Origin of the sequence: Taibaiella soli (assembly GCF_003236175.1) — a bacterium.
GTDB lineage: Bacteria > Bacteroidota > Bacteroidia > Chitinophagales > Chitinophagaceae > QKTW01.
This window is the reverse complement of the sequence record NZ_QKTW01000028.1, coordinates 57,672-115,342: the sequence shown is the minus strand read 5'-3', so window position 1 is coordinate 115,342 and position 57,671 is coordinate 57,672. Positions and strand designations below refer to the sequence as shown.

32 protein-coding genes (2 of these 32 cut by a window edge) are annotated in these 57,671 nt (G+C 44.9%); 22 read left to right on the top strand and 10 right to left on the bottom strand.

Features of this window, described 5'->3' with window-relative positions:
* Nucleotides 1-256: the 3' portion of a hypothetical protein gene (locus DN068_RS21130; RefSeq protein ID WP_111000945.1), read on the top strand. It extends 731 nt beyond the left edge of the window; only the last 256 of its 987 coding nucleotides appear in the window; the start codon falls outside the window, past its left edge; it ends in the stop codon at nucleotides 254-256.
* Between the two features lie 693 nt (nucleotides 257-949).
* On the opposite strand, the gene DN068_RS21125 is transcribed toward DN068_RS21130, so the two are convergent.
* The gene (locus DN068_RS21125; protein ID WP_111000944.1) at nucleotides 950-2,386 is read right to left on the bottom strand and encodes an aminotransferase-like domain-containing protein; all 1,437 of its coding nucleotides are present in this window, start codon (nucleotides 2,384-2,386) and stop codon (nucleotides 950-952) included.
* A gap of 97 nt (nucleotides 2,387-2,483) precedes the next feature.
* On the opposite strand from DN068_RS21125, the gene DN068_RS22005 reads away from it, so the two are divergent.
* From DN068_RS22005 to DN068_RS21100, 4 genes are all read left to right on the top strand, one after another.
* Nucleotides 2,484-3,434: an EamA family transporter gene (locus DN068_RS22005; RefSeq protein ID WP_165836479.1), complete on the top strand. Its 951-nt coding sequence runs from the start codon at nucleotides 2,484-2,486 to the stop codon at nucleotides 3,432-3,434.
* A 63-nt stretch (nucleotides 3,435-3,497) separates the two neighbouring features.
* A complete protein-coding gene (locus DN068_RS21110) occupies nucleotides 3,498-4,547 on the top strand; it encodes a branched-chain amino acid aminotransferase (RefSeq protein ID WP_111000942.1) in 1,050 nt (349 codons plus the stop codon).
* Between the two features lie 191 nt (nucleotides 4,548-4,738).
* The gene (locus DN068_RS21105; protein WP_111000941.1) at nucleotides 4,739-5,095 is read left to right on the top strand and encodes a nuclear transport factor 2 family protein; all 357 of its coding nucleotides are present in this window, start codon (nucleotides 4,739-4,741) and stop codon (nucleotides 5,093-5,095) included.
* A gap of 89 nt (nucleotides 5,096-5,184) precedes the next feature.
* A complete protein-coding gene (locus tag DN068_RS21100) occupies nucleotides 5,185-5,619 on the top strand; it encodes a GNAT family N-acetyltransferase (RefSeq protein WP_111000940.1) in 435 nt (144 codons plus the stop codon).
* Nucleotides 5,620-5,736: 117 nt separating this feature from the next.
* Here DN068_RS21100 and DN068_RS21095 read toward each other — a convergent pair whose 3' ends face one another.
* Entirely contained in the window at nucleotides 5,737-9,477 is a 3,741-nt protein-coding gene (locus DN068_RS21095) for an NHL domain-containing protein (RefSeq protein WP_111000939.1), read from the bottom strand.
* A 250-nt stretch (nucleotides 9,478-9,727) separates the two neighbouring features.
* Between DN068_RS21095 and DN068_RS21085 the strand changes: the two genes are divergently transcribed.
* The 6 genes from DN068_RS21085 (at nucleotide 9,728) to DN068_RS21055 (ending at nucleotide 21,265) form a co-directional block, all read left to right on the top strand.
* Entirely contained in the window at nucleotides 9,728-10,291 is a 564-nt protein-coding gene (locus tag DN068_RS21085; RefSeq protein WP_111000937.1) for a DUF1572 family protein, read from the top strand.
* A 775-nt stretch (nucleotides 10,292-11,066) separates the two neighbouring features.
* Entirely contained in the window at nucleotides 11,067-12,299 is a 1,233-nt protein-coding gene (locus DN068_RS21080; protein ID WP_111000936.1) for a helix-turn-helix domain-containing protein, read from the top strand.
* A gap of 165 nt (nucleotides 12,300-12,464) precedes the next feature.
* A complete protein-coding gene (locus DN068_RS21075) occupies nucleotides 12,465-15,356 on the top strand; it encodes a TonB-dependent receptor (protein WP_165836478.1) in 2,892 nt (963 codons plus the stop codon).
* A gap of 264 nt (nucleotides 15,357-15,620) precedes the next feature.
* Entirely contained in the window at nucleotides 15,621-16,439 is an 819-nt protein-coding gene (locus DN068_RS21070) for a tyrosine-protein phosphatase (RefSeq protein ID WP_111000934.1), read from the top strand.
* Nucleotides 16,440-16,892: 453 nt separating this feature from the next.
* Entirely contained in the window at nucleotides 16,893-18,215 is a 1,323-nt protein-coding gene (locus tag DN068_RS21060) for a Fic family protein (RefSeq protein WP_111000932.1), read from the top strand.
* 35 nt (nucleotides 18,216-18,250) lie between these two features.
* Nucleotides 18,251-21,265: a M1 family metallopeptidase gene (locus DN068_RS21055; RefSeq protein WP_111000931.1), complete on the top strand. Its 3,015-nt coding sequence runs from the start codon at nucleotides 18,251-18,253 to the stop codon at nucleotides 21,263-21,265.
* Nucleotides 21,266-21,900: 635 nt separating this feature from the next.
* On the opposite strand, the gene rplS is transcribed toward DN068_RS21055, so the two are convergent.
* From rplS to rimM, 3 genes are all read right to left on the bottom strand, one after another.
* Nucleotides 21,901-22,281, bottom strand: a complete 381-nt coding sequence (gene rplS / locus DN068_RS21050; RefSeq protein WP_111000930.1) for a 50S ribosomal protein L19 — start codon at nucleotides 22,279-22,281, stop codon at nucleotides 21,901-21,903.
* A gap of 64 nt (nucleotides 22,282-22,345) precedes the next feature.
* On the bottom strand, nucleotides 22,346-23,032 hold the full coding sequence (gene trmD / locus DN068_RS21045; protein ID WP_111000929.1) for a tRNA (guanosine(37)-N1)-methyltransferase TrmD: 687 nt from the start codon (nucleotides 23,030-23,032) through the stop codon (nucleotides 22,346-22,348).
* 56 nt (nucleotides 23,033-23,088) lie between these two features.
* A complete protein-coding gene (gene rimM / locus DN068_RS21040) occupies nucleotides 23,089-23,589 on the bottom strand; it encodes a ribosome maturation factor RimM (protein ID WP_111000928.1) in 501 nt (166 codons plus the stop codon).
* A 44-nt stretch (nucleotides 23,590-23,633) separates the two neighbouring features.
* Here rimM and DN068_RS21035 point away from each other — a divergent pair, with 44 nt between their 5' ends.
* Complete coding sequence (locus DN068_RS21035; RefSeq protein WP_111000927.1) at nucleotides 23,634-24,350, top strand: phytanoyl-CoA dioxygenase family protein; 717 nt, start codon at nucleotides 23,634-23,636, stop codon at nucleotides 24,348-24,350.
* A gap of 127 nt (nucleotides 24,351-24,477) precedes the next feature.
* Here DN068_RS21035 and DN068_RS21030 read toward each other — a convergent pair whose 3' ends face one another.
* Complete coding sequence (locus DN068_RS21030; protein WP_111000926.1) at nucleotides 24,478-24,933, bottom strand: hypothetical protein; 456 nt, start codon at nucleotides 24,931-24,933, stop codon at nucleotides 24,478-24,480.
* Between the two features lie 254 nt (nucleotides 24,934-25,187).
* Here DN068_RS21030 and DN068_RS21025 point away from each other — a divergent pair, with 254 nt between their 5' ends.
* On the top strand, nucleotides 25,188-26,453 hold the full coding sequence (locus DN068_RS21025; RefSeq protein WP_111000925.1) for a NupC/NupG family nucleoside CNT transporter: 1,266 nt from the start codon (nucleotides 25,188-25,190) through the stop codon (nucleotides 26,451-26,453).
* Nucleotides 26,454-27,001: 548 nt separating this feature from the next.
* Here the strand turns inward: DN068_RS21025 and DN068_RS21020 are convergent.
* The 4 genes from DN068_RS21020 to porW all read right to left on the bottom strand — a co-directional run bounded on the left by DN068_RS21020 (nucleotide 27,002) and on the right by porW (nucleotide 35,151).
* Nucleotides 27,002-27,496 carry a hypothetical protein gene (locus DN068_RS21020; RefSeq protein ID WP_111000924.1) on the bottom strand — a complete coding sequence of 165 codons (495 nt, stop codon included), beginning with the start codon at nucleotides 27,494-27,496 and terminating at the stop codon, nucleotides 27,002-27,004.
* Nucleotides 27,496-28,998, bottom strand: coding sequence for a carboxypeptidase M32 (locus DN068_RS21015; protein WP_111000923.1), 1,503 nt, complete (start codon nucleotides 28,996-28,998; stop codon nucleotides 27,496-27,498). Before DN068_RS21015 ends, DN068_RS21020 begins: the two co-directional genes overlap by 1 nt.
* A 34-nt stretch (nucleotides 28,999-29,032) precedes the next feature.
* Nucleotides 29,033-31,291 (bottom strand): RelA/SpoT family protein, encoded by a 2,259-nt coding sequence (locus DN068_RS21010; RefSeq protein WP_111000922.1) that lies wholly within the window; start codon nucleotides 31,289-31,291, stop codon nucleotides 29,033-29,035.
* Between the two features lie 269 nt (nucleotides 31,292-31,560).
* Nucleotides 31,561-35,151: a type IX secretion system periplasmic lipoprotein PorW/SprE gene (gene porW / locus DN068_RS21005; protein ID WP_123985441.1), complete on the bottom strand. Its 3,591-nt coding sequence runs from the start codon at nucleotides 35,149-35,151 to the stop codon at nucleotides 31,561-31,563.
* Between the two features lie 239 nt (nucleotides 35,152-35,390).
* Between porW and DN068_RS21000 the strand changes: the two genes are divergently transcribed.
* From DN068_RS21000 to DN068_RS20960, 9 genes are all read left to right on the top strand, one after another.
* A complete protein-coding gene (locus tag DN068_RS21000; protein ID WP_111000920.1) occupies nucleotides 35,391-35,687 on the top strand; it encodes a hypothetical protein in 297 nt (98 codons plus the stop codon).
* 403 nt (nucleotides 35,688-36,090) lie between these two features.
* Nucleotides 36,091-36,585 (top strand): hypothetical protein, encoded by a 495-nt coding sequence (locus DN068_RS20995; RefSeq protein WP_111000919.1) that lies wholly within the window; start codon nucleotides 36,091-36,093, stop codon nucleotides 36,583-36,585.
* A gap of 81 nt (nucleotides 36,586-36,666) precedes the next feature.
* Nucleotides 36,667-36,999, top strand: a complete 333-nt coding sequence (locus tag DN068_RS22325) for a hypothetical protein (protein ID WP_123985440.1) — start codon at nucleotides 36,667-36,669, stop codon at nucleotides 36,997-36,999.
* Nucleotides 36,996-37,373: a hypothetical protein gene (locus tag DN068_RS20985; RefSeq protein WP_111000917.1), complete on the top strand. Its 378-nt coding sequence runs from the start codon at nucleotides 36,996-36,998 to the stop codon at nucleotides 37,371-37,373. The genes DN068_RS22325 and DN068_RS20985 overlap by 4 nt, the downstream gene beginning before the upstream one ends.
* A 14-nt stretch (nucleotides 37,374-37,387) precedes the next feature.
* The gene (locus DN068_RS20980; protein ID WP_111000916.1) at nucleotides 37,388-38,014 is read left to right on the top strand and encodes a SprT-like domain-containing protein; all 627 of its coding nucleotides are present in this window, start codon (nucleotides 37,388-37,390) and stop codon (nucleotides 38,012-38,014) included.
* Between the two features lie 355 nt (nucleotides 38,015-38,369).
* Nucleotides 38,370-40,421 carry a M13 family metallopeptidase gene (locus tag DN068_RS20975; protein ID WP_111000915.1) on the top strand — a complete coding sequence of 684 codons (2,052 nt, stop codon included), beginning with the start codon at nucleotides 38,370-38,372 and terminating at the stop codon, nucleotides 40,419-40,421.
* Between the two features lie 1,001 nt (nucleotides 40,422-41,422).
* Entirely contained in the window at nucleotides 41,423-46,432 is a 5,010-nt protein-coding gene (locus DN068_RS20970; RefSeq protein WP_111000914.1) for a T9SS type B sorting domain-containing protein, read from the top strand.
* 110 nt (nucleotides 46,433-46,542) lie between these two features.
* Nucleotides 46,543-51,495, top strand: a complete 4,953-nt coding sequence (locus DN068_RS20965; protein ID WP_111000913.1) for a T9SS type B sorting domain-containing protein — start codon at nucleotides 46,543-46,545, stop codon at nucleotides 51,493-51,495.
* A 111-nt stretch (nucleotides 51,496-51,606) separates the two neighbouring features.
* Nucleotides 51,607-57,671, top strand: the 5' portion of a protein-coding gene (locus DN068_RS20960; protein WP_111000912.1) for a T9SS type B sorting domain-containing protein. Its footprint extends 289 nt past the window's final position; only the first 6,065 of its 6,354 coding nucleotides appear in the window; the start codon lies at nucleotides 51,607-51,609; its stop codon lies beyond the right edge, outside the window.

Sequence of the window (57,671 nt, the reverse complement as noted above, 5' to 3'; positions counted from 1 at the left end):
TGGTATTTTGAATGGCCATATCATTCATATACCTGGTAACAACCCACTTGCCACCGTATTTGCGCCTTACAACCTTGATGTAATGTCGCAATGGCGTAGCCTGAATGCCGCCTTTACGAAATTGAACGCTTTTTCTCAACAACACGCGAAAGAACTAAGCTCAATTCGCACCGCTACAAGAATAGATGTAAGCCATGTTGTACTGGATAAGAATGTGTTGGTTGATGTGGCTGCAGAGAAGATATTGGCGAAGTAATTTTTCATTTTACAGTGGACCATTGACAAGTATTTCCATTTATCACCAGAGGTTAAACCCACCATGATTTCCGCCATACCGTGGCACTTATCACCCTGAAGAAAACACGAAGCGCCTCATCTGAGGCGCTTCGTTGTTTTATCTGGAGACGTATTTTCGCGGGATCCCTCCTATCGTCGGGATGATAAACAAATGCAAGAACCTGTGTTGAGAATGTGATCAATGTGGCGAATGTGATTAATGTGCTTGCTCATGATTTTTTGTTTCGTTTTGGCTGTACTCGTGTTTGTCACCCTGACTAAATTATATGGTGCCCCTAATCAAAAGACAATGACATCTTGATTTAGCAATAGTCCTTCAAATCTGGCTTCGAACCATCATGCTCCTACTTTTTTTATGCCAAAAAAAGTAGGCAAAAAAGGGCAGTCTAAGCCAGATCACTCCGTGGCTTAGACGGGCGCTCGATTGAGCTTCATTGCTACTGTGCTGCCAAACTAAACGCCTTGAAATTAAACTCAATTTTAAATGTGTCATTGGCACACAGGAAGGTCCCGCATCGTGTGTGCCAATATTATTGCGGGATCCCTCGTTGCCTCGGGATGAAACGCGCGTACGATTCATCACCACAAGCAATTGACGTTTGACGTTTGACATTTGACGTTTCACTAGCATTCCCCATTCACCATTGACCATTCACCCCCTTTTAATAATCCCTCCCAATTTCTTCAATGCCCGCTCCAGCTCTGGCGTCCATTGCATACCGTAGCTGAGGCGCATACAATTTCTGTAACGGTCTTGTGAAGAAAAAATAATGCCTGGCGCAATACTGATTTTATGCAGCATCGCCTCATGATATAATTGATAGGTGTCGATGCTTTTATCCAGTTCTACCCAAAGTATATATCCGCCTTTAGGATGACTTACCCGGGTACCTTCGGGAAAATATTCACCGATTGCGCGAATGTATTGCAGACTGTTGGCATGAAGCGCAGTCCGCATTTTACGGAGGTGGTGCTCATAACGTCCTGTGCCGAGGAAATTTGCCACAGCCTGTTGCTCAGGCGTTGCAGACGTGATGGCGTGATATAATTTCAACTGTTTGATCTGTTCATAATGTTTTCCCGGTGCTACCCAACCTACTCTATAACCTGGGGCCAATGTTTTGGAAACAGAACCACACCAAAGCACATTGCCCTCTTCATCAAAAGTTTTACAAGATTTAGGGCGCTGTTTGCCGAAATATACATCGCCGTACAGATCATCTTCAATAAGCGGAATACCGTGAAATGCCAATAGTTTCACCAGTTCTTTCTTTTGTTCATCAGGCATGCAGAACCCAAGCGGATTACTGAAATTGGTAACAAACAAACAAGCTTTGATATGATGTTTCTCGATGGCTTTGCGCACGTCATCCGGGTCTACACCGGTTTCTGGATGCGTTGGTAATTCCAGCACTTTTAAGCCAAGACTGTTGAGCAGACGAAGCGTGCCAAAATACGCCGGACTTTCGATTGCAATGGTATCACCACGTTTGGTAAGTGCCATCAGACAATAAGAAATTGCATTCATGCACCCAGAAGTAGTAATCAAATCTTCGGGTTGCAGATGTGCGTCCCAGTTGAGGGCCCAACGTGCCACCTGCCGCCGCAATTCTTCATTTCCTCTTACCTGTTCGTAATAAGTAGCATTGGCTCTCGACTCACGCAATGCCCGGAGCATCGCTTTATTGAGCGGGGCCAACGGTAACAGTTCTGGAGCTGGAACGCTTAATGAAAAGCGAGTCACCTTATCATCATGCCAGTCGTCATACACTTCGGAGATGATCGCATCTACATTTTTATTCTGCGCCGTAGGCAAAGGTTTACTCTTATCCGGCTGCTGCGGAAAATGCTGCGTATTGAACCGTACATAATAACCCGACTGTGGCCGCGACTCAACAAGCCCCTTGCTTTCAAGATGATAATAAGCCTGCAGCGTAGTACTCATACTAATGCCGTGCTTTTTACTCAAAGCCCGCACCGAAGGCAATTTATCGCCGATGCGTAAAATATTATCCAGTATCTGGCGTTCAATACTATCGGCCAGATGCAGGTATAAATGCTCCGTTTTCCCGTTCTGCTGCGTTTTCATAAAAAACTGTTCTGGTCGAAATTACCAAAATTGTATCTGTTTTGTTCTTAAAAAATCACTCAAATTTGCCATTGACAGACATTTACTTGCTACTCAAATGAAAAACAATCCGAAAGCTTACATCGCCTTTATTTTTATCTGCATCGTCTGGGGCACCACTTATCTGGCGCTTCGTATCGGTGTGATGCACTTCCCTGCATTTTTGTTTGCGGGCGTTCGTCAGGTGATCTCAGGCGTTCTGCTTTCCGGCATCGCGCTGCTACTATTTAAAAAGGCCGACTGGTCGCGAAAAAATCTGGCGCAGCAAGCGCTCATCGGTTTTTTGCTGATTACGCTGGGTAACGGACTCGTGACCTGGGCCGAAAAAGTGATTCCGAGCGGTATCGCTGCGCTGATTTGTTCTACAATGCCGATCTCTGCGGTCATCATTAATATCACTACCGGCAAGGACAAACTAAATTCACTGATTGGTATCGGTATGCTGCTAGGATTATTTGGTGTTGCTGTTATTTTTAAAGACAATGTTTCCGATCTGAGTAATGCTGATTATTTATTAGGTATAGCCGTACTATTCATTGCCACCACAGCGTGGGCGATGGGCAGTATTATGAATAAGCGCCGGACCGGCGCAGTCAACCCGATCTTTAACTCTGGTCTTCAGTTATTTTTTGGTGGCGTGATTATGTTATTCATTAGTCCGGTGACGGACGATTACAGCACAATCGACATGAATGCCCGGGAAGGCCTATGGGCGCTGGCCTATCTGATCGTATTCGGATCGGTGCTGGCATTTGCGGCCTATATGTATGCGTTGAAAGAATTGCCTGTAGGATTGGTGACGTCTTATGCTTATGTCAATCCATTGGTGGCTGTAGTGTTGGGATATCTGGTGCTCGATGAAACGCTGAACTGGTATACGGCGTTGGCTTTTGTATTTGTGATAGGCGGTGTATACCTAGTCAACAGAGGTTATCGCAAGCAACACGCATTGCAGGAAAAGCTGAATAACGATGCAAAGCTGAACGGTGCTATCGCCACTGAAGCCTAATAGCATTTGTAGTGCCGGGAACAAAAAAATTAAATAGATTTTTCATCATAAAACCTCCAATTTATGGAATACAACATTGCAGTTTCTCCACAAAAAGAAAGGAAAGTAGCAGACACACGTTCGGTGCCTTTTGGCCTGCAACCTACGGAGCACATGTTTATCACGGAATACGCAAATGGTGAGTGGCAATCGCCGCGTATTGTTCCGTTTGAGAATCTGGTGCTGAGTCCGCTGACGCTTTCGCTGCATTATGGGCAAACAGTTTTTGAAGGGATGAAGGCTTTTTATATGGCCGATGGCAAGATTAATATTTTCCGTCCGGAGAAACATTACAACCGCTTTTGCCAATCGCTGGAACGCATGTGCATGCCGAAGGTGCCGAAAGCTTTGTTTATGGAAGCGCTGCATCAGTTTGTGCAACTGGAAACCGACTGGATTCCGCAGGAAGATGATGGTTCGCTGTATCTCCGCCCGTTTATGATTGCTTCGGAAGCCCGCCTTGGCGTGAAGGTTTCTGACGAATATATTTTTATGATTTGCGCCACGCCGGCTTATGCTTACTACTCTAAACCGCTGACGGTAAAAGTGGAAACGAAATATGTACGCGCGGCGGAAGGCGGCACTGGCGCAGCAAAATGCGGCGGTAACTACGGCGCCTCGTTCTATCCGTTTCAGAAAGCGAAAGAAGAAGGTTATGATCAGATTTTGTGGACGGATGCCAAAACGCACCAACTGATTGAAGAATCGGGCACGATGAATATCATGTTTTACATCGATGGAACGCTGATTACACCTGCTCTTTCGGGTACTATTCTGGATGGCGTAACGCGTGATTCTTTGTTGACAATGGCAAAAGAAAACGGTGTAAAAACGGAAGAACGCCAGGTAAGCTGGAAAGAACTGCAGGACGCTTTTGAAGCGGGCAAGCGTGTAGAGGCTTTTGGTGCGGGCACTGCGGCTGTCATTGCTCCGATTGAAACACTGGCAATCGGCGACAAACAGTATCAATGTTATATTGGCGACGATGCTATGATGTATCAGCTCCGTGACGCGCTGTACCGTGTACGTAAAGGAATTGATAAGGATAGTCATGGATGGAATTACGTTCTTTAAGCGTGAATGGTGAATGGTCAATGGGTCAATATCCATGTTTTACCATTTCGATCGCGGACGCGTAAGTGGTCAATGCTCATCTTTAGAATTGCCGCCGTTCATCTCGGCTCAGAGGGTGACAACAGAAAGTAGGGAGTATTGACCATTCACGATTAACCATTAACCATTAACCATTAACCATTCACCAAATCATGATCGACTACAACAATTTCGCACAAGAATGGATTGCGGCATGGAACGCGCATGACATTGAGGCTGTGTTATCGCACTATACAGACGATTTTATTTTGTCTACGCCAATGGCTATGAAGATCGTTCCGGAAAGCAATGGTATTGTTTCAGGAAAAGCTGCGGTGCACAGTTACTGGTCGCAAGCGCTGAAACGTATTCCTGACCTGCACTTCCGGCTAATTAAAGTTTTGACTGGCATCAATGGTCTGGTTATTTACTATACCAATACAGCCACTGGCAAAACGTCGGCAGAGGTACTGCAATTAAATCAAGCAGGAAAGGTGGAAAAAGCGTTTGTGTTTTACGAAAATTTATAAGTGGGGGTAAACACGAGTAACTCACAACTGACCACTCACAATTGACGATTGACCATTCACCCCTACATTTGCCTTGAAAATTGCTGCTTATGATACCTCAAACACTTGAATACAACGGATACCTCATCACTACCGACAAATCGCTTATGAAGCCGGAGCAAATTCATGAATGGCTGGCGAATGAATCTTATTGGGCACAGCATGTTCCTTATGAAACAGTAAAAACAGCGTTTGACAACTCTTTTACGATTGGCATTCTGAAGGACGGTGAACAGATTGGCTATGCACGACTGGTTACGGACTATGCTGTATTTGCCTATCTGGCGGATGTGTTTGTAAAAGAAGCGCACCGTGGTCAGGGGCTGAGTAAAAAAATGATGCAATTTATTCTGGAACTGGACTGGGTAAAGCATCTCCGCCGAATCATGTTGGCTACAATGGATGCACATGGATTGTATGAACAGTTCGGATTTACAGAACCGAAGTTTCCGAAACGATTAATGGAAATAACGAAGAGCAGTTGATAATGGACAGTTGACAATTGGCAGTTATGCTCATTATCCAACTTTATTCTAAATTTTTAAAATGATGAAGCCGTCTCCTTCGAGACGGCTTCATCATTTTATGAAACTAAACCAATCTTATTTTTCTGAGATGGAGAATCTGATGGTGTTATTGTTTCCGTCAGCATTCAATCTTAAGAAGTAATTACCTGCTGGCAGTGCTTTTGGCAGTACAACTGTATACTCAATGCTTCCGTTTACAACAGCTGCATCTTCGCGATAGATTCTTTGACCAATTGCATTAAATACTTCCAATGTAACGGTGCGCTGTGCTTTATCAACCAGCATACCTTTTACCATGAAGTTGCCATCATTCGGATTCGGATACAAACCAAATGAAGCGTCGCCGGCATTTACATTATTAACCGCCGAACTTATTGCTACAACCGGAGCAACGTTGGTAGCGCTATCACCGCAAGCATCTGTATTTTTCATCCAAACGCTGATAATATCGCCATCCACAACATTAACACCAGCTATAGCAGTGTAAGAAGACTGCGTAGCACCACTTATAGCAAGGCTGTTTTTGCGCCATTGATATTGCGGATTAGAACCTGCATTCGCTGCGGCAGCTGTAAACGTTACTGCCTGGCCGGGAGCCAGCAGAGATCCTGTATAACCAGTGATCGCTACTGATGGTGTAACTGGCGGATTAGCGACCATTGTAATGCTGTTACCGCTGACTGTATCCTGACTTGCACAAGCAACATTGCTGATAAGTGTACAGGTTACTATGTCACCGTTTGCAGGCACATAGCTGAATGTATCATTGTTGGTACCAACGTTAGTACCACCTACTGTCCATTGGTAAGCAGGAGTAGTACCACCATTTGTTGCTGTTGCAGTATAGGTTACCAAAGTACCCGAGCAAATATTGTTTTGTCCGTTAATGCTCACTGCAGGCGTAACAGTTGTTGTTACGTTCATTGTATCATTATTGCTGGTTGCTGTTGGCGTAGTTGCACAAGTCACGTTGCTGGTAAGTATACAGGCAATTACATCACCAGCGGCAGGTACGTAGGCGTATGTAGCGGTGCCAGTACCTACGTTAGCACCATTTTTTGTCCACTGATATCCCGGAGCGGTGCCACCATTTGCCGGAACTGCAGTAAATACTACCGAAGTACCGGAACAAATACCATTTTGAGACGCTGTGATGCTGACAGCAGGCGTTACGGAAGTGACTGTATGAATTGTGTCATTATTGCTGGTAGCATTACTTGTTGTCAGACAAACCGCGTTGCTGGTAAGTATACAAGCGATTACATCATTGTTGGCAGGCGTATAAGTGTAAGTAGCTATACCCGTACCAACATTCACGCCATTTTTTGTCCACTGATAAACCGGAGCTGTACCACCATTTGTGGGTGTAGCAGTGATTGTCTCCTGGGTTCCCACACATACGCTGGTCTGAGCTGCTGCAATGCTCACTGTCGGTGTAGCAAGTGCAGTAACGCTGACAACTACCTTGTTGCTGTTTACTGTCGCAGGCATGGCATTCGGATCATTGCTGGTAAACACACAAGTAACGGTATCGTTGTTTGCAGGCGTGTAGCTGAAAGTATTAATACTGGTTCCGAAATTTACGCCGTTGACTTTCCATTGGTAAGAAGGAGCTGTTCCACCGTGAGCGTCGGTAGCTGTAAATGTTATTGAAGACCCTGCGCAGACAGGATTTTGCGTAGTAGCAATACTGATAGCCGGCACAATTGCTGTAGCAACATTAAACACACGGATTCTGCGATTATTAAGATCGGCTACGTATAAATGACCTGCAGTATCGATCGCTACAGCAATCGGGCTATTCAACTTAGCACTGGTTGCCGGGCCGCCGTCACCGGCAAAGCCTGCTGAATTAATACCTGCTACAGTAGTAATAATACCTGTAGACATAGTTAGTTTGCGAATAACATTATTGGTATAATCAGCGATGTATAAGTTACCAAAGCCATCTAATGCCAAACCTTTAGGCGCACTGACTTTAGCGCTGATTGCCGGTCCGCCGTCACCGAAATAACCAGCTGTACCGATGCCCGCTACAGTACTGACAACGCCGGCCGGAGTGATTTTACGGACTCTGTTATTACTGGATTCAGAGATATAAACATTACCCGCTGCGTCTATGGCAAGTCCCGCAGGATTATACAAATTTGTTGCCGTCGGCGCCAATGTGTCGCCGTTATAAGCCGTGCTACCTGTACCGGCAAACGTGGTAATTATTCCTGAAGCATCAACTTTACGAACTCTGTTATTGCTGGCATCAGCGATATACAAGTTACCGGCTGCATCTAATGCTACTGCTGCCGGATAGTTTAAAGACGCACTTGTAGCAGCGCCATTATCACCCGCCATTGCAGCAGAACCGTTGCCGGCGATTGTTGTGATTGTACCTGCCGCATTTACTTTACGGATTTTGTGATTGGATCTATCAGCGATATATACATTACCCGCTGCATCCGTTGCCAGGCCACCCAAAGCATTGAGATTCGCGCTTGTTGCAGGACCGTTGTCACCTGCAGAACCAGAAGTACCGTTTCCGGCAAACGTAGCTATAATACCGGTTGCCGCCGTAACCTTACGAACGCGGTAATTAGCGCCGTCGGAAATATAAACGTTACCAGCTACATCGGCGGCTACGCCTTGAATGCTGTTACCAAACTGCGCACCTGCAGCTGCACCTCCGTCACCGCCAAAACTGACAACACCGTTACCACCAACGGTGGTAATAATACCCGTACCCGCTGTGACTTTACGAATTCTGTCATTGCCCATGTCGGCTACATATAAGTTACCGACAGGATCCATTGCCACCGCATATACCGAGCCAAGTTGCGCATTTACCGCCGGGCCGTTGTCACCAGCAAAACCGGATGCTCCGTTACCCGCAAACGTTGTAATAGTATCCGTCACAGCATCAACTCTACGCACCCTGAAGTTCGTATAGTCCGGTAAATAAATATTACCCGCCGCATCTAACGCGATATTTTGGTAGTTCTGATTAAAGCTGATTTTAGCATTTGTTGCTAATCCGTTGTCACCGCTGTAACCACCAGTTCCGGTACCCGCTATCGTATTAATGACACCATTTGTACCAATTTTGCGCACCTTGTTGTTGTCGCCTACATATATCTGTCCTGCAGCATCTACGGCAAGACCTTTTGGTGCATAAAGCTTAGCCAGTGTAGCTTGCCCTCCATCACCGGTAGTACCTGATCCGTTTCCGCCGGCAACTGTCGAAATAAAACCAGTCGCCGCTGAGATTTTACGAATTCTGTAGTTACCCCAGTCTGCTATGTATAAATTACCCGCGGTATCTACAGCTATGCTAATGGGAGCAGATAACTTAGAAGTGTCGGCACGGCCACCATCGCCGTTAAAGCCGGAAACACCAGTACCCGCCACCGTACTGATAATACCTGTCGAAGCTGTAATCTTGCGTATTCTGTTATTGCTGTAATCAGCGATATACACATTGCCATGAATATCCACCGCCAACGAAGTGGGGTTATTGAGCTGTGCGAGTGCAGACGGACCGCCATCACCGCTAAATCCCTGCGCAATTGCACCGGCTATAACGGTACTCGTTCCGTCGGGAGCAATCTTTCGAACACAGTTGCTCGTATAAATACCGTCGATGACATACATATTACCGGCGGTATCGACAGCAATAGCATTAGGAACCATGGCAAGATTTGTCGAAGTACCTGCCGACCCCGAGCCAAAACCGCCTGCAAAAGTGCTGATGGTTTGTCCGGATGCTTGTTTATTGCATAATAGGGTGCCAAATGCAATGAAACCAATTAGGAATAGTTTTTTCATACCTGAAAAATTGAAATAAGTGGTGAAGCTAGAGCTAATTGGGCGGTATCCACTTCTGAAAAATTCGAATTTCGTTTGGATAAATCTTTAAATTTCAAGCAATAAAATTGGAAGCCGCCGAGGCGAAAAAGACGCTGTCTGGATACTTTTAGCGATTTCGCAACCACAGATGCAGACCAATAATTTGTACCTTGTAACAGCATTCGCCAATCTTCAGCGAACGCCTAACTTCTAAAATCTAACCACTGACATGAACGGTTATTTAAAAAGTGCCAACAGACAATTCCTTTATTATAAAACACTTGCAGATAAAGCAATGGCGCAGATTTCGGATGAACAGCTCTTCTGGATGCCAAATGCCGATTCTAACAGTGTTGCCATTATTGTGAAACACATGTGGGGCAATATGCTCAGCCGCTGGACAAATTTTCTGACAGAAGACGGTGAAAAGGAATGGCGGGAACGTGATGCAGAATTTGACAACGATCTGAAAGGACGTACAGAACTATTGCAGAAATGGGAAGAAGGTTGGAAATGCCTATTCGATGCCCTAGCCAGTATTACCGACGACGACCTCGACCGTATGATTTATATCCGCAACGAAGGGCATAGTGTAATGGAAGCGATCAACAGACAGATTGCGCACTATAGTTACCATGTGGGACAAATCGTTTACATCGGCAAGATCTGTAAAGGCGAAGAATGGCAAAGTCTTTCCATTCCAAGAAATAAATCAAGAGACTACAATCAACAAAAATTTTCACAGGAAAAGGGTGATCGGCATTTTACGGATGAATGGCTTGGAAAAGCTTGACGCTTAAAGCCTAAAGCTTAAAACTGCCCTTATTGTTTTAGAGACGTAACATGTTACGTCTCTAAAACAATAACAAACATCTGATGTTTACATTTCGGCACACCGGCTTCGGTAGAGATGTAGCATGCTACGTCTCTACAAACCATCACAATAAACATCTGATGTTCCTGGCGCCTTCATCGCATTAAAACAATGAAGGCGCTTTCGTTTTTAACAATGTGCTTCTTATTAAATTATCACGGAAAGGCTTTCTGCTTTTGGCTTTTGGCTTTAAGCTTTAGGTTTTGAACCTTGAGCATTTATTGGTAACCTTTTCTTAATCCCCAAGTAACACTACCCCCCTACTTTTACACCTCATACATTTCTTGTAGCACTATAAACACCTAGTACCTACAGAAGGAAGTAAGGTAAAGCGGCAATTTTACATACGCCTTCTGTAGAAGCTGCCTTCGGGCAGCTTCTTTTTTTATAAGTATCAAGCTGTTTTAAGTTGTAAGCGGTAGGTTGTAAGTTGTAAGCCGTAAGTTGTACGTTATAAGTTGTCAATGATAGCAGGCCGTTGTACCCGAAGGCAATTTCAGCGCTAAGCCCCCCGTCAGGGATGGGGTTTTAAGTTGTACGTTATAAATTGTAAATAATACGAGGCAATTTCTCGCGATAAGACTCCCTTCAGGGATGGGGTGAAATACGCACGCTGGAAGTTCTCGTCCTTCGGATGAGTTAGAGTAAGCTTCTTAACGATAAGGTAATAGTCGGTCTATATTTTAGCGCCGTAATGAACTACATAATAGCCATCGGAGTATTCCAATCGATGATTGCCCTCGGTATTATCCGTGCCAGTAAACAGAAACGCGCTGCCGACATTCTGCTGCTCTGGCTGACCATCTGCATCTTCGTACACTTGTCTATCAAGTTTCTCATCTTTACGGTGGTACAATGTGAAGAAATCCGTCACAGTCTCACCACTTTTATCGGGTTCGCTTACGGTCCGCTGTTGTGGATGTTTTCGAAGAAACTAAAAGACGACCGTTATATACCGTTCAAACATTGGTATGTTTTTATTCCCGCACTGCTGGCAGGTATTAGTTATCTCAGTATCGTATTGTATATCGTTGTTACGAATAAGGTACCGCACCAGGCAATTGCCGCCTACAACAATACCACCATCTGGACGATCACTATTAATAATATCATCTTTCCTTTAGCAGCACTTTATAATGCTAAAAGAATTTCCAATTTCTGGGAAGCCGAACGCAGGCTTATCTACCGCATCTGTGCCCTGATGACGATATTTCCTTTCCTGCCATTTGTCAATGCCAGAATGGGCGAAGCTTTCTCGCTCACACCAGATCATGTCAATATCATTGTGCGTTCTATTGCCTACGCAGCCTTGCTGGGCATTACCCTGCTCATTTTTAAATACAGGATTACCCTTCAATCTGAACTAATCATTGCCGATGAACCGAAAGCAGAAACCGAACCTGAAACTATGTATTCGCTACGGCAATTACAGCCAGCCCCTGTAGCGATCGCCATGACAGCAGAAACGGAAGCTGCCCACGAAATTTCTGAAACCGCTGTGCAATGCGAACGCAAATCCATTCTTACTGAAACCCAGCAGGCAAATATCATGCAGAAGCTGCGCCGGCAAATGCAGGAGAAAAAACTGTACAAGGACGATGAACTGACTTTGGAAAAACTCTCCGCTTCGGTAAACATCAGCCGTCATCATCTTTCGGAAGCACTCAATCAATTTGAGCACAAAACCTTTTATCAGTTTGTGAATGAATTTCGGGTACAGGAAATTATTGCAGCCCTGGACAAATGCCGCCGTCAGGAAATCATTCCAAACATTTTAGCGCTGGCAATGGAAGCTGGCTTTAAATCAAAATCTTCCTTCAATCTCTACTTTAAAAAATATACAGGACGCACGCCGACCGAATTTCTCAAAACCAAGCAGCAAACAACTGAAAGCAGCAGCAGTTTCAACATTGCTTTTTCAGGGTAATAAACGTAGCAACGGAGTTTTGATAATATTTACTTAACGAAGCTAAAAAGCTGATTATCAAAACGACCTGGTAGCAATTAATCCAACAGAACGCGTACAGGTATGAGTCGGCGGAGGCGGTCGCAGAGGTCCGGAAGCGATAGCAGTTTTGCAAAAAACTTGTTTATGAGCATCCAGCGCTTTACTAAACTTCAAACACGTAAACTATTGCTTTCCGCATTTGCCAGCGGATTGGCAATAACAGCCAACAGTCAGGTCATCAAGGGTACGGTAACCAGTAAAGATGGTTCCCTGCCAAGTGCTACTATTGTCATTTCTAAAACTACGAACGGTACTGTCAGCGATCTCAACGGTGGTTTTACACTGAACGCGCAGCACACCGGAAAGATGACGGTGACTGTTACCTATTCGGGTTACGCATCAAAAGAAATAGAGCTGGATGTAAAGAAAGGTATCAATGAACTGGGCGTAATTGAACTGGCGCCGGCTGAAGGTACGCTCGCAGATGTGGTAGTAAAAGGAACGATGGCACCTTCGCAGATGAAAGCGATGAGTATCAAGAAAAATTCCAACGCTATCATGGATGTAATCGCTGCAGATGCCGTCGGTAAACTGCCGGATCGTAACGCTGCTGAAGCGGTGCAACGAATGCAAGGTGTTGCTGTTTCCCGCTATCATGGCGAGGCCGATCAGGCTACCGTACGTGGTACGCCTTTTGCCTGGACTTCTACCCTGCTCAATGGCACACACTTACCAAGTGCGAACGTAACGGGCTCCCGTGCTTCGGTATTGGATGCGGTTCCTTCTGAAATGATTCAGTACGTGCAAGTAGTAAAAGCGGTGACGCCGGATATGGAAAGCGACGCAATTGGCGGTGCTATCAACTTCATCACACGTACCGCTCCTGAAAAAAGAATCTTCAACGTCAGCGCTGCAGCGGGTTATAATAATTTCTCTAAAAACGGCACCTACAACGGATCTTTCGTTTATGGCGACCGTTTTCTCAAAGGCAAGCTGGGTGTAATTGTTTCCGGTGCCATCTGGGATCGCCAATGGGGAACGGATTCTTATGAGGTGACCTACAATACCAATCTCGCAGATCCTGTTCAGCAGAAATCGATCAACTCTTTACTGATGAAGCGCTATATGGGCGAACGTCAGACGTATGGTACGAATGCCGCTGTAGAGTATAAATTTAACGCTGCGAATAAAATTTTTGTACGCGGTCTCTGGGATAAATTCAACGATATCCGCCCGGTGTATGAATCTTATTTCGACTTCAACAACAACCGTTATCAATACAACTATCGCTATTCTTACTACCAGACAAAACTGTTTGGCGGCGAACTAGGCGGTGAACATCAACTGGCTTCAAGACTGAAAATGGATTGGTCAGTTTCTGATTTTTGTTCCAGTTATTATCTCACGACGCCTCCGACCAACGATACCAAAGGCTTACCCATCGCTACTTTCCGCCAGTCAGTTCCCGGTGGCTTCGGCGGGCGTTCCAGCGACGGACGGAAATACATCAGCTACGATGCACCAGATGGCGTAGGTGATGATCCAATGCACATTGCCGCACATCTCAATAACCCATCGGAAGTGATGGACCCAACCAAGCTGTCATTGCAACAATTAGTGCTGACGCAGCTGGACAACAAAGAGGAAGATCGTGTAGCGCAGATGAATTTCAAATACACGGTGAGCCCGAAACTGACGCTGAAAGCTGGCGGTAAATTCCGGACGAAAAGCAGAGAAGGTATCAACATCGCTTCTACGGTGTATGCTAAAGTAGGCGGCGATCCGATTATGCTGAGCGATCTGAATACAACTTCATTCCCGCACCCAAATACATTCTTCAGCGAAATCGGCAATCCCTACAATGATGTGATCATGAATCCGCTGACCAAAGATCAGTTGTTTAATCTGTTTGATACGGCGACACTGCGCAAAAATGGCTTCCGCGATGTTTCTCCCGCAACTAATGCTGCGTTGATCTACAACGGCCATGAAAATGTAACTTCTGCCTATGTAATGGGCGAATTCCAGGCAACGGATAAATTAAAAATCATTGGCGGTCTGCGCGATGAATACACAGCTACAACGCTGAACAGCTCACAGGTTTCAACCGTAAAGGATAATTCAACCAATCCGGCAACAACAGTAACAACGGTAACGCCAATTACCACAACAAACAACTACAATGCGTTGCTGCCGATGGTTCATTTCAAATACAGTATCAACGACAACGCCAATCTCCGTGCGGCTTACACACGCACATTCGTTCGTCCGAACTTCGCAGATCTGAACCCTGGTCAGTCAACCGATCTGACTACTTCAATCCCAACGATTACGATCGGTAACTCCCAGTTAAAACCGACATTCTCCAACAATTTCGATCTGATGGGTGAATATTATTTCAAAAACATCGGTCTGTTTTCCGGTGGTGTATTCTACAAAGATCTGAGCAATGTGATCTTCACGGATAAATCTTATGCAACGATCGATGGCACGGACTATTTAGTAACACAACCTAAGAATTTAGACCACGCAACACTGTTCGGTTTCGAAGCAGGCATCAATAAACGTTTCGATTTCCTGAAAGGCTTCTGGAGCGGATTTGGCGTAGAGTTCAACTATACCTACTGCCATTCGCAGACAGAAGTAAACCGACTGGTGCTGAATGCGGATAAAACCTATTCAACGGTTACAGATAAAACCGCCTTACCGAATCAATCCAGAAGTCTCTTCAACGCAATTCTGTTCTACGAACGTAAAGGCGTGATGGTTCGCCTCGCCGGAAACTTCCGCGGTCGCAGCATTGAAACACTCAGCACACAACTCGGTCCAAATCTCTACACATGGGCTGACAATAACTTTACGCTCGATGCTTCTGCAACGGTGAATATCAACAAACGACTCCGCGTATTCGTAGAAATAAACAATCTCACCAATCAGCCACTCAAGTATTATCTCGGCGATCCAAACCGCCCGACACAGGTAGAATGGTACTCGCAAAGAGGCCAGGCCGGTTTGAAATGGGACATTATTAAGTAAAAATTCAAAAGTCAAAAGCTCAAAGCGGAAGGCATAACGCTTAAAGCTCGCTCATGCAACCACAATGTCATGCTGAGCGGAGTCGAAGCAGACAACGAACAATTGACAATTGACAATGGACAATGGACAGTTGACAACTGAGGGCTTGGCGTCTTTGTCTCTTATGCGTCTTTGCGGGAAATATTGTATAACAGCACGAGCATTGACGTTTTTAACGTTTGACTTCCTAAAAATTCAACTTTCTCAAAAATCTAATCAACTATAATGAAAAAACTAATCATCGCATTCGCGTTGTGCATTCCTTTTGCTTCTATGGCGCAGATAGCCGACAGCAGCCAACGCAAGGTAAAACTCCAGGGCGCCATCAATTTCCGCGACCTTGGCGGTTACAAAACACAAGACGGCCATATGGTAAAATGGAGTCGCGTGTATCGCTCCGCAGCCATCAACCATCTCACCGATGCAGACATGATGGTATTTAGCAAACGTCAGATTAAAACCGTAATAGATTTCCGCGGCACACAGGAATCAGCGATTGCAGAAGACCGCCTGCTGCCAAATTCAGATTATATTCTTTGTCCGGCTGGTAGCGAACACACGCTCGATTGGATGAAATCACTGAGCACTGTAAAATCCGGCGATTCGCTGATGCAGACTTTCTACTCGCAGACCGATGCGTTTACAGATCGATACAGACCTTTTTTCCAGAAACTGCTGGCACTCCCCGATTCATCAGCGCTGTTGTTTCACTGCACTGCCGGTAAAGATCGCACAGGTATCGGCGCGGCTTTGTTCCTGTATGCTTTAGGCGTACCGTTCAGCACTATCATGCAGGATTACGAAGCCACCAACTACTACCGTGCACAGGAAAATGAAAAGATGACGCAAGGAATGGCACAACAAATGCATATTTCTGAGCAAGTGGCCAAAGACATGGCCAGTGCGAAAGCCAACTACCTGCAGGCAACATTCGATGCCATCACAAAGAAATATGGTTCGGTAGACAAGTTTATGTCTGAAGAACTCGGCATGAATGCGGCTAACATCCAGAAGCTGCGCGATAAATATTTGCAGAAAGCGTAAAGCAGCAATTTTACAAACTTTCTGTATGCTCAGGCTGCCCTTTTTAGGGCGGCCTTTTTGTTTGGAAATAGGATCTCCCTCGTTCAACAAGTCGAATTTTCCTCTTTTAGCCGCGATCTTTCCTCTAAAAGAAGAAAGTTTCCCTCTTTTAGCACAAACATTCCCTCTAAAAGAGGCAAATTTTCTGCTCCGGGCACAAACGTCCGGGCTAAAAGAGGAAAAGTTCCTGCTAAAAGAGGAAACATTGCCACTCGGAGTGGGAACATTTCCACTAAAAGCGAGGGAGTCCGGTCTAAAAGAGGCAACGAGGGTACTATGCGTGCGAAAGTGCGGGAAAAGAGCGAGCGATCTGGGTTTAAAGAAATAATTGCCGAAGCATATACATTGATATTTTGCTTGTTAGGCAACAAGCAAAATCATAAAATGTGTACTTTCATGTAAATTCTTCAGGGAATGAATGTATCGCTATTAGAGACCATAGATCGGAAAAGAAAAGAGCTGGAAGCATTGCTGCCAATGAGTCCGGAAAATGAAGACCGGTTTAATAAAAAAATCAGCCTCGAATTTAACTACAACTCCAATCATATCGAGGGCAACACACTCACTTACGGAGAGACTAAATTGCTTTTACTTTTTGGTGAAGTATCTGGCAAACATAGCTATCGCGATTTAGCTGAAATGAAAGCTAGCGAGGCTGCACTAAAACAAACAAGAGAACTCGCTCTAGACAAAGAGCGTACTCTGACGGAATCCACAATTCGCGATTTGAATGAAATCCTTTTAGTAGAACCCTTCTGGAAAGAAGCAAAGACTGCAGAAGGGCAGCCAACAAGAGTGAGAATCATTCCTGGCGAATATAAACGGCAGCCAAATGGAGTAACATTGGAAAACGGAGGGGAAATTCCCTTCGCATCGCCTCAAGAAACTCCAATGCTCATGTCCGATTTAGTCACCTGGTTTCGCGATGAAGAAGAAAAAGGAGAACTACCTGCCGTTGTGTTGGCGGCTGCGTTTCATCATCGTTTTGTTCGAATCCATCCTTTTGCCGATGGTAATGGACGTGTTTCTCGACTGTTGATGAACTATGTCTTTTATAAAAACGATCTTCCTCCGGTTGTAATTAAATCTGTAGATAAAGCGAATTACTTAAGAGCATTGCGTGCCGCTGATTCGGGGAACCTTGATACGTTTCTCGATTATATCGCGGAGCAATTAATTTGGAGTTTAGATTTAGCAATTCGCAGTGCTAAGGGTGAAGAGATTGAGGAAGCTGACGACTGGAAAAAACAATTAAAGGTTTTGAAAGCAGAATTGGATCACAAAGAAGAAATAACAGAGAAAATTAGTGTCCCAGCAATTAATTCAATCATCAACGATGTTGCCCGTCCCTTAAAAAAAATGCTAGAAGGAAACTTGGAAGAAATTGCTGCTCTTTTTCTAAAAAGTAGTTTCGACATTTCGATACCCGACAGGCAATTCAATCAAAGTGAAGCAGCTTATTTAATACTAAATTCAAATAAAACACTACTGATTCAATTGTCATTTATGACCTTCAAGAAAAATGGATTTGACCCGTTTGACGTATTTCAAGCGGTCTTTTTTATTTTCTCGGAGTATGATTATATTATAAAGACTTTTAGGTTGGGTGGTAACGAAGTAATTTTTACCAGAAAAGGTTATCATCAAAAACTAACAGAATCTGAACAAACGGATATTGTAAATAGAATGGCCGGTGACATAATGAACCAAATCCAACAAAAACTCAAACATTCCTAGGCTTTACAAATCACCAACTTCCCAACACACAACATATGAATCTCAGGCTGCTACTCTACTTCATTATACTTGGCTCCATTACTGCTAATGCACAATCTACGTATTGGCAACAGGAAGTGAATACCCGCATCGATGTACGGCTGGATGATAAAAAGCATTTTCTGCACGGCTACGAGGAATTTACTTATATCAACCACTCACCGGATACAATCAAATATCTGTACATCCATCTTTGGCCAAATGCTTATAAGAATGATCGCACAGCGTTTTCCGAACAACAAGTAACAAACGGACAGACTGCTTTTTATTTCGCCAAACCAAAAGATCGTGGTTATATCGATAGTCTGACCTTTCTCATCGATGGCCGGGAAGCTGATTATTATAGCGAACCAAATGTGCCGGATGTCGCCCGCATTGACCTGTTGCAACCATTGCCTCCCGGCGGACAAATAAAAGTGACCACACCGTTTCGTGTAAAAATCCCGAAAGTGTTTTCCCGCATGGGCCATACAGGTCATGCCTACTATATTTCTCAATGGTTCCCGAAACCGGCAGTATATGATCAGAAAGGCTGGCACCCGATCCCTTATCTCGACCAGGGCGAATTCTACAGCAATTTCGGCAGCTATGACGTGAGCATTACGCTACCGAAAAATTATGTGGTCATGGCAACAGGTAATTATACCGATGAATCAGAGATCAACTGGCTCGACAGTCTCAGTAAAGTACCGTTTCCAAGCGATACACTTTATCGCAAATCATGGCCAAAATCATCTGATGTTTCCAAAACCATTCATTTCCACGAAGACAATATCCACGACTTCGCCTGGTTTGCAGATATGCGCTTCATAGTGCGAAAAGATACCGTCACCCTTCCGGGCAGCTCTAATGCAATCACAGCCTACACAGCTTTTCTGCCGATACATCGCGAACAATGGATGAAAGGAACGGACAATCTCAAATCTACCCTTCGCCATTATAATACTTATGTAGGTCCATATCCGTACAAAACAGTAAAAGCTGCAGAAGGCGATATGCTTGCCGGTGGCGGAATGGAATACCCTACGGTAACACTCATAGACCGCAATGCCACTTATTTCTTATCGTCGGTATTAGTGCATGAAGTGGGCCACAATTGGTTTTACGGTATGCTCGCCACCAATGAAAGAGATCATCCCTGGATGGATGAAGGCATCAACTCTTACTACGAGCGCAAGACATCAGGAGACATTTCCCGCGATGTAGAGTCGCGGAAGGAGAACAAGAAAAACGATGTGATGGAAAATCTGGTGTATTATGAATCTGTAGCCAATCGCACCGATCAGCCTTCTAATCTTTCTGCGCCTGAATACACACGTCAGAATTATGGTGGCGATGTTTATTTTAAAAATGCACTTCTGCTTTCCTGGCTGGAACAATATATGGGCAGGGATTCTTTCAATGCGGCGATGCAGGATTATTTCAACCAATGGCAATTCAAGCATCCCTACCCCGAAGATTTCCGGGCCATATTTGAAAAACACAGCACCAAACCGATCAATTGGTTTTTCGATGAAGCAATGATCACCAAACAACCTTTCGATTATAAAATCAATCATGTGGAACGCGCCGGTGATTCCACTGTCGTTACGGTTACAAACAAATCGGATATCACTGCCCCGGTAAGGATTAATGCTTATACGCACGATAGTTTGATCGCCAGTACATGGTCTGCACCTTTTCGCGGCAAAACGCAGCTTGCATTGCCTCCAAGCGCATCTGGCTGGACGCACATTGATGTAAGCAAAGAGATTCCGGAACTTAATCTGACTAATAGTGAATACCGCCGTCGTGGGTTAATGCACCGTTCTGGTGTGCAATTTGGTTTGGGTTCAGGCATTAACCTCGATTATAAAGAAAGAGTTTATCTGCTGCCTGCTTTAGGCTATAATGAATATGATCATTTCCAGCTGGGCCTGCTTTTCCATAACCTCGGATGGCCTGATAAACGTTTCAAATTTGCTGTAGCGCCGATGTATGCATTCGGTTCTAAATCTTTTACAGGAACGGGCACTGCAGCTTATTCCTGGTTCCCGAAAGCTACTTTCAAGGAAATTATCCTGCAGGCGGATGCAAAAAGCTTTCACTATAATGAAACAGAACAAAACATCCCCGACCCGCTGTATTCCCGCTACATCAAGGTAGCGCCATCGCTCAATTTTATTTTTAGGGAGAAAAACGCGTTGAGTCCGGTGGTTCGCACACTGACCTTAAAAGGTTATGCGATCAGCGAAGATTATTTTGATTATAAAATGGACCCGACAGATAGTTTGTATAAACCTTCCGTAAAAAATCAGATGAAATACTACGGTCTTTTGCGTTATAAACACGAAAACCGCCGCACCATCAACCCTTTCAATTATAGTATTGAAGGGCAAGTGGGCGCTGATTTTGTAAAAATAAATCTGGAAGGGAACCTGCGTATCGACTACAATAAGAAAAACAAATCGCTGTACGTCCGTGGTTATTTCGGTAAATTCTTTGCCATTAGCAACGATGAGTATGCTGCTTCGCGTTATTACCTCAATAGTACATTTACCGGCGCGAATGACTACCTCTACGACGACACCTACGAGGGCCGTTCAGAAAGAGATGGTTTCGGCGGTCGCCAGATTTCAATCCGTGAAGGCGGATTTAAGATTCCTACAAGTTTCCAGAATCCGATTATTGGCCGTAGCGATAACTGGCTGGCCAGCTTAAATCTGAAAACAGATCTTCCTTTGGGTAAATTGCCGATCCGTTTGTTTGCCGACATGGGCACTTTTGCTAATGCCTCTCTGCAAAACCCTAGCGGCAATAAATATTTGTTTGACGGTGGCGTAGAAGTCTATCTGCCGTTTGCAGATATGGTTTCGGTTTATATACCGTTGGTGATGAGTAAAGATTTCTCCGATTATCTCAAAAGCATTTATGGCGACAAACGTTTCGGAAAAAGCATTGTGTTCTCACTCAATCTGCAGCACATCAACTGGCTGAAAGCACCGAGAAAAGCAATGAATATGATTCTGTAACCCCATCACTCAAGGGTGTCTCAGCGCGGGTTTATTCATTATTCAATTATATTAAATTCTAACGCAAAGGGTGTCTCGAAAATTCGAGGCACTTTTTGTTTTTGAAAATATTTATGTTTTGATTTGGGATCACGATCTAGGTTAGGCGAGCCTGTTATGCAAATTGAACCTCAAAAAACGGCATTAAAAATTTCCGCTAAATCAATTTTACAGTAGTGTTTTCTGTCACTTTTGCCTTGAAGCAAAAGTAACCAAAAGTTCAAGGCTGAAGGAAACTACGGCTAAAATGAAAAGGCATTTCGCTGCAATTATTAAAGCTTACTATGCTACTTTATACCCCTTCCTGGCCAATCTATAATTGATCTGTGTTGTTCCCATCACCATCATAATTGCGGACGCTGTATGCATTTCATTTTTTAACGCCTACGTTTCCTTAGGCCGGTGGTGTTTCGTAAATCCATGTTTACGCAATTATTCGTGCTGTTTTTTGATGGTTAATTAGTATTAGACAGGTGCGATCGCTCGCGCAAAGATTCCCTTTAAAGATGGGATTTCAACGATAAGGCACTGTACATGGCACATGCAAGAAAAGCCCACGTAATAACGTGGGCTTCCAAATATGTTGGAGAAAGAAATTAAGCTTGAACCGCTTTTGCTTTCTTCTCGATAATTTGTTTCTTTTCTTTGATACGAGCGCTCTTACCGCTGCGGCTACGCAGGTAGTAAAGTTTAGCACGACGTACACGACCTGTTTTGTGAACAGTGATCGATTCGATGTTAGGAGAGTACAGTGGGAACACACGTTCAACACCCACGCCGTCGGAGATTTTACGAACTGTAAAAGTCTGGGTAAAATTACGACCCTGACGTTTGATCACGTCGCCTTTGAAAGACTGGATACGTTCTTTATTACCTTCAACGATTTTATAGTTAACGGTTACGTTATCACCGGCTTTAAACTTCGGAAATTCTTTTTTCCCGGTCAGTTGCTCATGTACAAATACTAAAGCGTCCATATTCCTTGATTTTGGGAGAGCAAAAGTAAGAAGAGTTTTCAGGAATACAAAATTTTCTTAGAAATTATTCTTCATGATCTTCCAGTAATTCCGGGCGACGCTCCGCGGTTCGTTTCAGCGCCTCTTCATGACGCCATACGTCAATCTTTTTAGGATCGCCACAAAGCAATATTTCAGGCACTTTCCAGCCTCTGAAATCTGCAGGGCGGGTATACACAGGCGGAGCCAGCAATCCGTCCTGAAAAGAGTCAAATAAAGCGGAAGTTTCATCGTTCAAAACACCGGGAATCAGCCGGCCAATTGCATCAACAACCACAGCAGCAGCCAATTCTCCCCCACTTAGCACATAATCACCTATGGAAATTTCTTTGGTTACATAATGTTCTCTAATCCGTTCGTCAATTCCTTTATAATGGCCGCAGATAATAATCAGATTTTCTTTGATAGATAAACGATTAGCTATTTTCTGTTCGAAACGCTCGCCGTCTGGCGTCATATAGATTACCTCATCATAATTTCGCTCTTCTTTCAGCTTATCCAGCAAAATAGCCAATGGCTCAGGCATCATCACCATTCCGGCCCCGCCACCAAACTGATAATCATCTACTTGCCCTTGCTTGTACGGTGTATGATCACGCAGATTGTGCGTATGCACTTCCAGCAATCCTCTGGACTGGGCTCGTTTCATGATAGAATGGCTAAACGGGCTCGTCAAAAGGTCCGGCACCACTGTAATAATATCTATACGCATGTTTTTGTGAGTTGTAAGTTGTGAGTTGTCAGTCGTAAGTTGCCAACTGTCAATGCCTAAATATCTAAAAGCCCTTCCGGCAAATCCATCCGAATATACTTATTACGGGTATTTACGTCCAAAATCAGCTGGTCAATGAGTGGAATCAACACTTCACGGCCTTCGTAATCCAAAGTGGCAAGCCATTGAGCACCAGTACTCACTACATCCTTAATTTCGCCTATGCCGCCTTTGGTTTTATCCACCAGCTTAAAGCCAATCCACATTAACGGAGAGTCTTCGCTATGATCCGACAAAATATCATCTTTCACATACACTTGCTTGCCCACGAGCTTTTTAGCAGCTTCCACAGAATCAACATCTTCTACACCTACGATGTATTCCTCTTCATTAGCGGCTTTAGCACCTGTAACAAAATAAGGAATAAAGCTTCCTTTGTTCAGCTCCACAAACAAAACATCATCTTTTTTCAGCCAGTCGGATTTGCCAACTATATGGTTGATTATCACATTTCCCTGTAAGCCGTGCGCGGCAACGATTTTCCCTATCCGGATCATATAGGGCGCGAAGTTAAGCCGATTTTATCGTTTACTTTTGATGCATGACGACTGATTTGCAAAAGAATATTGATCAACTGGGCTTTGCTGTGGCGGAAAATATTTATTCAGAAGATGAAATAACGGCGCTGAAAAACATGTTGGCCAATCAAGCAAACCGCCCGGATGCGACGTTCCGCAAAACCAATGATCTTTTTGCCATCAGACAAGTAATAAAAGAGATACCTGAGCTAATGCCCTTATTATTCAATGACTGCCTTCACCGCATTATCAGGGAAAATTTCGGCGACGATTATTTAATTGCAAAATCTATCTATTTCGATAAACCGGCCAACTCCAACTGGTTCGTCGCCTATCACCAAGATCTTACGATTTCGGTAGCTAAACGGATCAATATCGAAGGTTTTGGCCCGTGGACGGTCAAACAAAATCAGTTTGCCGTGCAGCCTCCTTTAAATATTCTGGAGAAAAATTTCACGATCCGTATTCACCTGGATGATACTAATGAGCAGAACGGCGCATTGCGTGTATTGCCGGCATCACATCTAAAAGGAATTTACCGCCCGGAAACCATTAACCTGAAAGAAGAAAAAGAAACAACCTGTTGTGTAAAACAAGGTGGCATTATGATCATGAAACCATTATTGATGCATGCCTCCAGCAGAACGACCAACGCAATGCGCCGGCGTGTGATCCATATTGAGTTTAGCAACGCTAATCTGCCAGAAGGTTTAGAATGGTCAGAAAAATCGCTGATTTAAAAGTCAAAATCCAAAAACGTAAAGGCTTCAACTCCGCTCCGCCTGCGAGTAATAACATGAGCTGTTCATAAATAAGGTCCCCCTGAGCGGCGTCGAAGTGCCGTCACATTATCCGCATTCAAACACATTACTTCACATTCCTCTGTCCCATCGCCCGGAGCAGCAGAAAAATTAAAATTGCACCTGCACCTATTGCTCCTTTTTCGATCAAAAACGGCACCCATCCTGTTTTATAGAGATCCGTTCCAAGGCCAAGCATAATTATTTTGAACAATGATGCCAGGTTGCTCAGACCTATTAATATGATGAATAAATTGAGCAGAATAATAGCGCCCGGCGATAGCTTCCCTCTCCGCACAAATAAAACCAGCAAAGGAATTGCCGTCATTACAGCATCAACAACAGATGAAATAGCAGCGTAAACTTTCTCATCATAATCATTCGGTTTCGTACCATTAAAATGAACAGGGTGCGCCGGAATATGAGCAGGAAATTTGTTATAGAACAAACTCAGCAAAAGCAATTCTGTAAAGGCGAAAATGGCAACAAGTATCGCGGAAGTTTTAAAACGGATTACGGGCATAACTTAGAAAAGTCAAAAGTAAAAAGTCAAAACCAAAAATTGCGGATGTCTGATTTTTTGTTTGTAAACTGAATGCGCGTAAAACGCATTTGCCAAATTCCACGTATTAGGGCACTGCAGTCCAATTTGAAGCCCTCACATTAGAGCATTAGCGGAAGCCAATTGTTTTCACAAACTTAATAATAGCTTAGACATGACACCGTTATCTTTGCCGGCTTGTTTTATTTTCATTATTTTCAATTTAAACAATTTGCATGCAGCGTTTTACCGGTCTTATTGGCATCGTGCTGATCCTTGGCATTGCATTTCTTTTTTCCAATAATAAAAAACGTATCAATCTCCGTTTGGTAGCAAGCGGGCTTGCATTGCAGATAATTATTGCAATTCTGATCCTGCGTGTAAAACCAGTAGCCAGTTTTTTTGAGTTCCTCGGCAGAGGCATGCAGAAGCTGGAAGGTTTTGCAAAACAAGGTGCGGACTTCGTATACGGCGGTATCGCTACGATAGGCAATGGGAATACAGCTGTAAACTATGCCACACCCGGCGCTTTCGTTTTTGCCTTTAATGTAACATCTACCATTATTCTGGTCTGTGTACTGGTTGCAGTTTTATATCACATAGGCATCATGCAGCGCGTGGTCTCAGTGATTGCACGTGCCATGAATTTTGTGATGCGTGTAAGTGGCGCAGAAGCGCTGAGCAATGTGGCGAGCGCATTTCTGGGACAAGTGGAAGCGCAGGTAATGATCCGGCCTTATTTGAAAGGTATGACACGCAGCGAACTACTGGCATCCATGAGCGGCAGTTTAGCTTGTATTGCGGGAGGTATTCTGGTTGTATATGCCAACATGGGCGCTCAGGCAGGTTTAGACATTGGTCCGAAATTGATCATGGCAAGTCTGATGGCTGCTCCTGGTGCATTGGTCATTTCAAAAATTGTTTTCCCGGAAACGGTGGAATCGGAAACAATGGCCACGGTCAAGCTGGAAGTAAAAAGTCCTTATACCAATGTGATCGATGCGGTTTCTCATGGCGCCGGCGATGGTTTTAAAATTGCGATGAATGTAATCGCCATGCTGATCGGTTTTATTGCGTTGATCGCATTGGTCGACTGGTCACTGCTGAAGATCGGTCATATTTTCTCTCCGAATCTGGATTTAAGTCTTGATTTTATTTTCGGAAAAGCCTTCTACCCTTTTGCATGGGCAATGGGTATTCCAACCGAGGACGTGCAAAATGCCGCGAAATTGCTCGGACAAAAACTAACTATTAATGAATTCGTTGCTTTCAAAAGCATGACCAGCCGCGCGGTTCCGATCATTACGGAAAAAGGTCTGCTAATTATTTCAATTGCTATTTGCGGCTTCGCGAATTTCAGCAGCGTCGGCATGCAGATTGGTGGCATTGGCGCACTAGCTCCCGAACGCAGGGCTGATCTTGCCAAACTTGGATTGAAAGCTTTGCTCTGTGGAACATTGGCGTCTTATCTCAGCGCTACGATTGCGGGAATTTTGGCGTAGGCTTGTTAATGTCAAAAACTAAATTCTCTCGCAGCGGCACAACGGTGCAATGCGCTCATTTGTCACCCTGAGCGGAGACGAAGAGCGACAACACAATGCTTCGTCTCCGCTCAGCATGACAAAGAAAAGCTGCACTGTTATGAGCGTTGCGAGAAAAGAACACTCATTTCGTGAGTTGTCTCCTTCGTGCCAATGACACATTTAAAATTGAGTTCAATTTCAAGGTCCTTAGCTGGGCAGCACAGTAGCAATGAAGCTCAATCGAGCGACCGTCTAAGCCACGGAGTGATCTGGCTTAGACTGCCCTTTTTTGCCTACTTTTTTTGGCATAAAAAAAGTAGGAGGATGACGGTTCGAAGCCCAATTTGAAGGACTATTGCTCAATCAAGGTGTCATTGTCTTCTGATTGCGGACACCGAATAATTAGTCGACATTATAGACATACATGCGGCTACTTTCCACACAGTACCTATTCCCATCAGCCACCATGTCATAGTGAGCGTTGTGAGAAAAGAACTTTTTATATCACTTTTTGAATTTTGACTTCGTCAGAAATACCCCAGGTGCAGCTTTGAGTACGTCGTATACTCAATATTCAATTCATCGCCCTCGGAAAAGCGGTTATAATCATCCTGCGAGACCTCAATGCTAAGACGTGTGGGAGAATCAAGGTAAAAATACCAGGTGTTGTTTTGCGGCATGTATTGTTTGCGGGCGATATGCGTTTGTTCGATAGTTTTAGTACGGTGAGCAATATCTCTGCGCACCTGTTGCAGATTGCTGTGGTAAGACGCATACACACCTATTCCTGAAAGCAACAGCAAAGCAATAACGCCTACAAAATAAGTAAGGTAAGAGAAAGGATTTGAAGCTCCGTCGGCTGCGCGGAACCAGGCCACGATAAAAGGAATCACAAAGCACAGCAATAATAAAATACGAACCACTTTATACAGTGAAGTCCGGTCTTCCAGCTCTTTTTTTTGCAGAAAAACCAACTCTTCCGTATCCAGTGGTTCGATGTAATAATGTACAAGCTGTGTCATTATCCTATTGCATAAATGCCGCTGTATTTTTGTTGCAGGTAATTCATAAACACAGAAAAATCGAGGCCCTTGCCGGTCACTTTTTTACATAATTCTTCAGAAGTATAACGACGGCCATATTGGTGAATATTTTCCCTTAACCAATGCAGCAGATTTCCAGTCACACCGTTTTTAATCTCTTCGTGCAAAGACGGAATCACGTTTGCAGCCTGTCCAAAATATTGCGCAGCATAAAAACTGCCCAGAGAATAAGTCGGGAAATAGCCGAAGCTACCGTGACACCAATGAACATCTTGTAATACACCGTGCTTATCATCGTTCGGACGAACGCCCAGGTATTTTTCGTAATAATCGTTCCAGGTTTCTTTCAGATCCTTTGGCGAAAGCGTTCCGCCAATCAGCGCTTTTTCTATTTCATAACGGATCAATACGTGAAAATGGTATGTGATTTCATCTGCTTCGGTGCGGATCAGCGAAGATTTCACCTGATTCATTCCTTTATAAAAATCCTGCACTGATGTTTTTTCTAACTGCTGCGGGAAATAAGTTTTCAGCTTGGGATAAAAGAACGTCCAGAAATCAAGGCTACGACCTACACAGTTTTCCCATAAACGAGATTGCGACTCATGGACTGCTAATGAAGCTGCAGCGCCAAGTGGCAGACCGTATTGAGATTCCGGCAAACCCTGCTCGTACAAAGCATGTCCGCCTTCATGAATACTGCTCCACAACAACGACGTATAATCTTGCTCATTCACGCGCGTAGTCACACGCACATCCGTAGCAGCGAAAGAAGTAGTAAACGGATGTTCAGAAATATCCTGCCGGCCGGCTTCAAAATCGTATCCCATCTGGCGCAGCACATCGAGCGAAAAATTCCATTGGGCATCTTTGAGAAACTCCTGATGAAAAAACGAAGCATCTACTTGAGGTGCATTCGCAATCTTCTTCAGAAGACCTGGCAATTCTGCTTTCACTTTTTCAAAAACACCATCCAGCAATGATACCGTTGCGCCTTTCTCATATTCATCCAGCAATGCATCATAAGGATGTTCTTTATATCCGTAAAGCTCCGCCTGTTGCTTTTTCAGCGCAATCATCTTCTCCAGCTCCGGTGCGTAAATGCTATAATCGTTTTCCTTACGTGCACGCAGCCAGGCGTCATAGCTGGCACTGGTCTGTTGCGTGATTTTATCTACAAATTCGGTAGGCAGCTTAGCGTTTTTCTCATAATCTTCCAGGCTCAGACGTATATTGTTCTGCTGTTCGTCATTGAGATCATTTCGCTGCGATAATTCGCGCAGCAAATCACCATAAGTGCCAGAAGTAACCATTTCATGTGCCAATGTCGCTAATGTAGCGAGTTGACGGCCGCGCGCGCCAAACCCTTTCTGCGGCATATAAACCTCCTGATCCCAGCCAAGTACAGCTGAGGCATATTGCAGGTCGGCGGCTTTTTGTGTTTGTTCTTTATACTGTTGGTACAGTTCAGTGGTGTTCATTAAGTCTTAAGTTCTAGATTTTAACTGATAAGGATTATTCTACTTCGGTTTTCAGACGTTCTACTTTGTTGATGCCTTCCAGGTTTTCCAGTCGTTCGCAAAGCACGTCCAGCTCTTCACGGTCATGCACGTACACCATAATCGTACCTTCAAATACACCATTATTCGTATCGATACTGATAGAACGCATATTCATTTTGAGATCGGCAGAAATAACATTGGTGATCTTCTGAATCACACCTACATCGTCCAGACCAGTAAGACGAACACCTGTAAGGAAGGAAATCTCCTTGTTCTTCGCCCATTTGGTCTTCACTACCCTGTGCCCATAATTAGCCAGCAATTGCGCTGCGTTCGGACAATCTGTACGGTGAATTTTTAGTCCTTCACCGGTTGTTATAAAACCAAACACATCATCACCCGGAATCGGCTGACAACATTGCGCCAGCTTGTACAGAATTTTATCCGAGCTTTCGCCAAAGATGATCAGTTCCGCACCTTTTGCAGGTTTCTGCTTCATGATTTCTTCTTCAGAAACCACATTTTTAGCCAGTTCTGGTTTTACTTCTTTTACCGGTTGTTGCAGTTTATCACCGTGGACTGTAAAGTCTTTCAAATCTTTCAAGTCCAAAGCGCCTACCGCTACTGCATAAAATAAATCCAGCTGCGAAGGTTTTTTATAATAAGCAATCAGCTCATTGATATTATTGTTGGACAGCGGCACTTTCAGATGTTCCAGCTTGCGCTGTAATATTGCCTTGCCATCTTCTCCGATCTTTCTTTTTTCTTCTTTGAGATAATAACGGATTCTGGATTTTGCTTTTGCCGTTGCAACAAATGAAAGCCAGTCTTCAGTCGGTTTTTGTTTGCTCGATGTAATAATTTCTACCTGATCACCGCTTTTTAGCACATGACTCAAAGGCACCAACCGGTAATTTACTTTAGCACCAATACAACGGGCGCCCAATTCGGAGTGAATATCGAAAGCGAAATCCAGTGCTGTCGCGTTTTTCGGCAATACACGCATATCGCCTTTCGGTGTATAGATATATATTTCTTCGGTAAAAAGATCGAGTTTGAAATTCTGCAGGAAGTCGAGCGTATCGGTTTCCGGACTGCTCAACATATCACGTAAGTGCTGCAGCCAGCTATCCAGTTTACTTTCCTGTTTCTGGTCAGAACCTTCTTTATACTTCCAGTGTGCCGCCAGACCTTTTTCCGCAATTTCATTCATACGTTTGGTACGTATCTGCACTTCCACCCATCGGCCAGCAGGGCCCATCACGGTTGTGTGCAACGCTTCATACCCATTCCCTTTCGGTACGCTGATCCAGTCGCGCAGGCGCTCGGTGCTCGGGCGGTAAAAATTGGTAATGATGGAATATACTTTCCAACATTCTTCCTTTTCGTGCTCCTGATCTGAATCGAGGATAATGCGGATAGCAAACAAATCATACACCTCTTCGAAAGCGACGTGCTTGGTGCGCATTTTATTCCAGATGGAATGAATGGCTTTCGGGCGTCCATAAATATCAAACTTGAATCCGTGCTGCTGCAGTTCATCTTTGATCGGTTTGATAAACTCGTTGATATAACGAGTACGCTCCCGTTTGGTATCTTTCAAACCAGTGGTGATCTCGTTGTAAATCTCAGGCTGTGTATATTTCAGCGCCAGATCTTCGAGCTCCGATTTGATTTCGTACAAACCGAGGCGGTGCGCCAACGGCGAATAGATATAAGTAGTTTCAGAAGAAATCTTCAGTTGCTTTTCGCGGCTCATACTATCGAGCGTACGCATATTATGCAAACGATCAGCAAGCTTAATGAGAATTACGCGCGGATCTTCGGCAAGTGTCAGCAGAATCTTACGGAAGTTTTCTGCCTGAACGGTTGTATTCGCCTTAAGATCTACTACGTTCGAAATCTTGGTCAAACCATCGATGATCTTTGCATAACTGGTACCAAATTCCCGACTAATATCTTCCAGCGTCAACTCCGTGTCTTCTACTACATCGTGCAAAAGCGCACAAATAGCAGAGGTCACGCCAAGGCCAATTTCTTCTACTACTATTTTAGCAACCGCGAGCGGATGTAAAATATAAGGTTCGCCTGATTTACGGCGCATGTCCTTATGCGCATCTACAGCAATTTCAAAGGCATGACGCAACAATATTTTGTCACCTTTTTTGAGTCTTGCTTTCAGTACGCGGAGCAATGCCCGGTATTCCCGGAGAATGAGTTTTTTTTCTTCTTCTTCGTTGAGATTATATGAGGAGGAGGTTACTATTTGCATGTAATTTTTTAGTCTATCCTAATTTACCATTTTTTTCAGAGATCACGAAAATCATGCTATTGGGACTGATTATAGTCCTTTAGCGCTATAGCTCGTGTGAGAATTGCTGTTCGTTATCTGTCACTTTTTGTCTTAAAACAAAAGTAACCAAAAGTTCAAGGCTTAAGGAAACTACGGCGAAAATGAACAAAGCTGCTCCTGTTTTCCAATCATTGGATCAGCAGGAGCAGCTTTCAGCCTTATACTTTACACTTTTAGCTTTTGATTTTCTATTTGTATTGTTTTTTATAGAAATCCAGGTAAGCCGGAAGGTTTTTATCGGCTTTGAGCTTCAGCAGGTTTTTCGCAGAAATAAGGAAGACATTGTACTCCCCATCGTTATAATCTCTTAATACCTGCGGTGAAGTTTTCAGCGCATTCATATAAATCTTCGCACGCGCCAGATCTTTGAATGACTTGACAATCACCATCCCCGATTGTGCCGAAAGCATTTCCAAACCAGTAGAAAGCCCCAGGCCGGAGAATTTGATACTGTTCATATCTGTCAAACCAGCTTTTACGCCCATTGCCCTCGGCTCCATTTTATTGAAGGCAAACACAAAATAATGCTCCTCTGACGGCTTGTATGTATAGGTTGCCGGTATTTCCACGGCGGCGGCTTTTGATGAATCTGCGCCTGGTGACGGCGGATTCGGCTGCGCCGGATTGTTAGTATTATTCGTTGTCGCGGAATTTGGAAGCGGCGGCATTTCCGGAGGCGTCGGATGTGACATATCCGGAGCACTAGCCTTCGTAGTATCTTTTACTGGAACCGGCCGGTTTTTGGTAATATAATTCATGACCGCTTCTGCCCAATCTTTCAGTGAATCGGAAGGATTGTTTTTCAGATAATCGGAAATCAGCGTGTCTGCTTTGTTATAATTACCAGTTGCTGCCAGCGCCTCGCCTTCCAGAATTGTAAAACGTTGCTGATAGCGCACATCACCATACTGACGACGTGCCATATCTGAATTATGAATCACTTGCGTGTATTCATGACGCTGCATCAAATCATATGTTTCGTTATAGAAAGTGGTAACCGGCACTTTGGCTTCCGTACCAGTTTTTGAATCTTCGGACGGGCGAACCAACGAAGTATACTGAGACGACGGGAATTCCTGTTGCAGTTTCTGACTGTACTCCTGCGCTTTATCGAGCTGGTTCTGACGCAGTGCTATCAGATAACGGAGATAATAAGCCTGCGCTTTATGGTCATTAGTCGGGAATCGCTTTTCCAGCGTATCCAATGTCTGGGTAGCGCGGGGATAATCTTCCAGCTGACGAACATAAGCATTGGCCAGATCAATATAGCCGCGCTGAATCCGCAATCTTGCTTCATCCTGCTTTTCTTTGGTAGTCGGGATAAAAGCAACAAGGCTGGCTTCCGTAGGCAGACCGTTTTCATCCAAATCCACAGAATTACCGGCTTCGGCTCCATTATTGCTACCCGAATTCGCAGTATTGCTGCCACCTCCGGTAAATCCGCTGAGCGAACTTACACGCCAGTTGTCGGCAAGCGGTCTGGAACCCCATTTTCGTTTAAAATCATTTTGTCCTTGCTGCATTTGACCTGCATTGGAGAAATACCAGCTGGATACGTTGTTATCAAGGCTACCCGCATCGGTGAGATTCGCACTGTTTAATCCGCCGTTTTCGGCGCGGTAAGCACTATCAGCTCTCAACTGCTCAAGATGACGGATGTATTTTTTTATCGCTGCATGCTGTTCTTTCTCACTCATCAAGCCCAATGCCAGCAAACTATCTTGTGTATGAATAGTACGCAGCGGGCCAGTTACTTCATCTAGCGCTTTGCTGCGACGAACGGCTATCGCGATGGCTGTATCCGGTACGCGGCCACCAAGAATCGCAGCGCTATCGTACGAGAGTTTCGCCAGTTCATAGTTACCACTGTTGTAATAAACGCCACCCATAGAGGCAAACGAAAGTGCTTTTTGCTTCCGGGTTGATTTCGGAGAACTGATACTTTTCTGCAGGTAAACCAGGGCGTCTTTAGTATTGTTGCTATTGATCGATAACTGTCCGAGGATAAAATACACCTGTTCATAATAGGTAGCATATTTACCATCATTAAGCATCCGTTTCAGCGCGGCAATGGCTTCCTTCTGATCACCACCCGCCAGCATCAGACTGTATGCAAGGTTTTTACGCGCATAGAAATCCATTTCAATCTTCGGATTCATATCGATCACATCTCTGAAATGACCTGCGGCACCGTTGAAATCATTTTGTTTTTGCGCCAGCTGTCCGCTCAGGTACGTAGCGCGCAGACGTAACCAATATGGAACATTATCATCAGCCGCCACAATTGGCAACTGCTGACTAGCTGTGCGAATATTTTTTTGCTTCAGGCTGAGAAATGCGTTTTCCAGCGCCAGCCTTCCACGCATATCTTCAGGGAATTTGCTATCTGCGCCCAACAGATCCAGTACTGATTCAGCATCAGCAAACCTTCCGGCCTGCGTGTACGTTCGCGCCAGCCAAAGCAACGCTTCGTTGTGTACCGAGCGGTGCTTGATGAAATCCAGCATGGATTTTTTCTCTTCCTCAGATATGGATGGCGTTTCCTTAGAAGCAGGTTTTGATCCTGTCGGCTTTTTCTTGAAACGATCGTACATAGAAACCGTATAGCGGAACGATGTGATCGCATTTTCGTAATTACCCTTATAGAAGTACGCCTGACCCAGCAATAAATACAGATCGTCACCCCATTTGGTCCTCGGATCGTGAATTTGAGTACCTACCGAAACCTTCCGGATAATACTATCCATATCGGAGGCCAGCTTGGTCGAGTCCCGGTCGGGGTCGAACGGGAACAATGCAATGATCGAGTCAAGATTCTCTCGGTTCGCCCGCTGCATATTGGCAAGCGCCTCGTCCATCCTTTTATCTGCGTTAAAATAATAATTGTACCTGGTGAACGTATTTTGAATGGCCTGTCGTGGCAATGACCATTTCTTTTTCAGCATTTTCTCGTTATTCCAGGCCTCATGTCGTTTCTTAATCTTTAGCTCCAGGGCTAGTTTCATCTTATCCTGACGAAGCTTTTCCCGGGCTTTCTGATCTTTCAGCCGCGACTCTTTTACTTTGGCCAGACTATCCGTTTTTACTTTGCGAATCGCCTTCAGGCTATCCAGCGAATGTTTCCGAATGGCCGTAACGCTATCTGTAGCAGCTTTACGCACCTTATTGGCACTATCTATCACGTGTTTACGCGAAGCGATAGAACTATCTGTAAAATGTTTTCGGACCGCCCGCATACTGTCCATTTTCAGCTGGCGCGATACACTTGTACTATCTCGGTAACGTTTACTTTCCTTGTATTTGCGGATCGTTGCCAGACTATCAGTACGGTGCTGCTGAATTTTCTTGACCGAATCAGTTACATGTTTTCGAATGGCGATTGTGCTATCCATCGTTTTCTTGCGGACAGCTTTCAACGAATCGAAATACTGCTTTTGGGAAGCACGCATCTTATCGATTTTCGCCTGGCGAACATGGGCGACACTATCCTGGTATTTTTTGCTTTCCCGGTATTTGCGAACAGTCGCGAGACTGTCGGTGGTGTGTTTACGAACAACTTTGACGCTATCTGAATAATGGGTACGGGCAGTTTTCATGCTATCCAGCATATGTTGCTGCACACGTCTTGTAGAATCCAAAACCCGTTGACGAGCGACTGTGGCACTGTCGGCAGGTTTTGCGGTTGCTTTGGCAGCCGGGGCCGGTGTTTTCTTTTTAGTTTGGGCATAAGAAAACAGACCAGCCTGAAAGCTGAGTCCGAAACAAAATATTATAAACAAAAGGACTTTAAATCCGGGTATCTTCTGACGGTTTTGCACTTATAGTATAACTCTGTTAGGTAAAATTTATTTTATAGCATATCCTTTCAAGGGGAAAAATACACAAATAACATGGTTGCTAAAACATTCTGACAAGTAAAAGGTTGTTTTTTCTTTGAGGATCAGGTTGGGATTATCGACACAAATTATAAAAACTACATATTTATGTATCGTAATTTTACCATACAAAAACGAAAGCCATGTATATAGTACGTGATATTTTCCAGCTGAAATTTGGCCATTTCAAAGATGTCAAGAAGTTATTTGACAATATGCCCGGAGAAAAAATGATGCCAGATGCGACAGACATGCGGGTTCTGTCTGATTTTACAGGTGATTCTTACCGGCTGATCCTTGAGGCCGGCTTTAAATCGTTACAGGATTACGAAAAAAGCCTTTCCGGTACGATGGGCCAGGGTGATTGGCAGCAATGGTATGGGGATTTTAAACAACATGTGGAAAGTTCTCATAGGGAGATTTTGAAGCAGGTCTTCTAATCGCTATCGATAATGTGCAAAATGTGAGGAATGTGATAAATGTGCTCCCCTTATAGTCATACATTCACTTGATTAATGTGTGATTATGGCGGATGTGAAGCAGGTGTTTTGATTGCTATCTATAATGCGCGAAATGTGAGGAATGTGATAAATGTGCTCCCCTTATAGTCATACATTCACTTGATTAATGTGTGACTATGGCGGATGTGAAGCAGGTGTTTTGATTGCTATCTATAATGTGCGAAATGTGAGGAATGTGATAAATGTGCTCTTATAGTCACACATTCACTTGATTAATGTGTGACTATGGCGGATGTGACAAGTATGCGCCCACATTAAACACATTTACCACATTGATCACATTTATTTCAAACCAACGATTTAACGTAATTTGCGGGCTGCAATGAAGATCCGCAAACTGACATTTAAGAAGCCTAAGCTTTTTAAAAGGCTCAATGTACCATATAGAATGGTATTCATTGACGATGAATCTCTTGAAGAAGTAGCTTCTTTCCGCCTGACGAAAGGCAGTGTATATATATTATTCAGCACCTTATTTGTTGTCACCATTCTGATAACGGTATCTATATTATTGTTTACCCCAATGAAATATTACATTCCCGGGTATGCCGACAATAAAGCGCGCCGCCAGATGATACAACTGAAGAAAAATGTGGATTCCCTCTCCGATCTTGTTTCGGCACAGCAGAAACAGGCAATGGATATCCGTAAGGTGATCAATGGCGAATTTGACGGCAAACGCGATACAGCCATGCTTTCGCCGGAGGCAATACAAAACGCCGCGATGGGTAGTATTTTACCAAGACCGGAAGATATTAAGAAAGGTGCAATCACTAATACACCAAAAACAAGCGGCAGACGACACAGACGGCATTAGATCGCTGACTTTCCGATCGCTGATGGCTGATTTTATGATAGTGAGTGATCTGTTGTGAGTCTCTTATGGTTACATTATCCTTTGTCTTACACAGGTGCCTTAAGCGCTAATGAGTATATTATCGGGTGGACATTCTCACAACTGCCCACTGGCAACTCACAAAAATCAGCGATCTTTAAATCAGACATCAGAGATAGTATGAGTGACGACACGAAAAAATATACCGGAATGATGCGTTATGCGGCTTTGGGCACCCAATGGCTGGTCATGCTATTATTGGCGGTATGGGGCGGCATGAAGCTGGATAAAAAAATCGGCTGGCGTTTTCCGCTGCTCACAGTATTATTACCTTTGCTGGCGCTGGTCATTTCGTTATGGCAGCTCATCAAAGCTTTTAACAAACCAAATAAATGAAAAAACAACTTCTACCTGCTGTAATCGGTCTTTTTTGTGTACTGACTGCTATTTTCTATTTTATCGGAAAATCTAAGCCAGAACTAAATTTCCCGGTACTGATGGGTGGTAACGCGATCATGCTCCTGTTGTCTATCGTCGGCTTTTTGCTGGTGAATAACCAGGTAAAAAATTCACCGCAGGCTTTTGTGCGCGGCGTCTATTCCGCCTCATTGCTGAAGCTGATGGTTTGTATGATTTCTATTTTCATTTATGTAATGTTAAATCGCAAGAATCTACAAAAGCCAACCGTTTTTATGCTTTTTGGTATTTACGCGGCCTATACATTTGTAGAAACTGTCCTCCTCTCAAAGATGGCCAGAGAGGACAAATGAGCGAGAACTGACCAATGAAAAAGCAGGAAACGTCTATCCGGGTTCTAGAACAATTTTTGCCGCCGCAGACTTTCGGACTGGTGGCTCCTTTTTTTCAATCCCACACTATTCACCTCAAGCTGACGCATGAGCGCAAAAGTGTACTGGGCGATTATCGCAACCCGACCCGTGAGAAGCCATATCACCGGATCAGTATCAATGTCAATCTCAATCCGTACAGCTTTCTTATTACACTGCTGCATGAGCTAGCACATTTGCTCACTTATGTGCATTTCAAGCATACCGTATCTCCACACGGCAAAGAATGGAAAACGCAGTTCCGCCATATTCTGATCCCTTTTATTGGCAAAGGATATTTTCCGCCGGATGTAGAAAAGGCGCTGATGGCTTATATCCACAACCCGGCCGCCAGTACTTGTACAGATCCGGGACTCTATAAAGCATTACACCGATATGATGAACGCAAGCCTGGTTACCATCTGGTAGACGATCTTCAGGCTGGCCAACGGTTCATTATTGACGACGGGCGTATTTTTGAAAAGACGGAAACACTACGTACCCGCTCCAAATGCAAGGAAGTAAAAACGGGACGCATGTATTACTTTCCGGGAATTGCGGAGGTTAAAATCGCTGAAAGCTGATTTGCGGATCGCTGATATTGTGAGTAGTGAGCGGTCAGTTGTGAGTCCCAAAAAACCTGATCACTCTGTTTTATCATTCATTTTTTGCCTTCCGCGTGTCATACGGCGTTATGTACCGCTTCTGATCCTGATTTTAACAAATCCTCCACAAAACACATACCAACAATACTAAATCTATTACCTAATAAGAGTCAATCTTATTAGTATTGACGTGTCGCGTTTCACATTTCGTATAAACAATTTTTTGTTTTTGAATTTTGACTTTTGACTTCCTGCCCGATAAATCCCCCAATGGGTGGGATACAACCGAAGCGTTTATTTGTACATTTGCCGCTGTCAAAACTTTAATTTTAAAATGAATCTTAAGAAGACAGTACTGGCGGGTGCAGCTATGCTGGCGGTTTTCTCTGGCGAAATAGCCGGTGCGAAAGACGCTAATGATGCAGCAACGCGCAAACTGCTGGATCCGGCTAATATGGACAAAGCAGTAAAACCTGGCGATAACTTTTTCCTTTACGCAAATGGCGCCTGGCTGAAAAACAATCCGATTCCTTCTACTGAAACTCGTTGGGGCAGCTTTAACGAACTTCAGGAAAATAACTACAAAGCATTGCACACACTGCTTGAAAAAGCAGCTGCTAACAAGAATGCAAAACCAGGTTCTGCTGATCAGAAAGTAGGTGATCTGTACCGCAGCGGTATGGATACAGTTGCTATCGAAAAAGCAGGTATCACGCCACTGAATGGTCTGATTACCCGTATCAACGGTATTAAAGATGCAAACAGCCTGCTGGCTGAAATCGCACTGGAACATACGGAAGGTATTGGTGATGTATTCAGCTTCGGTATCGGCCCGGATGATAAAAATGTAACACATCAGATCAGCCAGTTCTCTCAAAGTGGTCTGGGCCTGCCTGACCGTGATTATTATTTCAACACGGATGCACGCACTACTAAAATCCGCGAAGCATACAAACAATATTTGGTAAAAATGTTTGTATTGATTGGCGACAATCAAACTGCTGCTGAAGCAGATGCAAAAAGTGTATATTCTCTGGAAGAGTCACTGGCTAAGGCTTCTATGACTCGTGTAGAAATGCGCGATCCGTACAAACTGTACAACAAATTCAACCTCGATGGTCTGAATAAAGAAACTCCGGGTCTTGACTGGAAATCTTTGTTCACGATGCTGAAAATTAAAGGTGAAGACAGCGCAATCGTTGGTCAGCCTAAATTTTTCGCAGAAGTAGGTAAACAACTGACTGCAACTCCGGTTGACGTTTGGAAAAAATACCTCGTTTTCCACCTGGTAAACGGTATGGCTCCTTACATGAGCAGCAATTTCGATCAGACTCGTTTCGATTTCTACGGTCGTACGCTTCGTGGTCAGCAAGCTCAGAAGCCACGCTGGAAACGCGTGCTGTCTGTAGTTGATGGTTCTATCGGTGAACTGCTGGGTCAGATGTATGTGGATGCAAACTTCAAACCAGAAGCTAAAAAACGTATGCTGGAACTGGTGAACAACCTGCAGCAGACTTATGCAGAGCATATTCAGCACCTGGACTGGATGAGCGCAGAGACTAAGAAAAAAGCGCTCGTGAAACTGAATACGTTCATGAAAAAAATCGGTTATCCTGACAAATGGAAAGATTACAGCAAACTGCAGATCGTTGGTAACGACTATGTGAAAAACATCATTGCTGCTTCTGCATTTGAATATGATTTTAACCTGAGCAAACTGGGCCGTCCGGTAGACCGCACTGAGTGGGGCATGACTCCTCCAACAGTAAACGCCTACTACAACCCAGCGTTCAACGAAATCGTTTTCCCTGCAGGTATCCTGCAATATCCTTTCTTTGACTTTGCTGCTGACGACGCTGTAAACTACGGTGGTATCGGTGCGGTAATCGGTCACGAAATGACACACGGTTTCGATGATCAGGGTCGTCAATACGATGCTGATGGTAACCTGAATGACTGGTGGACAGCTGAAGACGCTAAGAAATTTGAAGAAAAATCTGGCGTGGTTGTAAAACAATTCAACAGCTACACTGTTCTGGATAGCGTACACGTAAATGGCGAACTGACACTGGGTGAAAACCTGGCTGACCTTGGTGGTCTGGCGATCGCTTATGACGCATTCAAGAAAACAAAAGAAGGTAAGAGCAACGAGAAAATCGATGGCTTTACTCCTGATCAACGTTTCTTCCTGAGCTGGGCACAGGTATGGCGCGCTAACACTCGTCCTGAAGAGATGGCTTCACGTATCATGACTGATCCACACTCTCCGAACGAACTGCGTTGTAACGGTCCGCTGAGCAACATCGATGTATTCTACAAAGCATTTGACATTAAGCCTGGTGACAAGATGTACCGTCAACCAAGCGAACGTGCTAAAGTTTGGTAGTAATTAATTTTTAACAAAAGCGAAGGGCTTCACAAATGTGAAGCCCTTCGCTTTTTTGACATAGGCTGTGCTTGTCATGCGGAGCGTAGAGGAAGCATTGTGCGGTGGAGCTGCGCCCTTTTTTGCACATGTTGTCTTTTCTTTTTCCTTGAAGAAAAAGAAACAAAAATTCAAGGCTTAAGGAATCTACGGCTAATCCCTACACTTCGTTCAGGACGACGAAGGCATGCAGCTACAATTATTGAAGCTTATTATTAGATTTCATTGCAAGGCTAAGCAAATCTAAATCCCGACGATTCCAATTCTTACAGCCATCATAATTGCTTTACGCTGTCTGCATTTCATTTTTTAACGCCTGCGTTTCCTTAGGCCGGAAGTGTTATGTAAAATCATGCTGAGTTATTCTAATCGCCACATCAACTTTTGAATTCCTTCGCTGCGCTACCGCTCGTCTCCGCAAACGCGTCACACATTGCTACTTCAGATTAAGCGACGCTTGTCATACGGAGTGTAGACGAAGCATTGTGCGGTGGAGCTGCGCCCTTTTTTGCACATGTTGTCTTTTCTTTTTCCTTGAAGAAAAAGAAACAAAAATTCAAGGCTTAAGGAATCTACGGCTAATCCCTACACTTCGTTCAGGACGACGAAGGCATGCAGCTACAATTATTGAAGCTTATTATTAGATTTCATTGCAAGGCTAAGCAAATCTAAATCCCGACGATTCCAATTCTTACAGCCATCATAATTGCTTTACGCTGTCTGCATTTCATTTTTTAACGCCTGCGTTTCCTTAGGCCGGAAGTGTTATGTAAAATCATGCTGAGTTATTCTAATCGCCACATCAACTTTTGAATTCCTTCGCTGCGCTACCGTTCGTTTCTGTTCTGGGTAACAAACCTGTCTATAACTGCTGGTTTTGAATTTTGAATTTACGCCAACAGTCAGCGGAAGGTAAAAGTTTACGAACGGCCTACCAGATTAGGTATTGCGGATTTACCTTTATGGTAGCAAAAGTGCCCGAAGATGGTACTACACCACCCGATGTCACTTGCCGATTACCGAAAGGAACACCTATGATACATTCGCTACCCTCCCGGATTAAACCTATTTTACTATTTCTGCTATGTGCATTTATCAACACAAAAAGCATAGCACAGTGCAATAACTGGTCTGCTTCTGCGCAACTGGTTACCACATCTACCTGTGCATCTAACGGAACTTTTGGTGTAACACTTTCCGGCCCTGATGTAGCTAACCTCAGCAATATTCAATATGGTATTCCCATCACCAACGGATATTCGGTCGCATTGAATAATTCACCAAACTTCAGCGGTATTCCACCCGGCTATTACCCTGTAAGCGTTGTGGCTACCTGCGGCGGTACACAAGTGGGGAAGAATACTTCCATCTATATTCCGGGCAACTATGTATCTCCATTTTTAGTGACTCCGTATTATGTAAGAAATTCATTTAATTGCATGAATACAGGCGGGTTTACGACATATGCAAACAATGGCGCACCTCCTTTTGTTTTCAAATTCGTTAGTACGCCTCCAGGATACACAGGCTCAACGACATTTAACACCACCGGCAATTCTTATACTTTCAACAACCTGTCGCCGGGCACCTATCAGGTACAGGCAATAGACGTATGCGGCAGTGGCACTAATATCCAAACCGTTGTAGTGGGCTCGTTGGTACCAAACTCAGCGCCTATGAGCTTTAATAACGGCACCTTTATTTCCTGCGACTCTATTATTGTAAACATCCCGGCTATCAATACCTATATCGGGTCTCAGTGGGAGGGTTATGCTACGGATACTTCCATTAAAGTCTCTATTCAAATAGCGACCAATGTGTTTGCACCTATCCCGGCCCGCGGCGTAAATACATCACCACTTACTGTAAAGCTGGCGCCAGGAAAGACTTTGAAAGATTGCTATGGCAAACTCATTACCTATACATTTCATCCACCTTGCGGAGCGAACTGGATGTTGACAAGTACGTTCACTAATCCAAGCCTTTCCACTTCTATCAGTCAGACCTGCAATACGATGACCGCGACGGTTTCCTTTAACTATCTGTGCAAGCCTATTACCTATAGTTATCAAAACTCCGCCGGCACTGTATTCGGCCCGTTTACGACCAGTCAGACAAGCGTTACGATGTCGGGACTTCCCACGGGCACTTATTTATTTAACTGTACCAGTGGTGATGGCATGCAGCTCTCTACTAATTTAAGTGGACAACCGACGCCACCGAGCCCATACAGTGTAAGCGTCATCAATGGGGCTGTTGGCTATAATAATTATATCTACGGGTTCGCATTTACAGCTGCGGTGAATACAGTAGGACGTTATATTGAACTATTCAGTGGCCCTGCAGGTTATTCTTATCATAGTTCCTGGTATAGCTATCCCACTACCCAGGCCAATTACAATCAGACACCGGTAATGCCGGGCACCGAACTTTTTCCACCGGGTAACTACGTCTGGAAAATTACAGACTCCTGTGGCGTTTATTATTTGCCAATCACGGTTGGACCGAAAGATGTTTTTCAATTTAATCCTGGCATTGATCATCAAAAACAAACCTGTCAGGGGCTCTGGATATGGCCAAAAGGAACCGCAACAAGCAATGGCACGAATGTGCCCATTCATTTTTCTATTTTGTTCAATGGTTACCCGCTCACTTATAACGGGGTCTGGCCTAAATATGCGCCGGGAGATTCGATCCTGATCAGCACACCCGGTCAATATAGCATCATAGCTTATGAATTCAACCCAGACGATGACTGGAACTATTATGTTGCAGACCCTAATCCGTATACCAATCCTTATACATTTACCTACAATATAAATCCTGTAAAAGTTGACATTAACCATACCCAGGGCTTCACTTGTAAAGGAGCCACCGCGGGACAAGGAAAAATCTACGCACAGGGCATGGGTGGCATTCCGTTCAGCAATCCGACACATTACCAGTATGCACTGGCTTTGCCTGGCAATGGTGCGACTGGTCCATATATTGCCACGAATACAACAGGTGTATTTACCAATTTCGGTGGCAACGCCAACGCTATTTACGATGTAAAAGTAACGGACTCTTGCGGCGCCTTCGCCGTGCAACCGGTGAAAATATTAGACCTCTCTGTAGCCCGTCTTGCCGCAGCGAGTCAATATGTAAGCTGTCAGTCGGGAACGGTACAGCTCAGCGCTATTTTTCTGCCTGGCGCTACCTACTCCTGGACAGGGCCAAATGGTTTTACATCCAACCAGCGCGAACCAATAATTACAAATGCTACTGCGGCCAACACCGGTGTGTATTATGTAACCATCAGTACGCCGACCTGTAATCAGTCAGTAACGGACAGCACGATATTAGTATTAAATGCAAATCCGCCAAAGCCAAGCTATTCGGTGAAATGCGGCCCACCAATTATACTCAGTATCATCAATCCTCAGCCAGGGTTGGAATATCTCTGGCAACAGACTTATGTAACGCCACCCTATTTTCTGAACCCGATGCCGTCAGACAGTGCCAATTCAATTCACGTCACGTATCTGGGTTATTACCGTGCCATTGCTTATGACACAACTACCGGATGTATGAGCTTCAGCGACGATTCCCTGCTATACAACCCGGCGAAGGCACTTACCATTTATTCACCGCATTTGCAGTTATGCCCGGGTGACACCACAATACTAGTGGCCTCTGGCAGCGCGCCAGCTTATCAATGGTATAAAGACGGGGTATTGGTTTCAGGCGCGACCAACAAAATTTATATTGCAGGATCACCTGGCGTGTATAAAGTAACTGTTCAGGCGAGTGTATGCCAGTTATTATCCGCAGAAGTAACCGTTTCAAACATTCCCGCACCTGGCGTAAATCTTACGGGCACACACGATATATGCGCCGGCACGACAACACAATTGCAAACCCCGGCAGGCAGCGGCTATGTTTACACCTGGAGCAAAGACGGTGTGAGTATAACGGGCAACAATACGAATACGCTTACCGCTTCGCAGACGGGCACGTACATCGTTGCAGTGACCAACCAGGGTTGTGCTGCAGTATCTGCACCTTTTCCGGTGACAGTCTACAACAAACCGACCATCAATCTGACTCCTCCGGCCTCACAGACAATCTGTACGGGCGGCACTGTAAATTTCAATACGCCTGCGTGTACTTCCTGTACTTATACCTGGCAATTAAACGGAAATAATATTCCGGGCGCTACCGCAAATTCTTATGCAACAAGTACTGCAGGTTCTTACCGGGTAAAAGTCGGCAATGGAAGCATCTGTCCGGATACAACATCAGCTAACATACAGGTGACTGTACTGCCTGCACCGACACCAGCCATTACAGGCGCTACGCACGATATTTGTTCCAACGGATCAGTGATTTTACAAACCAATACCGATCCTACCTATACTTATGTGTGGAAACAAAATGGCGCCGTAATTCAGGGCGCTACACAATCCTCCTTTACCGCCAATACCAGCGGCAGCTATACAGTCTCCGTGTCTAACGGCGGCTGTACCATAACATCGGCGCCGTTTGTCCTCACTGTACACCCTGCGCCTGTAGCTAGTTTAAGTCCGTCTGGCACACAAAACATCTGTCCCGGCGAATCGGTGACCTTCACTACCCCATCGGATCCGGCATATACTTATGTATGGGAGCGAAACAGCATAACCATTTCCGGAGCCGCGGGCAATACCTATACAACCGGCACTGCAGGATCTTATACAGTAACCGTTAGCGTTGCATTTTGCCCTTCCGCAATTTCTGCGCCAGTAGCCATTAATATACTGCCAACTGGTGTGCATTTACCAAACGACACAGTAGTCTGTGCCGGCGCATTTTCAATCCCACTTGATGCCGGACCGGGTTTTACTGAGTATGGCTGGTCTACCGGGGAAACTTCACAACAGATTACCGCTACGACGCCGGGCATTTATTACGTAGTAGCTAAGAATAAATGCGGTGATTTCATCGATACTGTAATTATTCATTCGCTGTCAGAATATCTTCCCAACCTTCCTGCCGATACCATTGTGTGCAATCAAAACAATTTGGCCACACTGACAGTCGGTTCTCTATATAATAGCATCCATTGGAGCACGGGAGCTACTTCGCCGTCGATCACCGTAACGCAAGCCGGGACTTATTGGGTAAAGGTAGAAACGCCTTGCGGTACCATTTATGACACGACAAATGTGGCTTTCTGTGCCCCGGTGGTTGACTATATGAATTTGCCAGAACAAGCAATCTGTGAAGGTGATTGCATTTCGCCTACGGCACACGTAAGCCAGTTTCCGCTGGAATATGACTGGTATTTCCCGGGCGGTAATCCAACAGCCGCCAACACTGCTGTTCCCGGAACGGTTTGCTATGCGAATGCTGGCGTGTACCCGATAAAACTTGTGGTGAAAAATATGGGCGGCAGTGATTCGATGACGATGCAGGTAACCGTAAATCCGAAACCTGTTTCGGAATTCAGAGACAGCGCTATGATTGTTTCTTATAAGACCAATCTTTCATTACCTGCCTGTGCGGCTGCACAAAGAGCGGACTGGTACAAAGATGGCGTGCTGATTTGCGCCAACTGCCCGACACTTAAAATAGAAGCGAAATATTTCAACAGCACTTATCACTGTGTGGTGAGCAACGGTGATTGTCATGATAGTTGTACGTACAATATCCGTGTAATCGATATTCCCCATGACATGTGGTTACCTGACGCCTTTACTCCAAATGGAGATGGCAGCAATGATGTGTTTCATGTTATCACAGACAATCCAAACGTACTGGTGAACAGCCTCTCGGTATTTAACCGCTGGGGACAACGGGTATTTGTGAGTAACCTGAACAACGATGGCTGGGATGGGACCTTCAATGGCAAAGCTTGTGAACTGGGCACTTATTACTGGATGATCGAGTATAAAATTTTGGGCACGAAAGAAGTTTATTTCAAGAAAGGCGATGTGGAATTAATTCGATAATTCCCCATCCCTTGAAGGGGTGTCTCTACGCGAGTAAACGCACTTTAGGGCTGCGGTAAATTTTGGATTTTGAATTAAATTTGCCGCGCTTATTACCTAATCAAACACCTATGGCACGTTCTATACCCGTCCGGATTAAATCCGTTTTGCTATTTCTTTTTGCTGCAGTCATCAGCTTTAAAGGAATTGCGCAGTGCAATAACTGGTCTATTTCGGCGCAGGCAGTTACACCTTCAACCTGCTCTTCAAGCGGCACCTTTTCGGTGACACTTTCAGGTGCAGATGTGGCAAACCTGACGAATGTTCAATATGGCATTCCGCTGACCAATGGATTTTCGGTAGCGTTGAATAATTCTCCGAATTTCAGTAGCATTCCTCCGGGCACTTACCCTGTAAACGTTGTAGCCGACTGCGGTGGCGTGCAGATTACAAAAAGCACGACTGTAGTGGTGCCGGGAAATTACCAGCTTCCGGTCTGGGGCGTTCTTTCTGCCCGAGCCTCGTTTGATTGTATGTCCACGGGCAAGCTCTACCTCTCGGTTCAGAAAGGCCTGCCACCCTACACCTTCCATTTAACGGCCTGGCCTGCCAGCTACAGCGGTCCCACTACGCATACCACATCAGCAAGCAATGATACTTTTAGCAACCTGCCTGCGGGAAATTATACCTACGAATGCACCGATGCCTGTGGCAGCGGCATTACACCCAATACCTATACAGTACCAGCGTTTACACCGTCTACGCTGCCTTTTCAAATTCTCCCGCCATATCTGGGTTCGTCTTGCAACCCAATTACAATAAGCTTTCCTGTTCAAACTACTGACTTTGGCGTCTGGACGGGATATATGCACGATACCTCCGTCAAAGTTTCAGTGTCTATTTCTAACAACGTTTTTAGTCCTACGCCCTATAAAGCCGTCAACATAAGCGGAGGAATACAGATGACAATGAATCCGGGATTTTCTTTGAAAAACTGTGCCGGGGCTACGCTCATCTACACCTTCCATCCACCCTGCGGCTCCGACTGGCAAAAATCAATACCCATAACCGGCCCATCGTTGCAATTTAACCCCGTGCAAAACTGCGCCACATTTAATGAGGAAGTACTTTGCAATTTGCTTTGTACGCCCATTACCTACACCTACAGTAATGCTGCAGGAACTGTGTTTGGGCCTTATACAGCAAATAACAACGACTTTACGCTCTCGGGCTTACCCAACGGTAATTATTCTATTACCTGCACATCTGCCGATGGTGCTACGGTCACAAGCAATTTCTCCAGCACGTCTATATCCTCCAATCCTTACAGTGTCTCTATTGTAAATGGTAGCGCCGGCCTCAACAACTACATCGACTATTTCAGATTCAATACAACTGTAAATACGCAAGGAAGACATATTGAACTGGTCAGCGGACCTCCGGGCTATTCCTACAGCGCCAGCTGGACGAATTTCCCGGACGACCGGGCAGTCAACAATCAAACCCCGGTTTTCCCGGGCACTCTTCTCTTTCAGGCTGGCAATTATGTCTGGAAGATCACCGATTCCTGTGGCAGCTATTTATTACCAATTACGGTAGGCCCACCAGATTTGTATCAATATACTGCGGGAATTGACCACCAGAAACAAACCTGCGCAGGACTTTGGATCTGGCCAAATGGGACTGCAACAAACAATGGCGTAGCGAAACCGGTAGGGTTTTACATCTATTTTAACGGTCTACCTTTTAACTGGACCGGAACATGGCCGGATTACCACCCTGGAGACTCTCTGCTGCTCACTGTTCCCGGCACCTATACCATCGTTCCTTTTAGTATTACAAAATCCAATTATAACTCTTCCGTTTTTCCAGGCCCCAATGTTTATGTAAACTCTTATACGTTTATATACACATTGAAACCCGTACAAGTAGATATGGACCGTACGCAGGGAGTTATATGCAACCCGACAGCAACGGGGCAAGCTGAAATTTATGCGCAGGGAAAAGACGGACTTCCATTTGTGGGATACTCCGGCCATTACCAGTATTATCTTGCCCTTGCAGGAAATGGTACGACAGGCCCTTATATCGCCAATAATACAACGGGGATATTTTCCAATTTCGGAGGTAATGCCAACGATCTCTTTGATATCAAAATTGTAGACTCGTGTGGCGCATCCGCCTTGCAGCAGATCAAAATACTTGATCTTTCTACAACAAGAATTGCTACTGCTAACCAGTTTGTCAGTTGTCCTGCCGGCACGGTTCAATTAAATGCTATCTATCTGCCTGGTGCCACTTATTCCTGGACAGGTCCAAATGGTTTTACCTCCAACCTGCAACAACCAGTAATATCCAACCTGAGCGCACTGAATGCCGGCGTTTATTATGTAACAGTCACCGTTCCGTTTTGCACACAACCTGCAAAGGACAGCACAACACTTGTATTAAACCCGCTTCCACCGGTGCCAACATTCACTATAAATTGTGGTCCTCCGGTGGTGTTAAATATATCCAATCCATCTCCAAGCTATAAATACAATTGGGTGCTCCATACCAATTTCAGTTCACCAGTGGTAACATTGCCTTCCACGAACGGTAATTCGCTGACCGTTCCCTCAACAATCGGAAGTTATTGGCCTGTAGCGGTAGATACTATTTCTGGCTGTTCCACCATGGGTCTCGATTCATTTAACTATACACCGATAGGAACCGTTCAGATTTATGCACCGAAATCGCAAATATGTGCGGGCGATAGCAGCACATTGGTGGCAACATCCGGTTTTGTATCGTACCAATGGTACAAAAACAATACTGCTATTCCGGGTGCTACTACACAAACATTCGCTGCAGCCGCGGCTGGAACGTACAAGGTTGCTGGTTTCACTAGCCTTTGTCAATCCATTCTTTCCGGAAATGTAATATTGACAGTGTTAGCAACACCCTTCGGCACCATCGAAGGCGCCACGCACGATATCTGTACCAATTCATCCGTATTGTTACAGGCTGATACCGGTACCGGCTACACCTATATCTGGAAAAACAATAACGTAGTAATTCCGGGTGCAACACAATCTTCTTACACTGCCAGTGCAAGCGGCAGCTATACAGTTACAGTTTCCAATGGTATATGCAACGCAACTTCTACACCATTTGCGCTAACAGTGCATGCAGCGCCAACAGTGAACATCACCCCATCGACGACACAAACAATTTGTACAGGTGGTGTCGTCAACTTTAGTACACCATTCTGCAGTTCCTGTACATACACCTGGCTGCAAAACAGTATTGCCATTCCGGGTGCAAGCTCAAATATCTATACTGCAAATAGCAATGGCACTTATAGTGTAATGGTGGGCAACGGAGGTATCTGTCCAGATGTAACATCAACACCGGTAACGGTAGCAATAGTACCACCGCCAACGGCAACAATCACCGGTGCTACGCACGATATCTGCGCCAATACATCTGTATTGCTGCAAACCGATACTAACGCTGCTTATACTTACTCCTGGAAGAAAAACAACGTAACTATTCCCGGCGCCACGGTATCAAATTACAACGCTACTACAAGCGGCAACTATACTGTTGTAGCATCTAATGGCATATGTACTGTAACATCGGCTCCATTTGTATTAACCGTGCATCCGTTACCAGTAGCGAGTATCAGCCCGTCTGCCATTCAAAATATCTGTCCGGGAGAAACAATAATACTCGCAACACCTTCCGATCCGGCGTTCAGTTATGTGTGGCAACACGATGGCAACACTATCCCGGGTAATAATGCAAATACGTACACCGCCAGTGACACAGGATCGTATAATGTAATTGTCAGTTCGGCCTTTTGCCCTTCGGACACGTCCCTGGCTGTAACGATAAACCGGCTGCCTTCAACAGTGCATTTACCAAATGATACCGTGATTTGCAGCCAAAATCCATTTGCTATAACGTTGGATGCAGGACCGGGCTTCACTAATTATAGCTGGTCTACCGGCGCGACTTCAGAACAAATCACAGCAACAAAAGCGGGCGTTTATTGGGTAACCGTCACCAACCATTGCGGCAGTTTTACCGATAGCATCATCATTCATTCGCTGTCAGAATATCTTCCCAACCTTCCTGCCGATACCATTGTGTGTAACCAAAATAATTCGGCCACGCTAACAGTCGGTTCGCTGTATAATAGCATCCATTGGAGCACAGGAGCTACTTCGCCGTCGATTACCGTAGCGCAGGCCGGGACTTATTGGGTAAAGGTAGAAACACCTTGCGGTACCATTTATGACACGACAAAAGTTGCTTTCTGTGCACCGGTGGTTGATGCGATGAATCTGCCGCAACAAACGATCTGCGAGGGAGATTGTATTGAGCCAACAGCACAGGTGAGCAATTTTCCACTGACATATCAATGGTATTTCCCTGGCGGAAATCCCGCAACTGCCAATGCGGCTGTACCTGGAATTATCTGTTACGCAAATGCGGGCACTTATCCGATAAAACTCGTGGTATCTAATGCAAGCGGTAGTGATTCAATGACGATGCAGATTAAAGTAAACAGCAAACCAGTATCGGAATTTAAAGACAGTTCTATCACGGTGCCATACAACACAAGTCTTTCGCTGCCGGCCTGTGCTGCCGCTCAAACGGTAGACTGGTATCAGGATGGGAAACTGATCTGCGCAAATTGTCCGACGCTCAAAATTGGCGAAGCAAAATCTTATAACGCTACTTACCATTGTGTAGTCAGCAACGGAGATTGCCACGATAGTTGTACTTACAGCATTCGCGTCATTGACATTCCGCACAATATCTGGCTGCCCGATGCATTTACACCAAACGGTGATGGCCGCAATGATGTGTTTCATATCATCACCGACAATCCAAATGTGCTGGTGAACAGCCTTTCGGTATTTAACCGCTGGGGCCAACGGGTATTTGTAAGTAACCTCAATAATGATGGCTGGGATGGAACCTTCAATGGCAAAGCTTGTGAACTGGGCACTTATTACTGGATGATCGAGTATAAAATTTTGGGCACGAAAGAAGTTTACTTTTTAAAAGGCGATGTGGAATTAATTCGATAGTTCCCTCATCCCTGAAGGGGAGTCACGACGCGAGTAAAACGCCCTTTAGGGCTGGGGTAAATTTTGAATTTTGAATTAAATTTGCAGCGCTTATTACCTAATCAAACACCTATGTTACGTTCTATACCCATCCGGATCAAATCCGTTTTGCTATTTCTTTTTGCTGCAGTCATCAGCTTTAAAGGAAAGGCGCAGTGTAATAACTGGTCGATATCAACACAATTAGTTACAGCAGCGACCTGCGCTTCTAATGCCACTTTTTCCCTGACCGTCTCAGGTCCGGATTCTGCGAATCTTACTAATATCCAATATGGTATTCCACTAACGAATGGCTATTCAGTCGCATTGAATAATTCGCCGAATTTCGGCGGTATCCCACCCGGTACTTATACAGTCAGTGCAGTTGCAACTTGCGGCGGCACCCAAGTTGGTAAAAATACAACTACTATAGTGCCGGGCAATTACCAGCCGCCTGTTGCAACGGGTGTAGCTTCTAGGCCATCTTTTGACTGTATGCCGACCGGAACACTTCAGATTTCGGTGCAAAAAGGTTTCGGTCCATATACTTTTCATTTGACCAGCTGGCCGATCGGATATACCGGACAGACTACAGTTACGACGACTGCACCAACGACTACATTTAGTAATGTGCCCGGTGGCAGCTATACTTATTTTTGTACTGACGCCTGTGGCAGCAGTACAGCACCCAACACTTATACCGTAACGTCGTTTGCCCCATCGTCAATGCCGCTTTACGCGCTTAATCCCACTGTCGCATCCTGCGATGCAATCCGTTTTGATCTCCCATCTACTAATGATAACAATAGTTTTTGGAGTGGATATGTCAGCGATACATCTATTAAAGTGTCGCTATCTATTTCAAACAACGCATTTAATCCCACTCCTTACTATGGCATCAACACAGGCTCAAAATATATCGCACTGAATCCAGGTTTCTCTGTGAAGGATTGCTACGGTGCTACCATCATCTGCACTTTTCATGCGCCTTGCGGCCCCGACTGGCAAAAAATAACAAGCCTCCCATATCCTTATGTCGGTTATTACATTACCCAGGCATGCAGCACGTTTGACGTTGATCTGGGTGCAGGAATGCTTTGCCTCCCGATTACCTATACGTACACCAACGCCGCCGGCACCACATTCGGACCGTTCCCGATGGGCGGAATCAGCGCGCACATCTCCAATTTACCTGCGGGAGCATATACGGTTACCTGCACCTCAGCAGATGGTGCAACCGCCACAAGCTCATTCAGCAGTACCACCATTCCAGCAAGCCCCTACAGTGTAAGTATCAATAATGGTGCGGTAGGATTCAATAATTACATTAACTATTTCAAATTCACGGCGTCTGTAAATGTACAGGGAAGGAACATTCAGTTATTTAGCGGTCCACCCGGATATTATTATAATTATCCCTGGTACAATTATCCCTCTGAGATATTGTCGAGCAACGCAACCCCTGCACTTCCTGGAACCGACCTCTTTCCGGCGGGTAACTATGTTTGGAAAATCACCGATGTCTGTGGCACCTATTTTTTGCCAATAACGGTAGGTCCACAAGATCTTTACCAGTACACCGCCGGCATTGATCATCAAAAACAAACCTGTCAGGGTCTTTGGATCTGGCCTAAAGGAACCGCTACGACTAATGGAACGACCGCACCTTTGAAATTTGCGGTATATCGGGGCAGCAGCCTGGGCATTGCCACGGAACTTGTTCCCGGCGATTCGCTATTGCTGACGATACCTGGCCAATACACTATTGTGCCCTACAGTTCACAATCGAGCAACTACAATTCTAATTTTTGGCCTGGCCCCAATGCTTATGTGAATTCTTATACATTTACATACTCAGTAAATCCGGTGCAGGTTGACATGAACTTCACGCAAGGTTTTGCCTGCAACGCCGCCACCGGACAGGGTAAAATATATATACAGGGTAAAAACGGCCTGCCCTATGCAGGCAATCAGTATCAATATTACCTGGCACACGCAGGAAATGGTTTGACCGGTCCTTATATCACTAGCAATACAACCGGGGTATTTACCAATTTCGGCGGGAATGCAAATGATGTGTACGATCTTAAAATAGTTGACTCCTGCGGCGCTTCGGCTGTACAGCAAATCAAGATACTCGACCTTTCTATTGCAAGACTTGCTTCGGCCAGCCAATACGTAGCCTGTCAAGCCGGCACTGTTCAACTGAGCGCCATCTATCTCCCTGGCGCCACTTACTCCTGGACGGGACCAAATGGTTTTACCTCCAATCTGCAACAACCAGTCATTCAGAATGCAGGAGTACAAAATACAGGCGTGTACTATGTCACTATCACCACGCCGTCTTGCGGACAGTCGCTAACGGATAGTACAATCCTTGTTTTAAATGCGGTGCCTCCTGCGCCTCAGCTCACCGTAAACTGCGGACCTCCCTTAGTACTCAGTGTATCAAACCCTGCTCCAGCCTGTCAGTATAGCTGGTATTACAAATACGGCACGATTTCCTATTATGTAACATGGCCATCCGATAGTTTAAACTCCATACATCCACAAATTCCCGACGGAACTTATCGTCCCGTAGCTATTGATTCTTTAACAGGCTGTAAAACACCTGGACTTGATTCATTCTATTACTCGTTTGCCGACTCGGTAAGAATACTCTCATCCCGTTTGAAAATATGCATTGGCGACAGTACCACATTGTTTGCAATGCCGATTACGCTCCCCTCCTACCAATGGTATAAGGACGGTATACTTATTCCCGGAGCTACTACCGCCATATTTATTGCCAATACACCTGGCGTTTATAAGGTAACAGCGCCTACAAGCATTTGCCAATCGACTTCTTCCGAAGTGACTGTTTCCAATATAACACCGCCGTCCGCTAATCTTATCGGCAGTGCAAATGATGTCTGCACCGGCACATCGGTGCTATTGCAAACCGATACAGGCTCCGGTTATGTCTATACCTGGATACAAAACGGAACTACCGCGCCTGGCGTTAATGGCAATACATTTACCGCAACCCAGACAGGAATCTACCAGGTTACAGTAACAAACGCTGGTTGCGCCGCGGTCTCTGCACCCTATCCAGTTACCGTTCATACTAACCCAACAGTAGCATTAACGCCATCATCCACCCAAACTAAATGCGCAGGAGACAGCGTGTATTTTAACACGCCTGCTTGTACCGGCTGTACATATACCTGGCAACTGAACAATACTGCAATAACGAACGCGGCAAACAATACTTATACAGCTGGAACCACCGGCAGCTATACGGTAACCGTAAACAGTGCACCATGTCCGAGTGTAACGGCACCATCAGTAAATCTCAACGTATTACCAGCACCAACAGCAACCATCACAGGAGCTACACATGATATCTGCACCAATGCTTCAGTATTGCTGCAAACCGATACCAGCATGACTTACAGCTATGTCTGGAAAAACAACAACGTAGCTATTCCGGGTGCTACGCAATCATCTTACAATGCAAACACAAATGGCAGCTATACAGTCACAATCTCAAACGGGGCTTGTAGCACTACATCTGCCGCATTTGTAATTACAACACATACCGGACCTACAGTAAATATCAGTCCTGCAACAGCACAAACTATCTGTACTGGCAACTCCATAAACTTTAGCACGCCGGTGTGCAATTCGTGCACCTATACCTGGCTGCAAAATGGCACGGCAATTCCCGGAGCAACCGCAAATACTTTTATCGCTGACACAACCGGCATCTACAGTGTAGTCGTTGGCAATGGCGCTATTTGCCCTGATGTGACATCAGTACCGGTGCCAATAAATGTACTCCCGGTGCCTACGGCAATTATTACCGGCACCACGCATGATATCTGCACCAATGCTTCGGTATTGCTGCAAACAGATACCAGCGCGACTTACAGCTATGTCTGGAAAAACAACAACGTAGCTATTCCAGGTGCTACGCAATCATCTTACAGTGTCAATGCAACAGGCAGTTATACAGTCACAATCTCAAACGGAGCTTGTAACACTACATCTGCCGCATTTGTAATTACAACACATACCGGACCTACAGTAAATATCAGTCCTGCAACAGCGCAAACTATTTGTACTGGCAACTCCGTAAATTTCAGCACACCAGTATGTAATTCGTGCACTTATACCTGGCTGCAAAATGGCACGGCAATTCCCGGAGCTACCGCAAATACTTTTACCGCAGATACAACCGGCACCTATAGTGTAGTCGTTGGCAATGGCGCTATTTGCCCTGATGTGGCATCGGTACCGGTGCCGATAAATGTACTCCCGGTGCCTACGGCAACTATTACCGGCACCACACATGATATCTGCACCAATGCTTCGGTATTGCTACAAACAGATACCAGCGCGACTTACAGCTATGTCTGGAAAAACAACAACGTGACTATTCCGGGTGCTACGCAATCATCTTACAGTGTCAATGCAACAGGCAGTTATACCGTAACCGCTTCCAACGGAGCATGCAGCATTACATCAGCAGTATTTACACTAACGGCACACGCTGCGCCAATAGCAAATATCAGCCCGGCAACGGCACAAACTATCTGTACTGGCAACTCCGTAAACTTCAGCACGCCAGCTTGCAATTCCTGCACTTATATCTGGCTGCAAAATGGAACTGTAATTCCGGCAGCTACCGCAAATATTTATGTAGCAACTACCGCAGGTACTTATAAAGTGACGGTCGGAAATGGTAGCTATTGCCCGGATACAACGTCTGTATCCGTCGCACTGACAATTGTACCGCCGCCAACAGCAACGATTACGGGCGCAACACATGATATCTGCGCGAATGATTCTGTGCTGTTACAAACCAATGCGGATCCTGCTTATACTTATGTCTGGAAACGCGACGGCGTAGTAATTAGCGGTGCAACGCAATCTACAATTGAAGCCAATCAAAGCGGTACCTATACCGCCGATGTTGCTAACAACGGATGTACCATAACATCCAATTCTTATTTATTAACGGTGCATCCATTACCTACGGCGAATATAAGTCCATCGACCCCGCAAAGCATTTGTCCCGGTGGATCAGTAACACTCGGCACTCCGGCTGTAGCAGGCTACACCTATGTATGGCAGCACAATGGCACAGCAATTCCCAACAGTAATGCCAGCACATACCTCGCTAATGACACCGGTTCATATACCGTTACTGTGAGTTCCGCTTATTGCCCTTCGGCAAGCGCCGGACCCGTTACCGTGACGTTGTTACCAAATGCGGTACATCTGCCAAATGACACACTGATCTGCAATCAAAACCCATTTGCTATTACACTTTCTGCAGGCCCTGGATTTTCCAGTTACACTTGGTCTACCGGAGCTACTACACAGCAGATTACGGTAACAGCACCTAACACGTATTGGGTAAGTGCTACAAATGCCTGTGGCACTTTCACCAACAGCATGACCATCCACACGCTTGCCGATTACCTGCTGCATCTTCCTGCAGACACCGTTGTATGTAATCAAAATGGTGAAATATCGCTTAGTGTTGGTTCTTTGTACAGCAATGTCGAATGGAGCACCGGCGCTACATCATCGTCGATAACTATAACGCAGGCAGGTACATATTGGGTGAAGGTAGAAACACCTTGCGGCACCATTTATGACACCACCAAAGTTTCATTCTGCAGACCCGTAGTAGACTATATGAACCTGCCACAGCAAATCATTTGCGCTGGCGACTGTATAGAACCAACTGCGCAGGCAAGCCAATTCCCGCAGGACTATCATTGGTATTTCCCTGGCGGAAATCCTTCCAGCGCAAACACACCGATACCCGGCACCATCTGCTATGCAAATGCGGGTACTTATCCTGTAAAACTGGTCGTATCTAACGCCACTGGCAGCGATTCCATGGCGATGCAGGTGACGGTCAACAGTAAACCAGTAAGCTCATTTAAGGACAGTACACTTTCGATTCCTTACAATACAAATATCGCGTTGCCGCCATGTGCCGCCGCACAAAAAGTGGACTGGTACAAAGACGGGCAACTGATCTGCGCAAATTGTCCGGTGCTTAAAATTGATGAAGCGAAAAACAGCAATGTCACTTACCATTGCGTGGTGAGTAACGGCGATTGTGAAGACAGCTGTACTTACCATATCAGCGTAATAGA

Excerpts from the sequence above, each read along its gene's own strand:
- DN068_RS22005 (WP_165836479.1), top strand. The coding sequence starts at position 2,484 with ATGAAAAACAATCCGAAAGCTTACATCGCCTTTATTTTTATCTGCATC.
- DN068_RS20985 (WP_111000917.1), top strand. The coding sequence starts at position 36,996 with ATGAAAAAACAACTTCTACCTGCTGTAATCGGTCTTTTTTGTGTACTG.
- DN068_RS21010 (WP_111000922.1), bottom strand. The coding sequence starts at position 31,291 with ATGCAAATAGTAACCTCCTCCTCATATAATCTCAACGAAGAAGAAGAA.
- DN068_RS20980 (WP_111000916.1), top strand. The coding sequence starts at position 37,388 with ATGAAAAAGCAGGAAACGTCTATCCGGGTTCTAGAACAATTTTTGCCG.
- DN068_RS21070 (WP_111000934.1), top strand. The coding sequence starts at position 15,621 with ATGAAAAAACTAATCATCGCATTCGCGTTGTGCATTCCTTTTGCTTCT.
- DN068_RS21015 (WP_111000923.1), bottom strand. The coding sequence starts at position 28,998 with ATGAACACCACTGAACTGTACCAACAGTATAAAGAACAAACACAAAAA.
- DN068_RS21035 (WP_111000927.1), top strand. The coding sequence starts at position 23,634 with ATGACGACTGATTTGCAAAAGAATATTGATCAACTGGGCTTTGCTGTG.
- DN068_RS21095 (WP_111000939.1), bottom strand. The coding sequence starts at position 9,477 with ATGAAAAAACTATTCCTAATTGGTTTCATTGCATTTGGCACCCTATTA.
- DN068_RS21060 (WP_111000932.1), top strand. The coding sequence starts at position 16,893 with ATGAATGTATCGCTATTAGAGACCATAGATCGGAAAAGAAAAGAGCTG.
- DN068_RS21110 (WP_111000942.1), top strand. The coding sequence starts at position 3,498 with ATGGAATACAACATTGCAGTTTCTCCACAAAAAGAAAGGAAAGTAGCA.
- DN068_RS20975 (WP_111000915.1), top strand. The coding sequence starts at position 38,370 with ATGAATCTTAAGAAGACAGTACTGGCGGGTGCAGCTATGCTGGCGGTT.
- DN068_RS21075 (WP_165836478.1), top strand. The coding sequence starts at position 12,465 with ATGAGCATCCAGCGCTTTACTAAACTTCAAACACGTAAACTATTGCTT.
- DN068_RS21020 (WP_111000924.1), bottom strand. The coding sequence starts at position 27,496 with ATGACACAGCTTGTACATTATTACATCGAACCACTGGATACGGAAGAG.
- DN068_RS21055 (WP_111000931.1), top strand. The coding sequence starts at position 18,251 with ATGAATCTCAGGCTGCTACTCTACTTCATTATACTTGGCTCCATTACT.
- DN068_RS20965 (WP_111000913.1), top strand. The coding sequence starts at position 46,543 with ATGGCACGTTCTATACCCGTCCGGATTAAATCCGTTTTGCTATTTCTT.
- DN068_RS20995 (WP_111000919.1), top strand. The coding sequence starts at position 36,091 with ATGAAGATCCGCAAACTGACATTTAAGAAGCCTAAGCTTTTTAAAAGG.
- rimM (WP_111000928.1), bottom strand. The coding sequence starts at position 23,589 with ATGATCCGGATAGGGAAAATCGTTGCCGCGCACGGCTTACAGGGAAAT.
- DN068_RS21100 (WP_111000940.1), top strand. The coding sequence starts at position 5,185 with ATGATACCTCAAACACTTGAATACAACGGATACCTCATCACTACCGAC.
- DN068_RS21080 (WP_111000936.1), top strand. The coding sequence starts at position 11,067 with ATGAACTACATAATAGCCATCGGAGTATTCCAATCGATGATTGCCCTC.
- DN068_RS21125 (WP_111000944.1), bottom strand. The coding sequence starts at position 2,386 with ATGAAAACGCAGCAGAACGGGAAAACGGAGCATTTATACCTGCATCTG.
- DN068_RS21105 (WP_111000941.1), top strand. The coding sequence starts at position 4,739 with ATGATCGACTACAACAATTTCGCACAAGAATGGATTGCGGCATGGAAC.
- DN068_RS21000 (WP_111000920.1), top strand. The coding sequence starts at position 35,391 with ATGTATATAGTACGTGATATTTTCCAGCTGAAATTTGGCCATTTCAAA.
- DN068_RS21085 (WP_111000937.1), top strand. The coding sequence starts at position 9,728 with ATGAACGGTTATTTAAAAAGTGCCAACAGACAATTCCTTTATTATAAA.
- rplS (WP_111000930.1), bottom strand. The coding sequence starts at position 22,281 with ATGGACGCTTTAGTATTTGTACATGAGCAACTGACCGGGAAAAAAGAA.
- trmD (WP_111000929.1), bottom strand. The coding sequence starts at position 23,032 with ATGCGTATAGATATTATTACAGTGGTGCCGGACCTTTTGACGAGCCCG.
- DN068_RS21030 (WP_111000926.1), bottom strand. The coding sequence starts at position 24,933 with ATGCCCGTAATCCGTTTTAAAACTTCCGCGATACTTGTTGCCATTTTC.
- DN068_RS21025 (WP_111000925.1), top strand. The coding sequence starts at position 25,188 with ATGCAGCGTTTTACCGGTCTTATTGGCATCGTGCTGATCCTTGGCATT.
- DN068_RS20970 (WP_111000914.1), top strand. The coding sequence starts at position 41,423 with ATGGTAGCAAAAGTGCCCGAAGATGGTACTACACCACCCGATGTCACT.